This is a genomic window from Pseudanabaena sp. CCNP1317 (genome assembly GCF_034931345.1).
Lineage (GTDB): Bacteria > Cyanobacteriota > Cyanobacteriia > Pseudanabaenales > Pseudanabaenaceae > Pseudanabaena > Pseudanabaena galeata.
In genome coordinates this window covers 57,672-110,993 of record NZ_JAYGIF010000007.1, presented here as the reverse complement: position 1 = coordinate 110,993, position 53,322 = coordinate 57,672, and the positions used below count along the sequence as shown (strand labels likewise).

Here is a 53,322-nt window from a genome sequence, read left to right as displayed (position 1 = left end):
ATATCATTCATGGGAACGTGGATTGAATGAACACACCAATGGATTAATTAGAGAGTTCTATCCCAAAAGTACAAACTTTAAAATCGTGAAAGAAGAGGACTTTCAGAAGGCAGTGAATTTGATCAATTACAGACCCAGAAAATCACTTGACTATCGTACTCCTTACGAAGTATTCTTTGCTTCATCAGAACCCGTTGCATTTCATCCTTGAATTGGCGAACCCATCACCAAGAAAAATCCTGTATTTACTCATCAAAAGATCATGTTGAGGATAGGCGGCGCACATCGTCCTTTATCCTCACCTATTTATACCAACCCAGTAAGAGTTTTAAAGGACAAAATGGCTTAGCCATTTTGTCCTTTATTAGTACTAAGTATCTCACCATAATTAAAACCTAAAACCAGAAGCTGTCCCGCCCTCGTAGTGGGCAGGACAGTTTTCTAGGTTTTTAGTTTACTTATGCCTAGCTACTTGCCATTTTGAAACCATTTTGAAAGTTTTGCTTGCGGACAGCTGCACGATCATTTGCTACGGCTCTACCCAAAGAAGGAGCAGCAATACGAATACCTAGATTTGGGTAGATATTTGCGATCGCGCGATCCCATTGATTAAAGATCATGGTAAGTTAAGTTTAGTTAAGAAATTATTTTGAACATCAGGCTTTTTGCTATATGAAATCCTCTTGGAGAACTGCACTGCTGTGGTTACTGCCCATAGCGATCATCGGCTTTTTTGGATGGCAGACATTAGTAGCTCGTCCCGCACCTAGCCGTCCCACTGTGAATGCGGCGAATACCCGCATAGCCTATGGAAGATTCCTTGAGTATCTTGATGAACATCGGGTACGCAAAGTTGATATTTTTGATGGTGGTCGCACGGCGGTAATCGTAGCAACCGATCCCCAAATTGAAGGCAAAGAGCAACGCGCTAGAGTTGATTTGCCAATATATGCACCTGAGTTGATGGATAAACTCAACGAAGGCGGTATCGATCTGGCCATCTATCCACCTAGCAACAATGGTGCAATCTGGGGCTTTATTAGTAACTTAATTTTTCCGATCGCTTTAATTGCTGGTTTGTTTTTCTTGTTCCGCCGATCCAATCAAATGGGTGGTCCCGGACAAGCGATGGATTTTGGCAAATCTAAGGCTCGTTTTGCGATGGATGCTCAAACTGGCGTGAAGTTTGATGATGTAGCTGGTATTGAAGAAGCTAAAGAAGAGCTACAAGAAGTTGTCACATTCTTGAAAAAGCCCGAACGCTTTACTGCGGTTGGGGCTAAGATTCCCAAGGGCGTTTTATTGATTGGACCTCCTGGAACTGGTAAAACTTTGCTGGCTAAGGCGATCGCTGGTGAAGCAGGTGTACCTTTCTTCTCCGTTTCGGGTTCTGAGTTTGTCGAAATGTTTGTTGGTGTTGGTGCATCAAGAGTGCGCGACCTTTTCAAGAAAGCCAAGGAAAACGCTCCTTGTATTATCTTTATTGATGAAATTGATGCGGTGGGTCGCCAACGTGGCGCTGGTATTGGTGGCGGCAATGATGAACGCGAACAAACCCTTAACCAAATCCTTACAGAAATGGATGGATTTGAAGGTAACTCTGGTGTCATCGTAATTGCCGCAACTAACCGTGCCGATGTGCTTGACTCAGCTCTATTGCGTCCCGGTCGTTTTGATCGCCAAATTGGTGTTGATCCACCTGATATCAAGGGTCGTTTGCAAGTTTTGAATGTTCATGCTCGCGATAAAAAGATTAGCCCTGAAGTTTCTTTAGAAGCGATCGCCCGTCGTACCCCCGGATTTGCTGGTGCTGATCTCGCCAACCTTTTGAATGAAGCTGCCATTCTTACCGCACGTCGCCGTAAAGATGCAATGACGATGGCAGAAATTGATGATGCCGTTGATCGCGTGATTGCGGGACTAGAGGGTAAAGCCCTCGTTGATAGCCGTAACAAGCGTTTGATTGCTTATCACGAAGTTGGTCATGCGATCGTCGGTACATTGCTTAAGGATCATGATCCAGTCCAAAAAGTTACCTTGATTCCTAGAGGGCAAGCAGCTGGATTGACATGGTTTACTCCCGATGAAGAACAAACCTTAGTTTCACGAGGTCAAATCCTAGCCCGCATTACAGCGGCTCTAGGTGGTCGTGCTGCTGAAGAGGCTGTATTTGGTGCTGCCGAAGTAACCACAGGCGCAGGTGGAGATTTGCAACAGGTCAGTGGCATGGCACGTCAAATGGTAACTCGTTATGGCATGTCCAACATTGGTCAACTAGCCCTTGAAGGTCAAAGCTCTGAGGTATTTCTCGGTCGCAGCATGGGCGGTGGATCGCAATATTCGGAGGATATTTCGGCAAAAATCGATCAGCAAGTTCGTGAAATCGTGCAGAAATGTTATCAATCAGCCCTACAGATTGTCTACGAAAATCGAGCCGCGATCGATCGCGTTGTTGATCTTCTAGTTGAAAACGAAACTCTAGATGGTGATGAGTTCCGTCGCATTGTTTCTGAATATACATCCGTTCCTATAAAGGAACGCTTTGTTCCTCAAATCTAAAATTCATTTAACGTGAGTTCGATATAGCCATTTGCGGCGTGCTTCGCACGCCGCAAATAAAGAAAAATGGTAAGAATCGCTAGCGATTCTTACCATTTTTCGCTTTCGTCGAACTGACGTGGTATTAGATTGCCGTAAGTCAATTTGCAAATGTTAAGGTGGACTCGCTGATCTTCCAGAGCTTGTGCAAATAGAACTCAACGCGATCGCCTAAAGCAGTCACCAGAGTTCCTTCCTCAGCACAAAGATCGCTAGAGATCCAAGTACCACTAAAGCAAACCTCAACATAGCGATCGTCAACTCTATCCACACTCAGCTTATTAGAGAGGCGATCGGACATGACAGACTTTAGTAACAATAAATCCACAACATCCGCAGTTAACAGAAATGCTGCTCGACTGGATTCAATATGGATCGACAAGCCAGAACGCAAGCTGAGCAACATCCGATTGGTGACGAACTCCTCCAAAGAGATATCTAATCTCTCTAAGTGCAATCCAGCTTCAGTGTAAGTGAGTTTCAACATTGGGATTGATTCTCCAGAATATATCAATCTAAATAGGGGGCGATTTTCAAGCTGTCATCGGCAACTTGAAAATCGCGATATGGATCGCTATCCACTGTTTATTTCTTGTTGCGATCGCCAGAATTGTTCGGCAAAGGCAACGGTAGGATGCATCGGGGCTTTTGGCTTAGTTCGCAAAGTCATATTGGCTTCGTGAGGTGTGCGATTTCCCTTACGGTTATTGCAAGGCTCACAAGCAATGACGACGTTTTCCCAAGTATTCAATCCACCCTTAGCGCGGGGGATGACGTGATCGATCGTCAGGTTTTTAGTGTTGCCGCAATATTGGCAAGTGTGATTGTCACGGCGCAAAATTTCTCTACGGGCGACTGGTGGAACTCGCCAAAATCGTTCTGATTTCGTCAGCGTCAGACGGATATGTTCTGGCACTTGCAAGATGAGTCTGGGGGAAACAACTTGCCAAGTTTGTTGGCTCATTAGCTCCAAGGGTTCGGCGCGACCTGTGACTAGCAATGCGATCGCGCGTTTGATGTTGATACGGCTCACAGGCAAATAGTTTTGCGAAAACACGACTACCGATTGCCTCAATACATCTGGTTCATATTGGTTGATAGATTGCACTGGTTTCTCCTCACGATATAGCTGGTTTAATTTTGCCGTAGGCAAAATTAAACCTTAAAACTCTTACTAGGATTGATTTTTGGTTTTCCAATGAGTATGCACTCATTGGAAAACCGCTATAAAAAAATGCCCCCGCTTTCTTCGGTGTGAAAGCGGGGGCGAAAGACTTGATTGTCTAATCGTTATGTGGGTATGGCGATCTGCCGATACCTCCCGCTTGGGTATGTCTCTGGATTAATTGCACTAATAAATCGGCTAAGGCTGGTGAGAACATCTCTCCGCGATCCTTTGTTGACTGAATGGTCGGGAGATTCTAAGTTCCTGAGATCGCCAGAAATATCACCAAAAATATCGCCACAAATCCCAATTGCATCTTGTCTCCCAATGGTCATCGCAAAGCCAGATATTGCCAAGGTATTGGCTCGCTGCCAAACTTGGGGATATCCGATCTGATGCTGACCGATGGGCAAATAGGATTTCATGGGAATGTACTTGGAATTTCTTAGATAGTCATACTACACTTGTAGTATAAACATAGATATCTAAGTTTGTAAACTAACTAGGAGAAATATTTATGCAGACACTACATCAAAGCCCCGCAACCACCGAGATGGAAGTTACAAGCATTCGCTTAGAGCGCGAGTTAAAGGAAAAGCTCAAGGAACTTGCGGGAGGACAAGGCTATCAGGCTCTCATCCGTGGTGTTTTATGGGATTACATCGATCAGAGGCAAACATCACCGACGCAGAAACGGATCTCACCAGAACAAATTCGCGCTAGTGTCACGGCGACAGCTCAGAGAAATGAATCTTGTGCGCTTACTGGTAAATCAATCCGATCGCAAGAGTCCATGTTTTTAGGCTTAACTACAACTGGAGATTGGGTTCCCCTAAGCATGGGTAGTTTTTAAGCACTAAGAAGGGGCGCAAAGCATCCCTTCTTAGTTAGCGGTTAATTCTTGGAGAACTTTTTTGTATTTCTCTAAACGCTGAAAATCTTTTTCTGTGGGATTAGCAATTCGACTGATATCCATGTTGTGAGTCACATCGGCAATCTTGACTTTACGGGCGATCGCATTGGACTTCACCCGCAAAATGTAATCTTCATAAGGCTCACCATCTCTCTTAGTAATCGCAGCGATCGCCTCATTAATAAATTCAGGAAAACCTTGGCGAACCAAATCTGCGATCGTCAAATCAGAGTCCTCAATCGCATCATGCAAAACCGCCACAATCTTACTCTCAAGAGTATCCATCTGAGCCATCACCGCTAATGGATGTGAAATGTAGGGCTTTCCTGCCTTATCTAATTGTCCTGCATGAGCTTGATTGGCGATTGTAATCGCCAAAGCTAGAAGAGTGTCAAAGTCTTTCATAATAACGAATACAAATTAGGGCAAGCGCTACTTCATCAGCACATTTCTGAATTACCACAACATCGTCAAGGCTCAAAGCATTTGCCCTGCGCCAACGCATTGCCAATATCCCCAAAATCTGTTCACGGAAAGTAATCGCGATCGCCAAATTAGTTTTGCAGGGTTGATCTGGATCAGCTAGCTGATGTGGAGACAGAGAAATTTGAGACTTTTTCTCAGCGATCGCCATCTGTACTAAAGGATCGGTAGCCAAATTCCAAAGATAATCACCACATATAGCTTGAGTATCGCTCAAAGCGTCTTGCTCAACCAACTGCAAGATCACCCCGTCAGCACTAAAATTTTGCCAAAATGCATCAGCTAAAGGCAGCATACATCCAGACATATGATTCGATTTTTGGGCGATCGCTACAATTACTGACAACAAAGCATTCTGGGCTTGCGATCGGCTCAACTCCTCAGAACGTTGCTTTAGCAAATCGTAGCTATGGGTCGCTTGTGACACAACCAACTTTAGTTGGTCTGGTTCCCAAGGCTTCGTAATATATTTATGAACCTGTCCAGAATTAATCGCATCGATCAAATCCTTAATGTCTGTATATCCCGTCAGCACGATCCGCATCGTATCAGGGAAATCGGAAACAGTACGACTAAGAAACTCGGTTCCATTCATTTCAGGCATACGCTGATCGGAAATGATTGCAGCCATCTCGCCTTCATGTTCCAGAATCTCTAACGCCCTGATTGCACTATCTGCTCGAAACACCGTAAATTCTCTCCGAAAGGTGCGATATAGCAAATCAAGGTTATCTTGCTCATCATCCACTACCAAAAGTTTTGGTTTTTTGGCTAGATTTAATTTATTTGGCTCAACCACAGAAAACGAAGAAGAAGTCATGAGCAAAGGTTTGGTTGGATACTGACTGCAACTATCTGCAACTACAACAATGCTATCAAAAAAGAAGGAGCGCAATGCGCCCCCTCTTTTTTGATGGTGGGTAAAAAAGCTCAGCTTACGATGCTTTTTAATGTTTAAGCCTTAACAACTTCACGGCTAACTTGCTTCAATTCGCCCTTGGCATACTTAGGAACAAAGTCGTAAATACTAACTTGCTTGATCTTGCCAGCTTGTCCAGCAGCTTCAAACTGAGTATAGCGATCGGCACATACTTTTTGCATGTACTTGATTGATGGCTTCAAGAAGTGGCGAGGATCGAACTCTTTAGGATTCTTGAACAATGCTTCACGTACCGCAGCAGTGATGGCAAGACGGCAGTCAGTGTCAATATTGACCTTACGCACACCGCACTTGATGCCCTTTTGAATTTCTTCAACAGGTACACCATAGGTTTCAGGAATTGCGCCGCCAAATTCGTTGATCATGGCAAGTAGATCTTCAGGAACTGAAGAAGAACCATGCATGACAAGGTGGGTGTTAGGCAAGCGGTTATGAATTTCTTCAATACGGCTGATCGCTAAGATTTCACCTGTAGGCTTGCGAGTAAACTTATATGCACCATGGCTAGTACCGATCGCTACTGCAAGGGCATCAACCTGAGTGCGCTCAACGAAATCAGCAGCTTCATCAGGGTCGGTCAAAAGTTGTGAATGATCTAAAGCACCTTCAAAACCATGTCCATCTTCAGCTTCACCCTTACCAGTTTCAAGAGAGCCTAAGCAGCCTAGTTCACCTTCAACGCTTGCGCCGAAGGCATGAGCTACTTTGACAACTTCAGAAGTAACAGCTACGTTGTACTCATAGCTAGCAGGAGTTTTAGCATCAGCTTCCAAGGAGCCATCCATCATTACGCTGGTAAAGCCATTTTGGATTGCAGAATAGCAAGTTGCTGGGGCATTACCATGATCTTGGTGCATCACGATGGGCAGATGAGGATAAGTTTCGGCAGCAGCCAAAATTAAATGGCGCAAGAAATTTTCGCCTGCATAATTGCGTGCGCCACGAGAAGCTTGTAGGATCACAGGGCTGTTGGTTTCATTAGCGGCCTGCATGATCGACTGGATTTGCTCCATGTTGTTGACGTTAAATGCAGGGATGCCATATCCGTTTTCAGCCGCATGATCGAGCAGCAGGCGCATTGGTACTAAAGCCATATATAAAATCTCTCCTAGACTAAATCGAGCTTGTTTCGATTATTAACAATCTTAAATCATTTTGAAGAATTATATCTAACTAAAAAAACCTCAGTTTGAGTTAATTTCAAACTGTCTCCTAGTAGGGGACTTACAATTTAATAAAATACCAAATATAAAACCAGAATCAGTGGGGCGGCTCCGCCGCCCCACTGATTCTGGTTTTATATTTGGATTGGCACCTTATCTTCTAGCAAGCCCCTAAGGATTCACACCACAAACGTTTTCTATGGCAACGCAAGAGATAGATAGGACAAATCAAAACCAAAAAGATGAGTGGCGGCGCTTCGCGCCGCCACTCATCTTTTTGGTTTTATGTCCTAAGCAAAACTTACATTGCTATAGGAGGCAAAACAGAAAAAGCCTCACATTGCGAGGCTTTTTCTGTTCTAATTTTTAAAATTTTTAGCTTATTGCAAACTCAGGCTAAAAAAGGGCGATTTGCCCCCTTTTTTAGTTAGATATTCTTTTCGCTAAGTTCGCGACTCATGTAGTCAAAGGGTGCTGCCAACCAGTCAGCACTTTCACCTACTAAGTCCATAACAGCTTGTTTCATAATCTGAATACCCAGAACAGTTGGTCCGATTGGTACGCCTAGAGAGCTATAGGTATCACGCAAACCCTGCAAGACTCTTTCGTCGAGAACATCATTGTTGCCCGCAACTAGAGCATAGGAGGCATAGCGCAAATAATAGTCCATGTCACGCAAGCAAGCCGCAAAACGGCGTGTTGTATAAGCATTACCACCTGGGCGGATCAAATCGGGAACTTCTTCAAATAATTGAGAACCAGCCTTACGCACAATCGAAGCCGCATTTGCGGTGATTGCCGAAGACGCGGCTAAGCGGGCGTTGCCTGTTGCAAAAAAGGACTTGAGGGTATCCATGGCATCGCGATCAAAATATTTACCAGTTGCATCATAAGCACCGATTAGGCTGGTAATTGCATCCTGCATGTTGTTGTCTCCGTTAATTTGTCTTTAATAAATGTATCGGTAACGTATTTGTAAAGTTTGTAAACTATATATAACTTAAACTTGGCAACCTATCCTTTGGACAGATCCCAAAATATTTTACTGTGCTTTCAGCGACTTACCAAGTCTTAGTCTATGTAAACAGCAATTCTCATTATAAAAATTGGTTTTTTGATAGTCCACCGTTAGCGGACTATCAAAAAACCAATTTTTGTTTCCAGTGCCGAAGGCACTGGAAACAAAAATTGGTTTCATAATGAGAATTGCTGATCACAACCATAGAAAATGTCGGAATTAGGACGCTCCAAGGTAAGCTTAGATACTATGCTTAAATATTAAGCACAAAAAAAGCTCAAATATTAAAGATTGAAAATTGGGGTTTACCTAAAACCCTTGCAAGCAATTTATAAAGAAATGTCTGGAAGTAAAGTTGATGTAGGGCTAGGTCTATGAAGTGGGTTACTAGTCTTTCGACAAAAATATCTTTGGAAGCTGCGGTACAGGATCTGTCACAGCAAATATTTGCCTTACTTGGTGATCGCTCACTTGACTTAGGCTTCTTGTTTGTTTCCACAGCATTTGCTAGCGACTATCCGCGTTTATTACCGTTGCTAGCGGATAAATTGCCAATCCAAAAATTAATTGGCTGCTCTGGCGGGGGAATTGTGGGCAATGGGCAAGAGTTTGAAGATAAACCTGCGATCGCCTTACTAGTTGGTCACTTACCCAATGCCGAAGCAAAAGTATTTCACCTCGATGATCATCTGTTGCCAGATCTCGATAGTCCTCCCGATCTCTGGGAAAAGTTAACGGATGTTGACCCCACAGTTTCACCTAGTTTTGTTTTAGTTGGCGATCCGTTCTCATTTCCGATTAATGACTTAATTCAAGGGCTAGATTTTGCTTATCCTAATGCCGTCAAGGTGGGGGGCTTGGCAAGTAGTGGCGGCATGGGGGCAAACGCATTGTTTTGCTTTCACCAAGAAGGCAAGTATAAGCTTTACCGTACTGGTTTGTTAGGTGTAGCCCTGTGGGGCGATGTGACCATTGATCCTGTTGTCGCGCAGGGTTGCCGACCCATTGGTAAAATCTTGCAGGTCTCTGAATGTGAGCGTAATTTGATTTTGGGACTGGAGGGCAAGCCACCTCTGAGCTTATTGCAAGATACAGTGGGTGACTTAAGCCCAAGCGATCGCGAACTCGCGCAGCATTCACTGTTTATTGGTGTGGTGATGAATGAATTTAAGGCAAATCCATCACAGGGTGATTTCTTGATTCGGAATATTATTGGTGTTGATCCTAGATCTGGGGCGATCGCGGTTGGTGACAGAATGCGTCCTGGACAGAGAATCCAACTACATTTACGCGATGGCAAAGCTTCAGCAGAAGATTTAGAGGAAGCCCTGATTAATTACACCAATCAGTTGAGTTTGGAGGCTCCTAACATTTCTCCTACAGCAGCTTTAATGTTTTCCTGTATGGGACGTGGCGAGAGACTATATGATAAGCCCAACTTTGATTCGGAAATTCTACAAAAGCATCTTGGCTTAATCCCCTTCGGTGGTTTTTTCTGCTCTGGTGAAATTGGTCCTGTAGGCGGCACAACGTTCCTCCATGGTTATACCTCAGTATTTGGCATCCTGAGACCAAAAAATAAGTAATACTAAGCCTAACGTCAATTCGACGAAAGCGAAAAATGGTAAGAATCGCTAAGCGATTCTTACCATTTTTCGCCATTTGCGTCGTGCAAAGCACGCCGCAAATGGCTATATCGAACTCACGTTAAGCATACAGCAATTACCGATCAAACGAACCACAAGAAAGAACTTGAAAAGGTTGAAATACAATACTTTCAAGGTCTTTCTTGGTTTGGGTTTAAGAGCAAATTGCTGTACATAGATACCAACCCTTAACGGCTAGGCACAATATAGCATTTAAGGTTTTGCTTAGTTTTTACTTTATCTTTTGTTTATTTGAAAATTGTGATAAATACAAAAATTGAGATTAGCTCTGGTACAATCACTCTAAAATCTCCACTACTTCTCCATAGTTTTTAAGGTACAGGATCAGAAGTATGCAGCTAATCAATGTAAAAAAATTACGTTCAATCAAGTTTATTACTAGCCTATATAATCTTCTATTCAAACCATTAAAAGCCGAAAAAGGAGATTATGATTATCTAAGATGGAATGGATTGATTGACTTAATGTGGAAAATGGGAGGGAGTTCCACCCGCGCATTTCTAACCAAAAAGTTTCTCAGCAGTTCCCCACACTATCTTTACCCCAAAAACAAGTTCTATTTTCTTCCAGGAGAATACGAGGAATTACTCTCCCAACTTCGCATTTCCCGTGCTGAAATTGCTAATAATGTTTTAGCGAAATTGATCAAGCCTGATGACGAGGTACTAGAATTTGGCTGTGGGCATGGCTTGATTGTTGGTGCAGTGGGTAAGTTTTGTAAACGTGCAGTTGGCGTAGATGTTAGTCAAGCAATTATCAGAGTTTCAGAAGAGCTTAATCGTGATGTTAAAAATGTTTCATATATCAGAAGTTCAGGACTAGATCTAAAGACTATACCCGATCAATCACTAACCTTTGTTTATTCGATTGAATGTATTCAGCATATTGAGAAAGTACATGCTGTGACTTTCTTTCATGAGTTTTATCGTATCCTTAAACCAAATGGTCGAGCGCTGATTCAGTTTCCAGACTTGACTCGCTCAGCCGAACTTGATGCATGGATGGAAGGAACTTGGAAAGTACAGTCAGAGCGTCCTTATTCTGAGCTAACCATGATGAGAATACGCTATTACACCCCAGAAGAAATTAAAATTTTGCTAACCCGTATTGGTTTTAGTGATGTAGTTTTTCTAGACTATAATCTCAATCCTGTGGAGCGCTCTTCTATATACTTTTTAGCTACTCGCTAGAACAAAAAAGGCGGCGCAATGCGCCGCCTTTTTTTGTTACTGGCTAATTACAGTTTGTTTATTGAAAGCAAATTGATTGAGAATACGATCGCAGATTTGACCACTGGATAGACCAAGAGAATTAAATGACTGCTCTGGCGAAGCGTGTTCAACAAGAATATCAGGAACTCCAATACGGTAAACAGGAGCTAGCACATTCGCATCATTCAAAGCTTCCAAGACAGCGCTACCAAATCCACCCATTAGGCAACCTTCTTCAAGGGTGACAACCTTACCAATTTTTTGGGCAAGAGGCAGAATTAGCTCTGTATCTAGGGGTTTTGCAAATCTGGCATTAACGACTGTAGCGCTAATACCATGCTCATTCAAGAGTTCCGCAACCTGTAGCGAAGGATAAACCATTGAGCCATAGGCAAGTAACAAAACGTCCTTGCCTTCACGCAAAACTTCAGCTTTGCCGATTGGTAATGGCTCGATATCCTCATCTTGTAATGGTGCGCCTACACCGTTACCACGAGGATAACGCATGGCACTCGGACCATTGTGAGTTAAACCAGTGACAATCATGTTCTGCATTTCGGCTTCATCCTTGGGAGCCATTAGCACCATGTTGGGAATGCAGCGTAGATAGGCGATGTCATACATGCCTTGGTGAGTGGGACCATCGGCTCCGACAATACCTGCGCGATCAAGACAGAAGAAGACAGGCAGATTTTGGATACAGACATCATGGATGATCTGGTCAAAGCCTCGTTGGAGGAAGGTGGAATAAATTGCAGCGACAGGACGCATTCCTTCGCAAGCCATACCTGCGGCAACGGTGATCGCGTGTTGCTCGGCAATACCAACATCGATAAATTGATTGGGTAATGCAGCTTGGAATTTGTCCAAACCTGTCCCCGTAGACATGGCGGCGGTAATGGCGACAATGCGCTTGTCATGCTCAGCAAGTTTGATCAGCGTATCGGCAAAAACTTTGGAGTAGCTAGGAGGTTTGGGTTTGCTAGAAGTGGATGGCTTAGCCTTGCCTGTAGCGAGGTCAAAGGAGTTTTGGGCGTGATAGCCAACGCGATCGGCTTCAGCATAGCTGTAACCCTTGCCCTTAGTGGTACTAACGTGAACCATGACTGGCCCCGTGAGCGTATGCGCCATTTTGAAAGTGGCTATCAGTTCCTTTAGATTGTGACCATCAACGGGACCAATGTAAGTAAAACCGAGTTCTTCAAATACGGCTCCCACTTTGTTTTGCACCATGGTCACAATCTTGAGATTGTCTTTGATCCGCTCAATCTCAGGACTAATTTGTTCGCCCACAAAGGGAATATTGCGGATTTGTCCTTCGAGATTGTTGGTGATGAATTTCATCGGTGGGCTGAGGCGCATTTTATTCAGGTACTTAGGAATTGCGCCCACATTTGCCGAAATTGACATTTCATTGTCATTGAGGACAACTAATAAATTAGTTTTGGGAAGATGTCCTGCATGGTTAATTGCTTCAAGAGCCATGCCACCTGTCAAGGAGCCATCACCGATGATTGCTACAGACTTGTAATTTTCGCCTTGCAAATCACGGGCGATCGCCATCCCCAGAGCCGCCGAAATACTGGTCGAAGCATGTCCTGCACCGAAATGATCGAATTCACTTTCGCGACGATTGAGGTAACCTGCAATGCCATCCTTTTGGCGCAAGGTATGGAAATTTTTATAGCGTCCTGTGATCAATTTGTGGGGATAGGCTTGATGCCCCACATCCCACACAACTTTATCGCGATCTAAATCGAGGGTTTGATATAAAGCGAGAGTTAGTTCGACTACGCCTAGCCCAGGTCCTAGATGTCCGCCTGTAGCGGCGATCGTTTCTAAATGTTTTTGCCGAATTTCCTTAGCAATGGATTCCAATTGCGAGATCGTTAGACCATGCAATTGGTTAGGGTGGGTAACATCACTTAACCGCATATATACTTGTTTTTTATAAAATGGCTTCCTTTAGTGTAACTGAAGCGCACCCCTCAAACGTTCATAGCGATCGCAGTTCTTAAAACCTAATATCATTGCTCAAAACATAAAAGTGGCAGTGCTTCGAGTCGCCACTTTTATGTTGATTTTGATTTGTCAGTGATTACAATTAGTCCGTTGTATTTAGTTATTTGTTATAAAAATAGGCAATATCTTTATCCTTTAATGGGGCAAAGCCTGCATCTAATAATTTTTGATTGAGTTCATCTTGAGGGATGTGTTTTGCGCCAATACGGACTATGCGCGATCGCATGGTGTTCGTTACGCCACTGCGCTGACGACCTGCTTCAAGCGCCATGACACTGCTATAGAGATCAAGCTTTTTAGGATCAATGGGTGTGCCATCAAAATCAATCCCTTGGGCGATCGCCACATCAATCGCATCAGCACCCGTTGTTTGAGAATTTTCAGACATAAATAAAAACCAAATACTTGTTGAGAGTGGCGCATTGTGCCACTCTCAACAAGTTACCACTGAACGCGATACATACAAAATAGCAACCCGTCTTTTTGGGCAGTAATTTTGCCACCCATCGACTGCACTAGCTCCGTAATTTCATTAAGCGGCGTAAGAAATACCTCAGCACCAAGATAGGTTTCTAAAATAGCCCAATTTTCGGCAAATTCTAAATCAGGGGCGATCGCATCAAAAATTAGCACTCCATTGGGTTTTAAGACCCGCTTTGCCTCACGCAATACCAACTTCCAATACTCAATGGGGTAATAACAACTAAAACCCGTAGCAATCACGCGATCAAAAAATCCATTTTCATAACCTAACTGGTGGGCTGCTCCATGCTGCACGCCCTTAAATAATTTGGAGTTAAGCTGTGACCCTCTTGAATTTAGAGCATCCTTAGCCACAAAGCTAATTTCCTGCCCATAAAAAAACACGTCCCAATCACGCCAAGGATAGATTAAAAAGCTAACTCCACAGCCAATATCTAAACAACGCTGATTTTTTTGAAATTGGGCAAGTTCCCAAAACGGCGAGGCAATTTTACTAGACAAAGTATGGCTCACCCATTCTCGAAACAGTGGCATTGATTCGACTTCTGCTGGCAAATCAAATGCCTCATTACGATATTCGCGATCGTAGCGCTTTTGTACCGTGGCGATCGCCTCTGTCCATTCATCAGCCTGCGAAGTAAAAGCTTTATTCATTCAAAACTCAATATTTTCGTATAGATCTGCCAAGCAAATTTCAACACCAATGGATGACAGCATAAACCGATCTTCTAAATTGTCACACTCGATAAACAACCATTGATGTTCTGATTGCTTAATATAACGCTCTACATGGGGTTTTACCTGATCGATTAACAAATATTCCTGAAAACTAGAAATTGTTTCGTTACGAGTTGTAGATGCAGTCTCAAACTCTAGGTATTCTTCAGGTGTGTAAGTCTTAACAGGAGTAGAAATCATCAGGTTATTTTCCAATACACAGGTTGGCTCGATTTTCTGATTAGAAACTCTGGATTAAATTGCTTGTTGCTTTTGAGCTTTGAGATAGGCAAATACTGATTTATCGCCAATGTCGGAGGGGATTTCTTGGGTTACTTTACGCAGTGCAAAGATTACAAACAAAACTGCCCAAATACCTAATAGTCCTTGCTCGATCGCCACAGTTAAAAAATTCACTAGATGTCCAAGAATTAGCACAGGAACCAAAGGTACTAAAAACTTAGTTTCAAAGCGATTAAAACAAAAAGTCTCTTTAAAAAATATGCCTGTTAGTGCAGCAAAACTGAAACCAACACCAATCAGTGCAATTGGATGCTCATAAACAGCGATCGCCAAAGGTTCGGGAAAGTAAAGCGCTACACCTACCGAAGCGATCGCGCCGATCGCCCAAAATATCTGCAAAACTCGATGCAACAATTCCAGATAAATATGAATCGTCCAGAGCGCAACACCTAACCCGATAGAAAACCCGAAATACACCCAAGTCAACCAATTTAAAATACTAGGATTATTGGGTTGCCATAGCACTAACATAACTCCTAGGCTAAAACATAAAGCCGCGATCGCCAAAGCACTGCGATAGATAATTACGCTAAGGCGATCATCTTTTGTAATCGTAAATTCACCAAATTGACCTTGATACACTTCAGATGTAATTTCCACAAATTTCTCCAGCAATAGCTATTACTAAAAGTATAGAGGACATCTACTGACAGCGCTTTGTAGCGCTCCTAAATGAGTTGTAGGATTTTGAGGGTTGTGAGAGTGCGCCCCTTCGGGGCGCACTCTCACAACCTATTTAGGATTGCTATAGAACCTACAGTGCGACAACTCGTAGAAATATAATGAAACTTGATGTTATGTCTTGTTAATGATTGCCAAAATTACCATAATGCTTTACTATCTTGCAGTCAAAATCGACAAAATTCGGATGACGCTGTACCGAAAACCAAGTAGGCAGCAGAGGAACTTTAATTATGCGTATTTATTACCTAGCTGGCGTGATTCTTAGCGTTACTACAATCCTTAGTGCTTGCGGTGAGGGTGCACCAGTCAAATGTACAATCAGTACAGCACGAGAGGCGAGACAAGGCGTTATCAAAGAAGCCCTGTTTGATGCAGGCACAGACTGCGATCAAATGAGAGCACTTGCAGAATCGGGACAGCCATTGCCTACTCGTGCTGGTAGCAGCCCTACAACTACTGCTGCAAAACCTGTTGAACCCACTGCTCCGCCGACTTTTAACGCTCCTTTTGTTACTGGGCAAAAAACGCAGGAGCTTATTGCTACAACTGATAAGCAAGCAAGGGTTGAGGAACTAGAACAGAAAATTGGTGTTGACTCTAAGCAGTCTCGCGATCCCTTCACCAGTACAGTGATTAATCCAGTACCAAAATTAGAAACCTTACTGGAAAAGCCTAAAGCCCCCCCCAATCTTCGTGCCGCTGTAGTAGTGAGAACATCAAACCGTCCGAACAAAGTCACTCCACCTGACACAAAAGCTGCTGAAGGCACAAAAATCACAGGTACTGTTGAGGTTTCAGGCACAATTTACGCCATCATCAATGCCTTTGGTGAGCCAACATCCCGTTATGTCAAAGCAGGTCAGATGATTTCTAACGGTAGAGTATTGGTTAAGCGAATTGACACCAACGCTGAGCCTCCTATTGTAGTCTTGCAGCAAAATGGAGTCGAAGTATTACGTGCTGTAGGCGCTCCTGTTGTTGGTGCTGTAGATCCTAATCAACCTGCTGACTCCGCACCTGCTGCAACCACACCTACCCCCCCTCAAACAACCACACCTCCATTTACGCTATTGCCTCCTGCTCCCTAATTGATTCTGCCAATATAGCAACGCAAGTTTTGCTTTATGATCAAACCCAAAAGAGTAATGGCGGCGCAAAGTGCCGCCATTACTCTTTTGAAAAGTCAAAACCCAAAAGATGAGTGGCGCAAAGCTCCGCCACTCATCTTTTGGGTTTGATGTTCTAAGAAAACGTGAGTTCGATATAGCCATTTGCGTCATGCGAAGCACGCCGCAAATGACGAAAAATGGTAAGAATCGCTAAGCGATTCTTACCATTTTTCGCTTTCGTCGAAATGACGTTAAGAAAACTTACATTGCTATAATTTCCAAAAATCAGCATGAAAAAATAGGCAGTGAATAGCAAATCTATTCACTGCCTATTTTGAGTTTTAAAACGCCTCGTAAAAAGAGGCGTTTTGATTATTTTTTGGGAGCCATCAACATCGTGATGTTTCTTCCTTCGCGTTTAGGATATTGTTGAATCTCCGCAACAGACTCTAGATCGCTAGCCATACGATTTAACAAAACTTCCGCAAGATCAACGTGTTGAATCTCACGGCCACGAAACATCACAGTAGCTTTAACCTTGTCACCTTCTTTTAAGAAGCGTTCAGCATGATTGATTCGCACTTTGTAGTCATGTTCTTCAATCTTGTAACGCATCTTCACTTCTTTGACATCAGAGGTATGTTGCTTTTTGCGAGCTTCACGCGCCTTCTTCTCTTGCTCAAACTTAAATTTGCCGTAGTCCATGATCCGACAAACAGGAGGGTCAGCCTTGTCGCTTACTAATACAAGGTCTAGCTCTTTTTCTTCAGCCATCTTCAAGGCTTCTTTGGGGGTTAGGATGCCGAGTTGCTCCCCCTCCATATCAATGACTCGAATTTTTGGATATCTGATGCGTTCGTTGATTTGGGGAAGGTCTTTAATTGGCTTTTTAGTCATGAAATCTCTGTTGTCTAGACTCTTGGGGGTATTGGTTTAAATTACTAATGGTTTACAAATATATGCCTATGCTAAGCAATATATGCAAATTAAGTTTTGGATATACTTCAGCTTAGCAGTTTTTTGCTTGACATAAACGTTTAAGTATAGTACGAACTACCACTTCATGTGTCAAGTACTATGCCATCATTTTTCGTAAATTTTGGTTAACCATAGCTGAGGTTACCCGATCGCTAAGCGTTACCGATCCGATCGCCGTTGGCAAAATGAAGCGAACTTGACCAGCTTCAACTTTTTTATCGGTGGATAGGGACTCAATAATTGCATCTAAATCAATATCCGCAGGTAAAGTTTGTGGTAGTCGAGTTTTGGTGATCAGTGCAACCTGTTGAGCTTGATCGGCTTCAGTCCATAGACCCAGATCGACAGCGATCGCACCCGCAATGACCATGCCTAAACCAACGGCTTCGCCATGATTGTAGAGACGATAATTGGTAACTGATTCGATCGCGTGACCAACAGTATGACCATAGTTAAGAATGGCGCGAAGATTTCCTTCTTTCTCATCCTTGGATACGACTTCGGCTTTGGCTTTAGCACAACGGTACAAAATCGTTTGGAGTAATTCTGAGGAAATATAGCGCAACTGATCGAGGCGATCGCACTTAGCCAATAAATCAAATAATTCCCGATCCCAGATTACGCCGTACTTAATTACCTCAGCCATTGCTGAGCGAAATTCACGGGCAGGTAAAGTTTTTAGCACTTCAGGATCAACCCAAACGAGGCGAGGCTGATAGAAAGCCCCAATTAGGTTTTTGCCCTGTGGATGGTTGATTCCCGTCTTTCCACCGATCGCGGAATCTACCATTGCTAAGAGCGTAGTTGGTACTTGGACAAGATCGATTCCCCTTAGCCAAGTCGCCGCCGCATAGCCTGACATATCGCCAATTACTCCGCCACCAAGCGCAACAATCATCGATGAGCGTTCTAAACGATGTGAAAGTGCTGCATCATATATCTTTTGAAGTGAATTTGCAGTTTTAAAGCGTTCACCTGCTGGCAGAATCAAGTGCGCCACATCAAACCCTGATTTAGACAGGGATGTTAGGACAATCTCGCCATAATGTTTATAAATGACTGGATTTGAGACAATCAGGACTTTTTTGCTTTTTTTGCCTAAACCAATTTCTACTAACTTTTCGCCTAAGTTTTTGAGACTGTGAGAAGCGATCGCAATCTCATAACTGCGATTAGGCTGCTGATCGCCATTAAGTGCAACGGTAACTGTTGCGGAATTTTCGGACATATTTCTAAGTAAATGATCTAGGTTTGATCGTAGCAGCGATCGTGTTGCCATTTCTGTTATTACAGGCAATGGGCTTAAGCCCATTGTTCACTATTTGGTCATTGCTTGGCATAACTCAATAATTGCCGTTTGCAATGTCGCGGTTTCATCTTTGCCATGCTTGAGATCAGCTTCTAGCCTCAACAAAATGCTTAGCGATCGCATCAGCTTTTGACTATTTAGCCCCTGAACTTCCTGTTTCAAGAAATAAACGCGCTTAGGATTGCCAATTTCGGCAGCATCAGCGATCGCCTTATCATCTCGCTCTCCCGATTCTTGCATCAATTTAATCCAGAGCCATGTGCGAAATTGCCCTACTAAAGTTGCACAGATCCGCAAACCTACTTCATTATTTCGCAGTAGTTCGGCAATCAATGAGAGTGCTTGACTAGTATTTGCTGAGCGAATAGCACTTGCTAATTGCAAACTATTGTGAGCCGAAGCTTGCACTAATGGGGAAATCTCTTTAGCGGTAAGTGGCTTTGTTTTTCCATAATGTGATAATTGCAACTTTTGCAACTCCATTGTCAGTCGGCGGGTATCATTGCCAATCGCATCAACTAGTAAATCTATGCCATCTGATGCTATTTTTAAATCAATTTCTGCTGCAGCTTGTTTCACTAATTGAGCGATCGCATCGGTTTTCCAAGGAGGGATTAACGAAAACTCTAAAATCTGGGCATACTTCTGCAATAACTTGGTAGATTTGGCTCTCCCATCAGGCTTATTTGATGATGTAAACAAGATGTAGGAGTCTACAGGTAAATGATTAAAAGTTCTTTCTAACTCTGCTAGTAATGATTCCGCGCATCGTTGGGCGATCGCAGTATCGGCAAGCCAAGTTAAGCGACTACCCATCCCAAAGGGCGAAGTTACCGCTTGGTTTAATCCGTCCATTACCTCAAGATCCCCCGTAGCATTGATTTTTGCATAATTAAAATCTCGCCACATCGGATCAATATGGGTATCTATCAGTTTTTTAACTGCTTGAGAAATTTGATAGTCGTCATCGCCCCAATAAAAGTAGACAGGCATTGTATGATTAGTTCAACTATGTGGTGTGGTGTAGAGATTTGATGATTACTAGAAGCAAAGCAAATAGTCAAGTTAGCCTCCGTACAAAGAAATCGGTTACAGATCGTACAGATCATTATGCGACTTGGGGAAAAAGAGTCTTTGATATCGTATTTGCATCAATTGTTCTAACAGCGTTTTCACCAATTTATCTAGCAATTACGTTGTTGGTTTTCATTAGCTCTCCTGGCTCGGTTTTATATATTCATCCTAGAGTTGGTATAAATGGTTCTAAATTTAATTGTATTAAGTTTAGAACGATGATTAATGGTGCTGATCAAGCTCTAGAAGATTATTTAAACGCTTGTCCAATTAGCCGAGCGGAATACGAAGCATCTTTTAAACTCAAACATGATCCTCGGATTACTAAAATTGGTAAGTTCTTGAGGACAACTAGTTTGGATGAGCTGCCTCAATTTTGGAATGTACTCATGGGTGATATGAGTGTGGTTGGTCCAAGACCACTAGTACAAGCTGAACTTAGTAAATATGGTTCAGCTATTGATCGAGTACTTAGCGTTCGACCTGGTATTGCGGGACTATGGCAAGTTTCGGGGCGTAATGATATTCCCTATGCAAAGCGAGTCCAGATGGATGCCAGTTATGTTAAGCTCATGAGCCTTTGGCTTGATATACATTTAATCTTTAAAACTATTTTAGTGGTGATTTTTCCCAAGGGAAATGGGGCTTATTAAAAAACAGGAAGTCTTACTATAGCGCTCCTAAATGAGTTGTAAGATTTTGAGTGTTGTGAGAGTGCGCCCTTTCGGGGCGAACTCTCATAACCTATTTAGGATTGCTATATGAACTAGATTTTAATGTTTCCAACGCCAAAGGCGTTGGAAACATTAAAATTTGTTTTTAGAAAGCCCACCGTTGGCGGGCTTTCTAAAAAAAGATTTTAGTAATGAGAATTGCTGATTAAAAAAGGGACTTCTTAAAAAGAGTGGCGCTAAGCGCCACTCTTTTTTAACGTGAGTTCGATATCGCCATTTGCGTCGTGCTTCGCACGACGCAAATGGTGAAAAATGGTAAGAATCGCTAAGCGATTCTTACCATTTTTCGCTTTCGTCGAACTGACATCAGGTTAATTTCAAACCTCATCCTAGATAGGGTTCCGATGCGAACCCTATCTAGGATGCAAAACATTAAAAGCCTCGCGAAGCGAGGCTTTTAATGTTTTGCATCCAGAAATCTAGGAGTTAGTTTGAAATTAACCCAAACTGAGGTTAATTCAGAGGTAGTGTACTAGCTTCTACGGCTACGGGATGTTGGTCGCGAAGATAAATCAAACTCTAAAGCAGCAGCCATTCCCCAGAGAATAAAGGCAAGAATCCAGAAAAATTCAGCAGGTTCACCACTTTGATATTGCTTGCCTTCACAAACTTTGCTGATACCAGTATTGATGCTGTAGTTAAACCATAAATCACCAAAAAACATGGCAATACCAGCACTGCCGAGTAAGCGCCAAGATTGAGCTGCCTTACCACCCCAAAAAGCTAGTAATAGAATGGTCGCAACAATTAGTAGCCAAATATCACCAAGGGCATAAATAATATTCAGGATTTTCCCAGTATCCAGAGAAAACCCTCCACCTACGACAAAAGTAACATAAGCCGCCACGACGACCCCAGTAAACCCAACAGCACCGACGATCGCCCATTGTTTAGGATAGAGATTTAGTCGTCTCCCAATCACGGACATCGCCATTCCCCATGACAAAAACACGTAGGTTGCTGTGAAAAAGATATCGGCGATCGATGGAAAGGTTTGGACTAGATCCTTAGCGCCTTTGGCTCCACCCGCAATCAATCCACTTTGATATTGAAAATCTAGATAACCAAAAATTAAATTACCGATACCCCAAGATAAGATACCAATGCCTAAACCTAGCCAAACATTACGACCGCTAATGATTTTGGAACTACGCCAGTTACGTAGACACAATATGCCTGAACATGCGATCGCTACAGTTTGAAAAATATACGTTCCGTATCGATACCAATTGGGTCTTACGAATAGATCTGTTACGGCTTTGTCACATTCTACAGCAGGCTTGATTGTATGTGGTCCATCGGTTGGGGCATTAAAAAACAGGTAGAACATTAGAGCTAGGGCTGCCCATCCGATCGCTGCCCAAACAATAGATTGCGTGGAAATCCCTGATGGCGAGGGAGATTTAGCTCTGCTCATGAATCTTGCACCTTAGCTACAACCATAAGAAATAAAGTATTCAAAGAAAGAAAATAACAAGTATTGTGCTGCAAGCCATAACTTTAGAGGAAAACATCGAAATAATTTATTTAGATTACTTCCAGAGTTTACCCTTAGGAGTTTTTGCCAGCCAAGCAGTTACAGATGACGCTTCAGGTAGTTCATTTAGAGCATCGATCGCACTATCGACAAAACTACTATTCCCAAAATAGGAGGAAGCTAGTCGATGGACTTCACCTAGAAGAAGCTGCAATTTGCTTTCATCCCAGTTGGGAATCTGCACACTATTAAGTGGATTAATTGACAAAACTTCTTCTAGAGAAGCAATATTTTCACTTTGAGCAAATTTACCCTGTTGCATGAACTTCAGTAAATCCTGCTTAAAAGAACTTGCTTGTCTAACGCCTAGGAGATCTTCAACCTCGATATATACAGCCTGCAATATCAGTAAACAACCTTGGACAAGATGTGTACCTGCTGAAGAACTCTGGGTAGGTACTGTATGGAGTTGGTCTAGTTTAACTCTTCCCCAAACGCTAAAACGTTGAGGCTCTTCTAGTAATACGCAAGCTTTGCCTTTGTTATCAGTTAAGTCACGCCAAAGCGCTAAAGCCTCATCTCGATTATCACCAAACATGTTGAGTAACCGAAATGTTTGCCCCTGATATTGCAAAATCGGTATTTGTTGATCTTTGTTTTGTGGATTTTGGACGTTGATAATTTCAACATCTTGGCGCTTCAGGATGAACATGTCTCTACTGTTGACTTAACTGATGTTACCAGTAGCAACAAATCGTAGCTACCTAATGCCAAGGTTAATGATAATGCCAAAATCACATTAAAGTCTTGAAAATTTAAAATAAAACATTAATAAAGTAGAACCCACACGCCGCACATGCACTATTTTCTTAAATTAACGTCAGTTCGACGAAAGCGAAAAATGGTAAGAATCGCTAAGCGATTCTTACCATTTTTCGCCATTTGCGGCGTGCTTCGCACGCCGCAAATGGCTATATCGAACTCACGTTAAATTAATGGTGACTAATCTTTATAACAGGAGAGATTTGGGTACAGGTAGGATGATTAGTAAGGCGATCGCAATTAAAATCATGCCAATCAGATCGCGTACTTTGCCAATTTCAATACTTTCATTCAAAATAAGTGGGCGGGGGGTAGGTAGTAAAAATAACAAGAGACTGTAAATTCTCAGCCAAGGTTGTGTAAGTACAGCGATCGCCAGTAATACTAGTCTTGCCATGCGAGCAATTTGGACGGCTTGACGATGCCCAAACATGGCGATTACCAAATGCCCTCCATCCAGTAAATCAAGGGGCATTAGCTGTAAGGCACTAATTGCTAAGCCAGACCAACCAGCGAGGGTGAGTGGCGAAAAAGCAGTAATTGTGTCTGCTGTATTTGTATTTTTTCCTATAGAAAAAATTGTTTGCATCAAAGTGAGCAAAATTGAATTTTTAAAATCAAAGGTGGCGAGATTTGTAATTAACAAAGATGGGGCGATCGCAGGGTCAGCAATCATGACCGTTGGAGGAACTAGCACCCAGTTACCTAAAATCAATAAAACTATGGAGATCCCTAAGCCCGCGATCGTGGGAATTACAGCTAGATCAAAAAGAAGTCGGCGCTGATGTGGGTGTCCTTGCCCTGTGGGAAAGTTGGTATTTAAACTGCCTAACAACCCAAAACCACCTAGGACTGGGAGGAAAAGTGGGCGAGCAAGTTGCACTCGATAATTTCTAGCAACGTAGTACTGTGCGATCGCCCTTGCGATAAAGATGCTTGCTAGGCAAAGCAAATAAGGAATTCCTTGCTGTAAGTTGCTTAAACTTAAGTTTTCAATACGTTGATTTGCTCCGACAACTAACAGGGTGAAGGCTGTGAATAAAATACTAATTGCGCTGGGCAACCAGCTTTGGCGATCTCTTAAAGACGGTGGGAATTTGTTGAGATGGTTAGGGATCAAATAAAAGCTATAGTTTGTTATGTTTTCTTGACGATCTTGAGCATTACCAAAATCGAAACCTAGATTTTCCAAGGGATTTTCTTGCAAATAACCAATAAAACGATCGCCGAATATTTTTTGGATATTTTGGTTAATCGTTTCATAGGCATATTTGGGATTTGGCGATCGCAGATTGCCCCGACAGAAGATTTCGTGAGGTCGATATTCTAAACCTGTTAGATGATAAAGATGGCAGGAAAAGCAATCTTTGAGTTGTTTTTCTTCGCTGGGATCAAGGCTGATGACTTCTAGGTTTGAGGTGGAAGATGCGATCGAGTTGCTATAGATCCATACGGAAAGCAGAAATACAACTACCACGAAAATTAATGGTAAAACTGTGCGATTGATTGTTGTCAGAGTGATCGCCAAGCTTGGTAAGGCAACTGCGAGAATCCACAAAACAAATATTTGAGTCTGCTGGTTTACGCTTTGTCGCGATCGCTGATGGTAGATTGAGACGCACCCCACTACCGCAAAAACAAATATGTCTTCAAATCCCATATCAATTTCTCATTACTATAGCTATAGCCATCAATGTTATACCAAAGCACAAAATGGCTACGCCATTTTGTGCTTTTAAAATCCTTACTGGGTTTGGCTTTTAATTCAATGTCAGTTCGACGACAGCGAAAAATGGTAAGAATCGCTAAGCGATTCTTACCATTTTTCGCCATTTGCGGCGTGCGAAGCACGCCGCAAATGGCTATATCGAACTCACGTTAATTCACGAAAGTGTGACAACACTTTCGTGAATTGGTATTAGGGCAAAACTAAAACCTAAGAGAGGTTTGCGACGCAAATCTCTCTTAGGTTTGTAACTTGGGTTTTATAGACGGTACAAAATGCTGTTTTTCCTTTCAGGTTTTAATTTTGCAATTAAAACCTAGAATTATGAATGCACTCAACCTCGCATCCTCCTTTCTAGGCAATTTCCCCAGATCGTAAACCAGTCAGTAAGTTATATGAGCAAAGACTTTGAATCTATCAGCGATCGCTTGCCACCTCAGAATATTGAGGCCGAGGAGGCCGTTTTAGGGGGAATCTTAATCGATCCAGAGGCGGTATCGCGTGTGCTTGATACCCTGCGTCCTGAAATGTTTTATGTAGCAGCACATCAGGAAATTTTTCGGGCTTGTTTGATGTTGCATAACCAGTCCAATCCCACAGACATGATGAGCTTGACCACATGGCTCAGCGATCGCGATATGCTCGAAAAAATTGGTGGTCAGACAAAAATTGCCCAACTTTGCGATCGCACCGTTAGTGCGGTAAACATCGATTTTTATGCCCAACTGGTGGCGGATAAATATGCAAGGCGTAAGCTTGCCGAAGCTGCTAGAGGTGTTGTTGAGATTAGCTATAGTAACGAAGTTGAATTAGCTCAACTCCTCGATCAATCGGAACAAAAGATTTTTGCGGTTACCCAATCCCGCGCCCAACAAGGGCTTACTCCTGCTGCCGATATTCTTACAAAAACCTTTTACGAATTAGAAAATCGCTTTAATTCCCTTGGTACTGGTAATTCCACTGCGACAGGTTTAATCACAGGATTTTATGATTTTGATGCAATGACTAATGGCTTGCAGCGATCGGATTTGATTATCCTCGCAGGTCGTCCATCAATGGGTAAATGCTTAGCTTTTGATAGCGAATTGGTTTTAGCCGATGGCAGCGTTAGCACGATCGCCACAATTTATCAGCAGTACCAACAAAATCAAACGAAACCTAATTTATTAACATTAGGCGAAAACTGGCATTTTCATTTAACCCAACCCTCAGCCTTTATTGACGATGGTATTAAGCCAGTATTTCGAGTGACAACTGCTTTGGGGCGACAAATTGAAACAACTTTAACCCATCCATTTCTAACAATTACTGGTTGGCAACAGTTAGGCGAATTACGTGTCAGCGATAAAATTGCCCTTCCCCGTCAAATCGCAGTTTTTGGAAAAGAAGTCCATCGTTCTTGCGAAATTAAACTCTTAGCTTACCTACTAGGCGATGGTTGTTTGACCCAAAGTAGTCCCAGATTTACCAATATTAATCCTCAAATTCAAGATGATTTTATTGAGGCAGTTGAGCAATTTTCTCCTTGCTTGAAAGTAACTATTGATATTCATGGCGATCGCGCTGCAACTTTGCATATTACAGCCCAACAAAGAGGTGCAGGTAATCCTTTAATTCAATGGTTAAGAAATTTAAAAATTTGGGGTAAAAATTCCCATCAAAAGACCATTCCCGATTTTATCTTTCGTTTAGAAAAGAAATTAATTGCTTTGTTTTTGAATCGCTTACTCGCTACTGATGGCTGGATGTCTACTTTAAAAAGTGGTCAATTACAAGCAGGCTATGCCACGGTTAGTGAAAAATTAGCCCGTCAAGTCCAGCATTTGTTATTAAGATTTGGAGTGATTGCAAAACTTAAACAAAAGCAAGTTAAATACAAACAAGAACTACGCCACTGTTGGCAACTTGACGTTACTGATGCTTTGTCATTGCACACTCTAATTAATGAAATCGGGATCTTTGGGAAAGAAGATGCCATCAACAGATCTAAACTCGCTCTAGCGACAAAGCGATATCAAACTAATACTGATTTAATACCTGTTGAAGTTTGGCATGATTTGACTTTAGTTAAAGGTGATCTTTCTTGGAAGAAATTAGCAGAAACAGCAGGTATCAATGGCTCCAATATCCATGTCGGTAAACGCGCCCCTACCAGAGAGAGGCTATTAAAATTAGCAACAGCCGTTGATTGCCTATCATTACAAAATCTTGCCTCAAGCGACATCTATTGGGACAAAATCACTGCGATCGAGTTTGTTGGAGAAAAACAAGTTTATGACTTGACAATTTCTGAAACCCATAATTTCGTTGCCAACGATATCTGTGTCCATAACACTGCTTTTGGGTTAGAGATAGCGCGAAAGATGGCAGAAATTCACCGCTTACCTGTGGCAATTTTTAGCTTAGAAATGTCGAAGGAGCAGCTAGTTTACCGTCTCTTAGCCAGTCAATCCAAAGTTCGCTCCAGTGATATGGGCATCGATAGTAATCGCCTCCGCACTGGACAAATTAGCGAAAATGAATGGGGAACCGTGGCGATGGCAATTAGTGGACTTTCGGAATTACCCCTATTTATCGATGACACTCCTAATCCGCCGATTACAGAACTTCGCTCCAAAGCTCGCCGATTGCAATCAGAAAAGGGAGGCGTACTAGGTCTAATTTTGATTGACTATTTGCAATTAATGGAAGGATCTGGTTCTGATAATCGGGTGCAAGAGATTTCGAGAATTACGCGATCGCTTAAAGCTTTAGCTCGTGAATTGAATGTGCCTGTAATCGCTTTGTCCCAATTAAGTCGTGGTGTAGAAGCGAGAACGAATAAACGCCCGATGCTTTCCGACTTGAGAGAAAGTGGAAGTATAGAACAGGATGCGGATTTGGTCATTAATTTATATCGTGATGAATATTACAATCCTGAAACTCCCGATCGCGGTGTTGCTGAGATTATTATCGCTAAACATCGTAATGGTCCAGTTGGTACGGTCAAACTACTGTTTGAACCTCGCTTAACTAAATTTGAGAATATGGCTTCTAGTCGTAATTAAGGGACGCGCAGTAAAATTAATAAGAGTTTTTATAGCGTTTTTCGAGCAAACGAGGTGCAAAGGTTTGTTTCCCCGCCGAAGGTGGGGAAACAAACCCGTACTTCACTAGCCTGATAAACGCTATATGTGTCGCGGATTCACCTCGACACATAAAAACTCTTATTAATTTAGTAGTAAATCTATGCAGCCATTTGGACAACAAAGCGATCCAATTACATTAGTCATCTCCGAAGTTGTTGAGCCAAACCTCATAGAAGAATATGAAGCTTGGACAAAAGGGATCAATTATTCAGCCCAACAATTTGAGGGATTTATAGGGGTTGAAGTCATTCGTCCTCGCGATCATCAATATCCTGAATATGTGGTCATCGTTAAGTTTGATAACTATGCACATTGTAAAAATTGGCTTGCTTCACCTATATATCAAAAATGGATGCAGAGATCTCAAGAATTTATATCTAAGCGATCGCAACAACATCAATCAAATGGATTAGAACTATGGTTTACTTTGCCTAAAAGCAATATTGGCAGTCCTAAGGAATCGCCCTACTACAAACAGGTAATTGTTGGTGTGATTACGGTATACCCCCTAATCTTGCTGGCTAACTTGATTCTGACTCCATTTCTACAGGGACTACCTGCGTTATTAGGCTTACTCATTTCTGTGATATTTGTATCTGCTTTACTGACCTATCCAGTTATGCCATATTTAACCAAAATATTAGCCTTTTGGCTCTACCCTGCACCATCCAAACGACCTAAAAAAGCAAGGAAGTGAGATCTCACGAAAAGATTAGGATTAGGGTGGGCGACGCTTTGCGCCGCTAGCAATTCTCATTATGAAAACGATTTTGGTATTTCCTGAGCCGAAGGCTCAGGAAATACTAAAATCGTTTTTTTTTGAAAGCCCGCCGTTGGCGGGCTTTCAAAAAAAACGATTTTTATAATGAGAATTACTGAAACGCCGCCCACCCTAATCATAGAGTTGCATGCTTCATTGACTTTCTTATTTTTTATTAGCGATCGCTTTATTTCGGCTTTATAATTGCGATGTAATAATCATTAAATAGCGATCGCGATAATTTCAAGAGGAATAAATGGTAAATATTGGTTATCATTCTGCAAAACTTCAAGGTAATTTTTTCCGATCCATCTACAAATCTAGTCTTCCAAGTTTAGTGAGTTTTCCGATCGCTCAAGAGCGTCAAGTCCCCATCAAAGTTTATGCACTTTCCTGTGAAAGAGACTTACCTGAACAAGTAGCAAGTCTACGATCGTTCCTTCGTCACGTGGGAATTCCTAAAGCGTTTACGATCATGTCGGACGGAAGTTACACTGAAAAGAGCATTCAGTTACTGAAACGGGTTCATCCGTGCGTAGATGTCCAACTCTTAACCAAATTCCAAAGAGATGATTTACCCCAATCAGTCTATGAATATGCATCACAGCAAGCTATGGGCAAGAAATTAGCAGCCCTGATGTCTATTCCCATTGATGATGCAACACTTTACACTGATTCAGATATTTTGTTCTTTCAAGGAGGTTCTGATTTAGCGGATTTAGCTGCTTCTGAAGATATGCATACCTATTATTTGCCTGACTGCAAAAACTCCTTAGACAAGCGACTCATTTATGAGGAGATCGAACAGCAAGATCCTATTAATGCTGGATTCATTCTATTCAAGAAACCTTTAGATTGGGATGAATCTGTACAAAGATTGGCAAAACTACAAGAACTTCCCAATTATTTTTCTGAGCAAACGATTGTCAATTTAACAATCAAACGTAATCATGGTAATCCTCTTGCACGTGATAAATATATTATGAATGTTGATGATCAGTTTATCTATCCAGACAAGTTTGCCTCAAAGCAAATCGCTATGCGACATTATGTTAGTGATATTAGACATAAATTTTGGCAATCAGTTTTTTTCTAAGCCATAGGTCAATAGCAACCAATTTTTTGAACGCTTAGTAAAGTTGTGTTATCAAAAAATTGGTTCTTTAAAACTACCCCAATCCCCAATTATTTATTCCATTCTTTTATGCCACAAATATCTAGCTTTGACATCTTTGATACGCTACTGACAAGATTAGTAGGCGAGCCCACAGAAATTTTTAAGATATGTGGCGATCGCGCGGTACAGTTTGGATGGATTGATTTCTCGGCTGAAACCTTTCGTGAGGTTAGAATTCAGTCTGAACAGCGATCGCGTTTATTCTATGAAGGCGGTGAGGCTAGACTAGATGAAATCTATCGCGAGATGGCAAACACTTTAGAAATAGAGGCAGAGACTATCGATAAACTTAAGAATTTGGAACTAGAGGTGGAAAGGGAATATTTAATTGCTGTTCCGAAGGCTTATCTATTGGTAGAACAAGCAAGGCGATCGCATCCTAACATTTTGTTTGTATCGGATATGTACTTACCTGAAGCTTTTCTGGAAGAACGACTAAAACAGCATGGCTTTTGGCAAGAGGGCGATCGCTTATATGTCTCTTCACAATGTCGGAAGTCTAAAGGGATAGGGGATCTATTTTTAAAGGTTGTGGAAGATCTAAGCCTGAGTCCTCAAGATCTAACTCACATAGGCAATAGTCATTCGTCTGATGTTGCTAGACCTAGTTCGTTAGGGCTTAATTCTATCTATTTTCATGATGCTAATCCAAATCGCTATGAATTAATACTACAAAAACATGCTAATTCCACGAATGGAGTTACTTCTTATTGGGCAGGTATATCTCGCTATACACGACTAACCAGAGATGCCAAGACACCCAAGGAATCTATCATTCGCGATATTGCGGCTTCAGTGGCTGCACCTATTTTAACTGCCTATACAATTTGGATTTTGCAACAGGCTAAAGCAAAACAACTTGCTCGTATTTACTTCTTAGCAAGAGATGGTGAAATGTTGTTGCAAATTGCCAAGGAACTTGCTCCGAAAATTTATCCAGAATTGGAATTGCGTTATCTCTACGTTAGTCGTCAGGCTCTGAGAATGCCAGGTTTAACAAAGATTAACAAGACTTTTTGGGAATGGATGTTTGACGATACGACTATTTTTACGATTGATGCTCTCATAGCTCGAATGTGTCTTGATCGCCAAGCGGCTCAGCCAATTTTTGAATCGCTGGGATATCCCTGTGAAACTTGGCAAAAAAATTTGTCGGGGAAAGAAAGAGTATCACTACGCAATAATCTAGAAAAGAATACACCTTTACAAGAATTAGTTCTCCAGATTGCTGAGCAAAAGCGTAAAGTTTTAAAAGCTTATTTGCATCAGGAAAAAATGCTTGATGGAGAAGCCTTTGGTTTAGTTGATGTGGGTTGGCGTGGCAGTTTACAGCTTTCTTTAGAAAATGCCTTTGAGATATTTGGCACAAGAATGCCCGTTGGTTTCTACTTTGCTTTGGACAAACCTACAGGAGACCTCAAGCATAAAGGAGAAGTACTCGCTTTTTTCTTTAACTTAAATAACTCTGTAGGACTTCGTAATGATATCGACTATCGCTATGTTTCGGCGATGGAAGTTTTTTGTGCAGGTTGTGAAGGCACAACTCTTGACTATGCTTTACAAGCAGATGGTTCTGTGGTTCCTGCGCTCAAGCATGTCCACAATCAACCCGCTCTAGATTGGGGGCTAAAGGCTTTTCAGCAATCTGTAGTTACGTTTGTGCGTCATCTGGTAGAACGATCGCCTACGGATTTTTCGTTCGATAATTCTCCAAAATTATTGCGTGAAGCCTTAGACGAGATGTTTCTCACTTTTAACAACACACCAACGCAACAGGAAGCAGAAGCATTCATGGATTGTCCATTTTTTGATGATCCCAATGAGTTTTATCATTTTTATTGGGTAATGCCTGTGCGTTTAGTCGATGTTGTTAAGTATGCGATCGCTAGAGGTGAGGGTTTTCATAGGCATCGCAACGCATGGAGTGAAGCCAGTCTGCAAATCAGTTCTCCAACGCTCAGAGCGTTAGTAGCTTTGGCGATCGCCCAGCGCAAGCTCCTGAAGCGTCTCAAAAAATTGATTCTTCGCAATAAATAACATTGCTCATTAATGTGTATCTAGCTTGTTAGGGCATAAAACCCAAATAGTGTGAGGCGGCGCTTCGCGGCGCCTCACACTATTTGGGTTTTGATTTGTCACAGGTGGCTATAGCTGTATTGCATTTTACATATATTCCTCTAGTTCTTCCAATGGTTCATCAAAATCACTTGACATAAAAATTTGTCCAGCCAAACTACCATAGCCATGCTGTTGTTTTGTAGGTTGCTCCTCAATGGTTTTGGCTATTGGATATTTGTTACAGCGCTTTGCGCTGTAATTAGATATTCTGCATAATGCAAAAGTTCTGTTCATAACAGGTCTGAAAGTCAATGCCATCTGGACTGGTGATTAAGTCAATGCGATTAGGTGGATAACCAAGTTGAATGATTTGATGCGGTTCTTGAAAGTCTTGGGCAGTTAGTCCTAAGCTACCGAAGCCAAATTCTGTTAATGCTGTAATTATTTTTTGTGAGTTTTCTTCGCTGATTTCTATCCAAATATCGATGTCTTTGGTGTATCGTGGATGTCCATGTATGGCGACTGCATAGCCGCCAATGACTAAGTAGTTAACTTGGTTGTCGTTTTAATAATTGTATAAATTCTTTGAAGTCTTGGTTGAGCATTGTATTTGTATTGATGATATTCTTGGCGAATTTGTTCGAGGGTTTCTAAGCGTTTTTGGGGTGTTTGTTGTTGCCAGTATTGAAAATCACTGACTTGTTGTTTGATGTTAGTTTTGATGATTACTTTTTCCATGTTGTTTCTCTTCGCTTTAGTCTTCTTATTCTATCGGTAAGTCTCGCAGGTAGTAAAAGCGATCGCCTTTTTCTCCATCACCCTTAACTCTTCCCAAATATCTTAGGCTAATAAGAAAACGTCAATGGCGATCGCCTATTCATTCCCTTAATCAGGTAGCGACACCTTATATTTCATAAGCTTTACTGCGGTGAGCGATCGCCACAACAAACACTTGTACTATTTCATCTTCGACTGAATAAATAATCCTATAATCGCCAATGCGATAGCGATATAAATTTGAATATTCTCCCTTGAGCGCTTTGATGTTAGGGTGCGATCGCGGATCTTGTTCTAATTGTTGTAAACATTTAGCAATCTTTTTCGCTAAAGCTTTATCTGCTTTAGCATAAACTTTCTGATCATCAGGATGCAGTAAAATTTCATACATCAGAACGTACTGTTCTCCAATTTACGTATTGGCTTTTAGGTGTTGTTTGATTCTGTTTGATACGTTCTAATAGTCCTGAAATTGATAATAGTTCTTGGGTTGCTGCTTCGCTTTCAGCATTTGCTAAGAATGCGGCAAAGTCGGCAACTACTTTTAATCTTTCTGGAGATAGCTGTTTAATTGATTCACTCAGTTGATTCTGTATTTCCGTTACTGGTATCGCAGAGGGATTATCGACAATAGATATATCATTGGATGTATTCATTGTGATTGCTAGAGTTATTTTAAGTGTTTACAGTTTAGCATTTAAGAAAATAGAAGTAATTATTGCGGTAAGTCTCGCAGGTAGTAAAAGCGATCGCATTTTCTACCATCCACTTCTACTCTTCCCAAATATCTTAGGCGAGTGAAAAAACATCAACTGCGATCGCTCTAATTGGTTGAGATTTACTGTGTAACATTACGCGAATCTGCTCTGTTGTCTCGCGGCTAAAGGTTTGCTCACCACATTGGTTACAGACTTTTGAGGGGATATTCTCGACGAATACAGGTTTGCCAGAGATGTAAAAAACTTCGCTAATTAGTTCTTGAGAAAACTCTGTTGAACCGCATACATGACATTTATTCATTTTATTTTCTCCTTGTAAATTGAATCCATTGATTGGGATCTGGTTCATATATTGTAATGATTTTTACGATCGCTGATTCTTGCATTGATACTTGTAAGTGAAGTGGTCTATGGGTTTTAGTGATTCCAAAAATCAAACAACTTGGTGAGTATTTATCATCTGGGTATTCCTCAATAATGCTCGCATTTTCAGCTATTTGCATAATCTCCTGTTCGCTAATATTTCTTTCCACTGCACGTTTGAGGGCATGACGGCTAAATTCAAAGTCTCCCCTTTGAAGTTGTGAGCGAATCTCAGTTATGGTTTTCATTTTCTATCGGTAAGTCTCTCAAATAGTAAAAGCGATCGCCATTTTCTCCATCTCCCCTAACTCTTCCCAAATATCCCACTCATGGAGAATAGATCTCTATTTACTAGGACGATTTATGCGAATTAATTGGTTGGTTAAATCTACTGTATTGTTAATTGCTTCATGAATTTGGGTGGCTTGTCTTTGTCTGTTGATGTCTTCTGTGCAGACGATTATACCTGTATGGATAGGGTGTAGGTTATGCAGTCGGATAAAGTCACTGCGATTAATTGTTAATACGGTGCGGTTATCACTTATCGCAAAGGCTAGGACATCTTCATCAGGGATTCTTTGTTGGCTTTGCCTGCTTCTTGGACTGTTAAAATATCATGTCCTAGCTCGCGTAGTAGTTTGACGACAATTTTGGGAAATTGCTCATCGGCATAGAGTCGTGCCATGTTAAGCTGCCTCTTGCCTATGAAGGGCTGCTTCTATTTCATCAGGATGGGTTTCGGCGTAGCGCCATGCGTTTGCTAGGTCTGTTGCGGAGAGGGTGGGATAGTCTTCGAGGATGTAGGCTTCGCTTGCGCCTTGGTGTTGGAGGCTTACTAGCAGCCATACGGGTATGCGGGTTTGACGAATGCAAGCGTCACCACCCATGACTCTTGGATTTTTTTCGATGCCTTGCCATGTATTGCTGAGGCTTTGGACTAGGATTTGGATTGCTTGAGATTTTTCTTCGGGGGTTAGGGATAGTAGTTGTGGTTGTAGTTCTTTGAGTGTCATGTTATGTCTCCTTTTCTATCGGTAAGTCTCGTAGTAAAAGCGATCGCCTTTTCTCCCATCACTTTCAACTCTTCCCAAATATCCTGTCTTTAGCTTTTCACAATCTCTTTAGTAATTCTTGAACAGAGTATACAGGGATAGTTGAACTCGCAAATCCTTTAGCATCACGGGTTACTATTGCGTCTAAATTTTGAGCGATCGCACTATAAATCTGGACAGCATCTTCAAAATCTGTTAAGCCAGATGCAAATGCTGCCTCTAAGACATTACGATTGATTGGACAAATAGTCATAGTGTCTAAAGTACTGGAAACTGCTTCTCTTGCAAGTTCTAGGTTACGGGTATGTTTACGCGCGATGTAGAAAATATCGGTCAGGGTTGTAGCGGTTACATAGCCAATAATTTGTCCAGAGATGATCGCGGCAAACAGTTCTTCTGCATCTTTTTTAAAAGGTTCTCTTTCTAACAAAAAATCTAGTAGAACATTTGTATCAATAAGAACTTTCATTAGAGATATTTTTCCATGCGATGTTGTTCTAACATTGATTCGACTTCGGCATCGGTTGGGGATGGCTGGCTAGTTTTGAGTAAACCTTTCATGCGGCTGATTGCTTGCGATCGCTTTGGTGTTGAGATTGGAGTTTCTTGAATCGAGTCAATGATAGAGCGCACAAGTTCTAGGCGATCGCTTACAGGTAATTTACGCACCTGATTTTTAAGTTCTTGCAATAACATAGTGTTACTCCAGTTAGTCTGTGTTGGGAGGCTAGTGTGGACAATTTTAACATTTTCAGCAAATGAAAATTATTAGGAGTTGCGATCGCGTATTTACTTGCTTAATCGTTACATTGACAAGTCAAATCGGTAAATCTCTCAAGTAGTAAAAGCGATCGCCTTTTTCTCCATCACTCCTAATTCTTCCCAAATATCCCGCCAATGGTGAAAAAATCAGGTTCTAGAATTAGGCGGCGTAGCTATAAACGGGTGTCTGAATTACACGCTTTGGTTCTTGACCGTCCAAAATAATTTGTTGTAGCAACATCACAGTTGATGGCGCAAAGAATTGTTCTCCTGTTTCTTCATTTATGCGAGCAGGAACGTTCTCAATCAGGATGAATTTGCCGTTTAGTTCTAATGAGTAGGTTACGCGCTTTTCGACAAGTTGCTCTTGATCATTATTCATTGTTTGTTCTCCTTACGGTGAAGTTGTCATTCCATTTATTTGGATCGGGTTCATATACTGTGATGATTTTAACCAAAGCGCGGCTAGGATAGCTGGTTTGGATATGAATTGCTCTACCAGTTTGAGTTATGCCACAAATGAGGCAGCTAGGAGCGTATTTGTCGTTGGGATAGTCTTCGATGATTTGACCGTTAGCGATCGCTTCTACGATCTCGTGCAAACGAATTTGGCGAATAATGGATTGATCGACGGCATGTTTAGAAAACTCATATTGTTCGTTGGCAATTTTGGTCTAAATATCTTCAATCATAGGCATGTGTAAATATTGAGTAGTATTTTAAGTCGGTAAGTCTCGTAAGTAGTAAAAGCGATCGCCTGTTTCTCCATTGCCCTTAACCCTTCCCAAATATCCCGCCAATGGTGAAGAAAGCTCGATTAGTATATCTTTTAGTTCTTCACGTTCACGGATCGGTTTAGGTGGATTTGAATATGGATAAGCACCGAAAAGAGTTTCTACTCCAACTTTTTCTTCGTGATTATTTTTTACAAGATTGACAATATGCGATCGCAGTTTGATTTCAAGTTTTGCTTTTTCAATAAAACCTAAAATTTTAGAGTTAGAGTCTTCGCCAAACGGTTCACTTTCTAAGCTCAATTTTAAATCTTGTAAATTAATCGAGCCTGAATGTGTGAGTTTAAGTTTAACTAGCTCTTCTAAGGTTTCTGGTCTGATAACGTTCATTTTATTTCCTATGGCGACTGGATTAGAATGATGATTGAGCGAACCTGCGGCAATTATAATTTTGACTGCTTTTTCGTAGTGGTTGGGGAAATGTGCTTGACCAAGATAGGTAAGCTGGCTACATACTTCTGTAGGAATTTTTTGATTAGCACTTGCTTTACACTCTCCAACTACAGGATATGGATATTCGCAACATAGATCGATACCTCCTGCACCGCCTGTTGCTTCAGGATCGAGACTAGCTTTAGGATTAGTATTGGAATTACTAAAACCAAGATGAATAAAGCTTTTTCTAACCAGTTTTTCAAATTCATGACCATCGCTAGAATTGCCAGTTTTTGCAATTTTCTCTATCCAGTCAAGTTCTTTAGATAATTGTAGATTGTGTTGCAATGCTGCTTGATCAAGTAATCTCTGAATTTGGATATCTAATGGTTCTGGTGGCTCCAAATTTTCTAGCTTCTGTTTGATTCTTGAAAAATCTGGATCGCTTAATACTGGTGACGAGTCATCAACTTTTAATCGATCAGGTAAAGCTACATATTGACCTTGAGATCTAGCAGGAATTGTAACTGGTTTGGATAATCTATAAACTCGTAAATAGATAAGAAAAAATGATTCGTATTCTGCAATTATCTGCTGCAAGCATTGAGTAGATATAGCGGTGTAATGCGAAATAATATCTAAAGGTTTGGAATTATCGACTATATCGCATTGTTCACATCTCGCCCAAGCTGAGATTGTGATAGTTTCTACATCTGGTTGATCTGGATAAAGTGCAAAAGTCCTTCCAGCATTGGTAAAAGTGCGCGGTATTGCTGCAATAATATCTCCTTTCATTAGACTATCAATAGTCTGGGAATCTAGGCGTAAGGCATTGGGAATAACAATAGACTGGATGATCATTACAGTGATACGTTCTGCGAATCAGTGGATACTGAGTTATTTTGCTCTTGAAAATTTTGAAGCTTAGACCGTAGCTCATCTCTACGTTCTTGAAAAATCTCAGATGTGCTTACACTATAAACAGGAAGACTTGGGAAATAGCTAAAATCCTCACACAGCAAATTTGGTGGTTCTTCTCCCGATGGATCGCTTAATATTTCCCTTATTAGAGGATTGTTAAAAATAAGATTAGTCTCTACGCTAAAGTTGCTGATCTTTTCTAACGTTAAATCATAGTCATTTACTTTCTTAGAAACCAGATAAATAGCTAAAAGAGGCTGAATTTCTTCCTTCTTTAAAACAACCCATTCCCCACCACGGTGATTTAGTAAAATTATTACCTCAGTCTGTGCTGCGTTAGCATTTTTACCAATCTGTTTTGATCTAACTAGACATCCCCTAGTGATATCAAACTTTTGGTAATCATTCAGTCTTTTTAACGTTGTCCCAATATTACGACCAACTGATTGTTGAATTACTGCAACACCAATTTTGATAAGTTTACCTGACTCTTGTGCTGTAATTCTAACGTGCAAATAACCTCGATCAGATTTCTTAACTTTGTCATCAATCCATTCAACTTTCTTGATGGTAACACCTTCAATCTCTGTATCAATTAAACTAGTGCAAGCAAATTCTAAAGCTCTCCCAATTACATCATTATTTTCCATGTATTCATCAATAGAATCTTCTATTGACTTGTATTCGTTGTCAAATGCCACTTTGACAGATTGATCTACTAACTTTATCGGATCAATTAGCTGTTCTATGGAAGTACTGTTATTACTATCTTTTTTTCTTTCAAAACCAGACGAGTTCTTACTTTGATTGTTTATATTCCAGTTTTCAGAACACCATTTTAGAATAGCTCTAGCAGTTGGACGCTCTTTCCCAATCTCTCTAATTTCAGACTCATCAAAAGGATAAAGTGGATGTGGTGGCGTAAGTTCTTTGCTAGTGTAAAAATCTTCTAGCCATTTACGCACAAGTAAAACTGATGTATCAGGATTAAGATAATCAAGCTCTAAAACCTTGTCAGCCGTGCGATCATAAGATGCACCTTGCATTTGTGCTAACTTGATCTCATCTCTCAAAGTTGCTGGATACATAGCCATCAACAGAACACATTTACTAATAGCATTGCGTAAATCTTTTGCCAGTGCTGCGACAACTTGCGCTCTAGTAAATCCCCTAGTGTTGTTGCTTGGATCATCTAGTTCATCAAAACAGAATACTAGATTGCTGTAGTTCCCAATTAAAGATAAAAGTTCACAGGTTGTCTTGAAAGTGGCTAATTCAGTTTTCTGTGAATTATTTGGCAAGCCTAGCTCATCAGCCTTTGCTTGAGTTAGCTCTTGTCCAGCCAACCAACTAATTGCATAAGGTGCATGATTTTCTGAAAGTGTCCATAAAATTGCTTTGACCAAATAGGGATTGTTTAGCTCAGGTTTTCTTGCACATATCCCATTAGCCCAATTCTCAGGAGTTTTAGGATTGTGGTTAACGATTGAGGCAAATCTACCACTAGCTAGTTCTTTCGGAGTACAAGGGCGATCGCCTTTAGCAGTAAAAAACATATTCGCTGCAAGTTCTTGCCATTGCATAACTCCTTCAACTCCAATCCTCTTAAGGCTAGAAGTTAAAGTTTGTAAAAACTCGGATTTGATAGAGTCTAAATCGCCATAGTTGCCCATGTAAACAAAAAATGCTCTCCCTTCAGTTTGAAGGCGATGACGAATACGGCTGATGATTTGAGTTTTCCCTAAGCCCTTTTCCCCAGAAATAATGATACCGATGGATGGAATCTCATTTTTTGAGACTTGATCAATAGCATTAAAAACTGCATCGGATATATGAGCATTAATTTCTGGGACATCGGGAAAACTTGCTCCCCAAATGTGGTGTTGATCAACAAATTTGATCGAGAAAGGATTGCTATTTTTTATAGCTTCATGGATATCTTCTGAACCAGACATAGGATTCTATTAACTTGATTTTTTATGATAATATTAAGAAAAGTTCGCGAAGTTAGCTAATCTTTTTGGCATAGCAACGTAGTCCACTTACTTTAGTCAAAATTGAGTCTTCGAGCTTATCTTGTGCATCATCTTCTACGCCTCCACCTTGAAGTTGTAAGACATCATTTGACTGAAGCTCTAGCATCCAGTCGTTAAACTGCGATCGCGTTACACGTTCACCGATCACCCGTCTAATCCGATAAATTGGCACAAGATTGTCATAGTTGTAATCACGATTAAGCTGATCGTAAGTTTCTAAAGCCACAACCTTAAACTCATCGTAAGTCGAGATCTTAGGCGCGATCGCCTCAGCATTCACACCAACACCTTGATATTGCCTAAACCATCTCAAAGCCGCATTCGCCAACCGACTGCCCACCAACTGCCCCTCAAACCCAAAATCCGCCGACAGCAAACCCGTCGCCAACTGTTGCAAACCCGCATCCGTCAGCGACAACTTCGGCACTTTCTTATCCATCGTCAAAGCGATCGCCCCACGCTCAGCAAGATCCTGCAAACTAACCTCATACACCGCCTTCTTCTCCTTACCCTTATAAGGACGCAAAAGCTCACTCCTCTTGACTAGCCCTTGACCATTCCCCAAACCCCACAAATTTAGAAGCAGACGTATCTCGTTATTAACTGTACTCATTGTTATTTATTAGGCTGCAAACCTGAATTATATATTTTCAAAGCAAAAAAAATTAGACATGAAATTAAGCAACCACACCCACTATTTTTAGGATAATGCTTTTGCGTCCTGTTTTCTAATTTTTTTAAGGCAAGTAGCCTTAGCAATAGCGCGATCGCCCAAAATAAAGGTAGGATTTCCGATGGATTATTAACAACACCGCAACCGTCATGGATCACCCCAAAACCTTGGGCTACTCACAGCCAGCCGAATGGCAACCCCACACCGCCTGCTGGCTAGCCTTCCCCAGCCATCGCGACCTGTGGTTAGAATATCTCGATATCGTCCAAGCGGAATTTGTCGCCCTAGCCAAAGCGATCGCCACATCCGAACAGCTAGAAATCTTAGTACTCGAAGAAACTGCGGCTCTAGCAAAGGAACTGCTCGGAGATTTACCCGTGCGCTTTCATCAGATTCCCTTTGGTGACATCTGGATGCGCGATATCACACCGATCTATATCAAAAATGCAGATGGGAAACTAGGGGCTTTGCATTTTCAATGGAACGGTTGGGGTGGCAAATATCTACTAGAACATGACGATCGCGTAGCCGAAAATATTCTTGCAACCCTTGACATACCTAAATTTGAATTTGACTGGGTACTCGAAGGCGGTGCGATCGAAGTCGATGGAGCAGGAACCTGTCTCACCACCAAGCAATGTCTCCTCAATCCCAACCGTAATCCGCAGATGGATCAACAGGCGATCGAATTGGGATTAAAAAATGCCTTGGGAGTAGAAAAAGTACTGTGGATTGAAGAAGGGCTTCTCAATGACCACACCGACGGTCATATCGACACGATCGCCCGTTTTATCGCGCCTCATACCGTCATGTGTATGCACCCAACCTCTGAGGATGATCCTAATTACCGAGTTCTCAATGATATTGCTGCTCAACTAGAAGCAATGACCGACGCTCAAGGACATAAATTGAATGTAGTTAAAATCCCTTCACCAAGTCTCGTTCTCGATGACGAAGGCGAAATTATGCCCGCCAGTTATCTCAACTTCTACATCTCCAATGACAGCGTGATTATTCCCACCTATGGCTCAGAGAATGATGAATTAGCAGTGCAGGCGATCGCCCAGCATTTCCCAAACCGCAAAGCGATCGGGCTTTCAGCAAAACATATTCTCTTAGGTGGTGGGGCATTTCACTGCATCACTTGTCATCAGCCGCAATAGCAAAGTCAGCGCAAACCAATGACTTTGCTATTGCGGCAATTCACGAAGGTGTGGCAACACTTGCGTGAATTGGTATGAGAAGGGATCAGCGAACTCATTTAAAATCAGCTCGATATAGCCATTTGCGGCGTGCGAAGCACGCCGCAAATGGCTATATCGAATTCACGTTCATTTATGGTAATCCTATAGCGCTCCTAAATAGGTTGTGAGACGCACTCTCACAACTTATTTAGGAGCGCTATAGAAAGGAAAGGATTGAACGTGGAAAGAATAGACGGCGATTGGCACTGTCTATTCTTATCTAGCATGACCTCATTTATTGCTATAATAATTACATTAATATTGGTTTTATTAGTCTTAACTGAAACGATAGCGCTCATTTGATTGTTATGAGAGAGCGGGCGCACTCTCATAACCTATTTAGGAATGCTATAAATATAGTTCTCATTGTGGCTTTATTTTAATTATTGATTGTATAAACGGAATAAATGTTAGATGGATTACTAAAGGATGAGCAAAAAAATCATCTAAAGCAAATATCTAACACCAGAAACTTATTTTTGGGGTTAGCGATCGCTGTTGTGAGTATATTAGGCGGGGGGATAGGGTCTTTTTATTGGTTTGGACAAAAGATTACCCACAATACTCAAGAAAAACTCCTAGCGATCGCCCAGTTAAAAGCCAATCAAATTGAACAATGGATTAATGAACGACAATCCGATGCCCTGATCTTTACATCGCGTCCATCGGTAATCACCACCCTCCAAGCAATTGAAAGGGGCATACAGGATGACAACGCGCAACAGCAGCGATTGATAATGCAGCAAGAGGCTTTCAAGACGAGAACAGAATATGGATATCACAGAATAGTACTAATTGATCGAGCGGGCAGGTTGGTATGGCAAGAAGGACAACCAGCAAATTTGACGGAATTAGTAACGCAGACTTTTCAGGCAAAATTACGAACCCCGACTAAAGTAAATAGATTTGAATTTGTCGATATGCATTGGCAGGAAACTAGCACAGGTAAGATGGCTGTATATGGAGTGCTTGTACCTATCTATGATCAAACGAATACCCTCATAGGAGCAGCGTATTTAGAATCAGATCCCACCAATTATTTATTTCCCCTATTAAGATCATGGCCGACAACTAGCGCCACTGCGGAAACCTTTCTCGTGCGACAAGAAGGAAATTTGGCACGATATCTCAATCCTCTTCGCCATAGAGATAATGCTGGATTAGAATTTACCCGATCGCTAGATCAAACTGGTTTTTTATCAGTACAAGCCATAAAAACGACACAAAAACAGAAGTTATTATCGCGATTATCTGATTATCGCAATATCTCAGTGATCGGCGCATCACAGAGAATTAAAAATACACCTTGGGTAATGGTCGCCAAAATTGATCTTAGTGAGGCTGACGAACCTTTACAGCAGTTGGCAATTATCGTTAGCAGTTTGACAGGGCTTTTGATTGGTATTGTTTTTTATGTTGCTTACCAGATTAGGCGATTGGGAGGATTAGCCCTACAATCCCTAAAGCAAAAAGCCGAAACTGAACAAGCGTTGATGGTTGCTGATAATGCCTCACGATATCTGACTGCGATTGAGACTTCCATTGATGGCTATGCCATGCTCGATCGCTTTGGCAAATTTAAGGAAGTAAACGCAGCTTTGACCGCAATCACAGATTACAGTAACGAGCAATTATTGGAGCGATCAATTTTTGACTTAGTAGTAACTACAGACATCGAACAAAATGAATTCACCTCCAGTTGGATTGCCCACCAGAAAACAAAAATTTGTCAGCAATGGAAGCAAAGAAGTGGCAATCTCATTGATGTGCAAATTAGTATCTCCTATTTTCCTCAGGGAGAAGGTCTATTTTTTGTGTTTGTGCAGGACATCACCAATCAAATTAAGTTACAGCATCAACTCGAACGCACTACGCAACTGCACAGATTTCTGAGTCGGGCTAATGAAGCGATCGTCCGTATTCGTGAACCGCAGGAATTACTACTTAAAATTTGTGAAATTGCATCTGATTATGGGAAATTTCGACTCGTTTGGATCGGCATTGTCAATCCTGAAACCTTGATAGTCGAGACATTTGCGGCAGCAGGAGAAGCGATTAACTATATTCAAGAAATGCAAATATCCATTGATCCATCTCTACCAACTTCCCTTGAGCCAGCGGGTATTGCTATTAGAGACAATCAAATTGTTGTCGTCAATGATTATTTTACAGACCCAAAAACTCTTCCGTGGCATTCCCAAGCCCAAAAACATGGTATTAGCGGTAGTACTGCTTTCCCCTTGGTCATCGATCAGCAGAACGTTGGCGCGATCGTCTTCTATGCTTCAGAAAAAAACTTTTTTGACGATATTGTTGTCAATTTATTGACAGAACTGACCGAAGATGTGGGGCTATCACTCAGGCTTACTGACTCCGAAAAACGTCGCGCCGCCGCAGAAAGAGAAATACAAGAACATGCATTTCTCTTTAGATCGCAATTTGATGTCGGGGTACTTGGTATTGCCATTAGTTCAATTGATAAACGATGGTTGCGGGTCAATCATAAACTGTCGGAAATGCTCGGTTATAGCGAAACTGAACTATGCAATATGTCATGGACAGAGATGACCCATACGGAGGATCTTGCATCTAACCTCGATAAATTTCAAAGATTGCTTAATGGTGAAATTGATGGTTATGAAATGGAAAAGAGGTTTATTCGCAAGGATGGCTCTTTGGTATATACCATCCTCAATGTATCTTGTTATCGTAATGCAGATCACTCCGTAAAGTTCCTGATTTCATCATTTCAAGATATCACTACTCGCAAACAGGCTGCAATCGCCCTCCAAAACAGTGAAGAACGGTTTCGTTTAGCGATCGTCAACGCACCATTCCCCATCATTCTCTATTCGAGGGATAACCAACCATTACAAATTAACCGTGCTTGGATTAATCAAACGGGATTTACAGACTGTGACATTACTGAAATAACAGAATGGACAGATCGATTTTGTCAAAACTATCTGCCATTGCTACAACCATCTCAAAACCATACATCTGAACATGATAGTCCTACAGAAGTTAAAGAAATAAATATTACAACTTATGATGGTTCCACTCGTGTTTGGCAGTTTAACTCTGCTTACCTCTCAAGTATCATCGATTCTCAGCAAATGATCATTGGTGTCGCTACGGATATTACAGAGCAGAAGATAGTAGCACAAGCCCTCCAAGAAAGTGAAGAAAGACTGAGCCGCGCCATTACTGATGCTCCCCTACCGATTATTATTCATGCGGAAGATGGACAAATCATACAAATTAATCGAACTTGGACAGAAATCACTGGCTATACTCTTGCAGAAATTCCCACCATTGGAGATTGGGTAGCGAAGGTTTTTCGGGATAACTATCAGGAGATTCTACGGAAAATCCAAAACCTCTATGAGATTACCGAACAGTGTGACGATGGAGAGTTTGAGATATTTACGAAAGATGGCTCTAGGCGAATTTGGAATTTTGCAACTGCTCCCCTAGGTCGGATTGCTGATGGTAGACGAGCGTTAATTTCGATGGCAATGGATGTCACCGATCGCAAAGCCAATGAAATAGCTCTAAAAGAAGCCAAGCAACAGGCCGAAGAAGCTAATCAAGCCAAAAGCACTTTCCTCGCCAATATGAGCCATGAATTACGGACTCCCCTCAATGGCATCCTTGGCTATGCTCAAGTTTTTGCGCGTGACGTTAATCTCACACCTAAACAAAAAGAAGGGCTAGAAATTATTAGTCAGTGTGGCAAGCATTTACTCAGTCTCATTTCTGAAATTCTTGACTTATCGAAAATCGAAGCCCATCATTTAGATTTAAATCCCTCTGTCATCAACTTCCCAAAATTCTTGATGAGTGTAGCAAAAATCTGTCAAATCAAGGCTGAGGAAAAAAGCTTGCTCTTCAATCACGAGTTTTCTGAAGACTTACCCGTAAATTTACTTGTCGATGAACAACGTCTAAGGCAAATATTGCTGAATCTATTAGGAAATGCAATTAAGTTTACCGATCACGGCATGGTAACTTTGCGCGTAGAAGTAGTACCAGTAGATATCAACAATCCAAGTAAAGATGATACAACTCCCCATCTTACCAAAATTCTCTTTGCAGTCATTGATACTGGCAAAGGTATTGCTCCAGAACATTTAGACAAAATATTTCAGCCCTTTGAGCAGGTAGGTGATTTCAAAAAACGTCCTGAAGGCACTGGACTAGGATTATCAATTACTCAAAAGTTAGTCTCTATGATGGGGGGAAATCTCCAAGTGAGCAGCAAGATTAATAGAGGCAGCAGCTTTTGGTTTTCCTTAGATTTAGCTGAGATTAAAACGCGGCAACCTATTGTTAGTAATATTGCGATCGCTGATTCGCCAAACATTATTGGATATACAGGTCGCAGAATCACCATTTTAGTAGTGGATGACCGTTGGGCAAATCGGGCGGTGATCAAGAATTTACTAGAGCCATTAGGTTTCATTGTGCTAGAAGCGGAAAATGGCTATCATGGAATCTTAATGGCAAAAAACAATTCCGTCGATGTCATTATTGCCGATCTAGCTATGCCTGAGATGAATGGGATTGAAATGGTGCGTCAATTAAGACAGATGCCAAAATTTCAGAATATCCCTATTCTGGCTCTTTCTGCTAGTATTGTCGAATCCGAGAAAATCAGAAGTATTAACGCAGGCTGTGATGATTTTTTGGCAAAGCCCATTGATTTATCGATATTTTTAGGAAAAATTCAAGAATATCTACATCTATCATGGATTTATAATCAATCAGCACCGAAGCAAACATCCGACACAATGGCAGAGCAGCTTTTAATCATACCGCCATTTACTGAGTTAGCTGCAATTCTATCGGCATTAGGAGTTGGTGATTTCGAGGTGATCGCTCAAGAAGCCCAAAGAATTAGCCAACTTGATCCGCAATACCAAAGTTTTGCCGATAGATTACTATCCTTAGTGCAAGCCTTTGATGAACCAAATATTTTCAAGCTATTGCAGTCAAGGAGTGATAGTTACCATGTCTAACCAGCAGCCTTCTGTGATTTTTATAGTTGATGATAATCCTGCCAATGTGAAATTGCTTTCTACGGTTTTAAGTTCCTATGGCTATAAAATTCTCGTGGCTATGGATGGACTGAGCGCGATCGCCAAAATCACCAAAGCACAACCCGATCTAATTTTATTAGATATTCTCATGCCTGAATTAAACGGGTTTGAGACCTGTCAACAGCTTCAAGAGTCAGAAGCAACCCGCCATATTCCAATTATTTTTATGACCGCCTTAGCTAGTACCGCCGATAAGGTCAAGGGATTAAATTTAGGAGCAGTAGATTACGTTACCAAACCTTTTCAACAAGAAGAACTAATTGCTAGACTGGAATTGCATTTAAAACTACGACACCTTACCCAAGATTTAGACAAGCAGAACCAAAAACTCCAATCTGAAATTATCCAACGCCACAAAGCAGAAGAAGCTTTAAAAATCTTCTCAAGGGTATCGGAGCAAAGTCCTGCCTCGATTGTAATTACAAATGTGGGAGGGGATATTGAATATGTCAATCCCAAATTTGAAGAGCTAACAGGTTATAAATTTACCGATGTGATCGGCAGAAATCCCCGCATTCTCCAATCTGGATATGTCTCCGAGCAAATCTACACAAGCCTCTGGGATAACATCACCAGTGGGAAGGAATGGCATGGAGAACTGCAAAATAAAAAGCGCAATGGAGAACTGTATTGGGAACAGGCTTCCATCTCGGCAATTAGAGATCCAAATGGTAACATTACTCATTATGTCGCTGTCAAAGAAGATATTACACTCCGCAAACAAAAGGAATTAGAATTTCGGCAACAGGTTGAACGCGAACGAATTATATCAAGGTTAACCTTGAGTATTCGGCAATCCCTTGATTTTACGGAAATTTTAAATACGGCTGTTACCGAGTTAAGACAGATTATTGCCATTGATCGCGTTTTAGTTTGTTGCTTGTTACCCGACGGTAGTGGCAAAATCACTGCCGAGTCTGTGTCTGAGCAATCAATAAAAATGCTAGACATGACAATTCCTACGGAAATATTTCCGCCAGAAATGCTCCAATATTATCTCGAAAGCAAAACTTATCAGATTGATGATCTTGATCACGTAGAGATTTCGTTCGGGCTACAAGAATTTTGCCGAAACCACACACTCAAAGCTCAGTTGGTTGCATCGATTATGCAACAGAATAGCCTCTGGGGATTGCTAGTAGCCCATCATAGCCAGACGCATCAATGGCAACAGTGGGAAATCGATCTTTTTCGCCAAGTCAGTGATCAGATGGCGATCGCGATCGCCCAAGCTAGTCTCTATCAAAGAATCCAAACGGAATTAGCCGAAAAGAAACTTGCTGAAAATGCTCTGCAAAAGCTCAATCAAGAGTTAGAGGAGCGAGTAGAAAAGCGCACTGCGGCTCTTCAGGAAAGCGAGATTCGATTACAAGAAAACAACGGAAAATTAGCCCTAGCCAATATTGAGCTAGAGCGAGCTACGCGCCTCAAGGATGAGTTTTTGGCAAATATGAGCCATGAGTTACGCACGCCTTTGAATGCAATTTTAGGTCTGTCAGAGGCTTTAGTGGAAGGAGGCTTAGGGACTTTAAGCGATCGGCAAATGAAAGCAATTACTACTGTCGAATCAAGTGGACAGCATTTACTATCATTAATTACCGATATCCTCGATCTTGCCAAAGTCGAATCAGGAAAACTAGAGCTACACCTTAAAAATGTGGATATCAAGAAGCTCTGTAACGACAGCCTTACCTTTGTCAAACAACTCGCTGTCAAAAAAAATATTCAACTATCTCTTAATATTTCTGGTTGCCTAATAAATACTCGTCTTTCCAATATTCAAGTTGATGAATTACGAATCCGTCAGGTCTTAATCAATCTGCTCACCAATGCCGTGAAGTTTACCCCAGACGGTGGAGCAGTAGTATTAGAAGTCCAAATGGGCGAAATTCAGCACGAGGGCGAACCATCGGAGTTTTATACGGACTTTATAGTCTCTGATACAGGGATTGGTATCGCTCCAGAGAATATTAGCAAACTGTTCCAAACCTTTATCCAAATTGACAGCGCCCTCAATCGTAAATATGCAGGTACAGGTTTGGGACTTTCGCTAGTAAAAAAGATTGTGGAAATGCACAAAGGATCTGTTGATGTAGAAAGTGAAGTCGATAAAGGCAGCCGATTTCGGGTGCGTCTGCCCTACCTGCAAAGTCAATTAACTAAGCATGAGACTAACTTGCTGTCATCAGCGATCGCTGATGTATCGATCCTGACAAACTCTACCGCAACACCTTCTACAATTTTGATCGCTGAAGATAACGAGGCTAATATTGAAAGTGTCAGTAGTTATCTAGAAAATCGAGGATATCAATTATCACTAGCGAAAAATGGCAAAATTGCGGTGGAGATGGCGATCGCGCAAAAGCCTGATATTATTCTGATGGATATCCAAATGCCTGAAATGGATGGACTTACGGCGATGAAACTTATTCGTAATAATCCAAAGGTAGCCAATATTCCGATCATTGCACTTACGGGTTTGGCAATGACAGGCGATCGCGAACGGTGTTTAGAGGCGGGAGCTAGTGAATATCTCACTAAACCATTTCGCTTACGACAGCTAGCCGATATGATTCAAGAACTTTTAGCCTCAAGAAGTGTGAGTATCTAGCGCTTTGAGCTTGAGCAGTAATATTTAACCTCAGTTTGGGTTAATTTCAAACTAGCTCCTAGATAGGGTTCGCGTAGCGAACCCTATCTAACGTGAGTTCGATATAGCCATTTGCGGCGTGCTTCGCACGCCGCAAATGGCGAAAAATGGTAAGAATCGCTAAGCGATTCTTACCATTTTTCGCTTTCGTCGAACTGACGTTATCTAGGAGGCAAAACAGTAAAAGTCTTGCTTCGCAACGATAGAGAATGTAAATACATAGCGCAATCAGGAGAAAAGGCATGATCGCATCACTAATCGCATCACTATATTTTGTGAGAAACTTGGCGATCGCAGTGGCGAGATCATCTTTGCTATTAAGTAGCTCACCCCAATTAAAAACCAAAAACCAGAAGTTGTCCCGCCCGCTACGCGGGTAGAATAGCTTTCTAGGTTTTTAGTTTACCAAGGAGAAAAAGAATGCATAAAAAACAATGGTACGAGACCTTATTTGAAAACTATGGTCAACAATATGACAACGAAATTTTTACCCAAGGAACTATGGGTGAATGTGATTTTCTAGAGAAAGAGATAAATTACAACAAGGAGTTAAAGATTATTGATATTGGATGCGGGACGGGTCGCCATTCAATAGAGTTATCAAAAAGAGGTTATGACATTACAGCGATCGATCTGTCTGAAGCGATGCTACAAAGAGCAAGAGAAAAAGCAGAGCAGAATGGTTTACAAGTAGAATTTTTAAGGTACGACGCACGCAACTTACCGTTTGAGAACCAATTTGATTTGGCTATTATGATGTGTGAAGGAGGCTTCTCATTGATGGAAACCGATGAAATGAATTTCACAATTCTTCAAAATATTTCAAAATCTTTGAAGCACAAGTCAAAATTCATTTTTACAACTTTGAATGGGCTATTTCCATTGTTTCACTCTATAAATGAATTTCATGCTGAAGGAGTTGTCGAAGGCAATGCTCAATATAACAGCAAAAATTTTGACCTAATGACATTCAGGGATTATAGCATTACAAAATTTGTAGATGATAATGGAGAAGAAAAAGAACTTGAATGCAACGAAAGGTATTATGTACCATCTGAAATAACATGGCTGCTGAAAATGCTTAGGTTTACGAATGTTGAAATGTTTGGAGCAAAACTTGGTGCTTTTTCTCGTGAAGATAAATTGACAACTGAAGACTTTGAAATGTTAGTAATCGCTGAACGATAGAAAATGAAGAGAAAGCATATAGCATTTAGTAGGTCGAAAACTATGCAAAGCAAGATTTTTAATACACCGATTTTTATACCTACTTTTACATATAGCAATCCTAAATAGGTTGTGAGAGTGCGCCCCTTCGGGGCGCACTCTCACAACCCTCAAAATCTTACAACTCATTTAGGAGTGCTATAGTGTTGCAAAAAACATATATTCTCAGACTTACATGACTATAATGCAAGGGTAAATCAACCTCAACTCTACGGAGTTTAGTTAAAATGAGCGAAGAACAAAAATCAGGGATTGGTGGATTTGTTAGTGGCTTACAGCAGAAAGCTGGGGAAGTAGCTGAAGGAATTAAGGAAAAGGTTGAAGGCACTATTGGTGAAGAAAATGTTAAAAAAGTTTCCGATGTGCTAAACACAGATGTTGGTGCGATCGCCAAAGATTCCGCAGGCAAGGCAGTTGATGCTCTAGAAAGTTTGACTGGTCGCGACATTGATGGCGATGGAGATGTTGCTGGCAAACCAAAGGATTAATCCTATTAGATAAAGGCGATGGCGCTTTGCGCCATCGCCTTTATTAGTGATTATGTACAGAACCATCGGGCATAATTGTTCCAAATAGATTTGCCTCAGACAAACTCACTCCATTAAGATTCGCAAGGCGCAAATTCGCTTTGACTAAATTAGTCCCAATCAAAAAAGCAGCATCTAATTTAGCTGAGATGAGTTGCGCTCCTGTCAGAATAGCTCCATTCAAATTAGCATTACTTAAAATTGCATCACTTAAAATTGCATCTTCTAAATTACTATCACTTAAGTCTGCATCACTCAAAATTGCATTGCTCAAAACTGCATTTTTAAGATTAGCATGACTCAAATTTGTATTACTTAGATTGGCATTGCTGAGAATTGCATCACATAAATTGGCATAACTTAAATTAGCTTGATTAATAGCAACATTACTCAAGTCACATTCTTGCAAATTAGCATTACTTAAATTTACAGCACATAGTTTTGAGTCTGATAGGTTTGTATTACTGAGATCGGCAAATTCTAGATTTGCATTGCTCAAATCACTACGACGAAGATCGGCATTGGTCAAAATGACATTACTTAAAATGGCATTACTTAAGTTTGTTTCACTTAAATTAGCATTACTCAAATCACTTGAATCTAAATCAGCCCCACACAAGTTTGCTCCGTTAAAGTATGCCTTAATTAGATCAGCTCCCTGAAGGTTTGCCAAACTTAGATCGCATCTTTGCAAAGAAGCTTCTCTTAGATGAGCCTTACTCAAATAGGCTCCATTTACTTCCGCATCTTTGAGATTTGCTTTATACAAATCAGCCTCTCGCAAATTTGCTTTCACTAGATCAGAACCACTCAGATTCGCTCCTAATAAATTAGCATTACTCAGGTTTGCCCAACGCAAATTTACCCCACTCAAATCTGCTTCGCGGAGATTAGCTCGCCTCAAGTTAGTACCACTCAGATTGGGGATAATCTCAGGATTTTCTAATCGCCATCTATTCCAACTGGCTACCCCTTGTTTCAGTATCGCGAGATGTTCTAAGTTACCCATATGTCTACTTCCTTTTACGCCAAATCTTTTTACAAGGATGTAGCGGTTATTTAGAGGATAATGATCCCATAAATCAGTACTTGGCGAAACAAGAAAAAATCAGTAATTAAGGTCTGATAGGGATGGCACGGGGGGCAGCCTCTAAATTTGGCTTAGGGGCAATCTCCGCCCTGCTACGCTTGCTTTCACCAGTCTTATAGATAATACCAATTCACGAAAGTGTGGCCACACTTTTGTGAATTGAAAAACAAATCCAGTAAGGGTTTTAAAAGCACAAAATGGCTACGCCATTTTGTGCTTTGGTAATCATAATGAGATGTTGCGCTCCGCGCCGCATCTCATTATGATTACCAATCCAAAATACGTTTAATTTGAGTAACAATTTGAACAGAATTGAAGGGTTTAGCGATCGCGCCTCTGACTCCTAGCTGAGCAATTTTTTGAGCTTCGGTGAGGTCAACGCGACTAGTTAGTAAGACAACAGGAATATTTGCAAATTCAGGATTAGCTTGCAAAGTTTTAAGAAAAGCGAATCCATCCATATTTGGCATGATCATATCTAGCAAAATTACATCGGGTCTGATGTTTTCAACGGCTGCTAAGCCCTCTTCACAGCAAGGGACGGTTAGGGGTTGCCAGTCACTAAAAATTTCTACACAAGTCTCGACGATTTTGCAAATATATTCCTCGTCATCTATTAGTAAAACTGTTTTTCTAGATATATTTTCCATTGGAACTGTGAAGTACAATTTGGCTTCTAACTAACTGATGTTACGTAGAACCCTCACCCCCCCAGCCCCTCTCCCATCAAGGGAGAGGGGCTGGGGATGAGGGGCTGGGAAATCAGTTCTAATTCTAATGACAATTTAGCTTCAGTTTAGGGAATAAAAATGAGGATATTCTGAGGAAGAGGAGATTTAAGATTTTCCGTGGTGCGGCGCAGCCGCACCACAGAAAATCTGGCTCTTTATTTCAGCAATTACCAATTTAGAAGTTGGGCAATTTGATCGGCAATTTGGAGTGGCTCAAAGGGTTTAGAGATCGCCCCTGCTATATCTAGTTGAGCAAATCTGGCGCGATCGCTTGCTTGTACTTTGGCTGTTAAGAGAATTACAGGAATATTTTGAGTTTCTGGATTTTGTTGGAGATGCTGAAAGACCGTAATACCGTCCATTTCAGGCATCATTACATCAAGGAGAATAGCGTCGGGTTTGAGGGATTCGACAATGCTAAGCCCTGCTTTGCCAGAGTTTGCGATTTGGACTTTCCATCCTTTAAAGCTTTCTAAACAAACCGCTATGACTTGAGCCAGATTTGGTTCGTCATCAATTAGTAAAATCGATTTGGTGGGCATAGTTATAAATTTCTGAAT

Annotated in this window: 54 protein-coding genes and 1 pseudogene; 17 read left to right on the top strand and 38 right to left on the bottom strand. The window is 41.3% G+C overall.

Annotation, left to right across the window (positions count from 1 at the left end; genetic code table 11):
• The coding region (locus VB775_RS04520; RefSeq protein ID WP_416235809.1) for a transposase at nt 1–211 on the top strand (211 nt) is incomplete at its 5' end.
• A gap of 253 nt (nt 212–464) precedes the next feature.
• On the opposite strand, the gene VB775_RS04515 is transcribed toward VB775_RS04520, so the two are convergent.
• A complete protein-coding gene (locus VB775_RS04515; protein WP_281007928.1) occupies nt 465–620 on the bottom strand; it encodes a hypothetical protein in 156 nt (51 codons plus the stop codon).
• A gap of 52 nt (nt 621–672) precedes the next feature.
• On the opposite strand from VB775_RS04515, the gene ftsH reads away from it, so the two are divergent.
• A complete protein-coding gene (gene ftsH / locus VB775_RS04510; protein WP_281007927.1) occupies nt 673–2,559 on the top strand; it encodes an ATP-dependent zinc metalloprotease FtsH in 1,887 nt (628 codons plus the stop codon).
• 139 nt (nt 2,560–2,698) lie between these two features.
• Here the strand turns inward: ftsH and VB775_RS04505 are convergent, their stop codons facing one another.
• The 3 genes from VB775_RS04505 to VB775_RS04495 all read right to left on the bottom strand — a co-directional run bounded on the left by VB775_RS04505 (nt 2,699) and on the right by VB775_RS04495 (nt 4,188).
• Nucleotides 2,699–3,085: an alr0857 family protein gene (locus VB775_RS04505; protein WP_190580624.1), complete on the bottom strand. Its 387-nt coding sequence runs from the start codon at nt 3,083–3,085 to the stop codon at nt 2,699–2,701.
• A gap of 87 nt (nt 3,086–3,172) precedes the next feature.
• Nucleotides 3,173–3,706 carry an HNH endonuclease gene (locus tag VB775_RS04500; protein ID WP_281007926.1) on the bottom strand — a complete coding sequence of 178 codons (534 nt, stop codon included), beginning with the start codon at nt 3,704–3,706 and terminating at the stop codon, nt 3,173–3,175.
• A 182-nt stretch (nt 3,707–3,888) separates the two neighbouring features.
• Nucleotides 3,889–4,188 (bottom strand): hypothetical protein, encoded by a 300-nt coding sequence (locus tag VB775_RS04495; protein WP_281007925.1) that lies wholly within the window; start codon nt 4,186–4,188, stop codon nt 3,889–3,891.
• 92 nt (nt 4,189–4,280) lie between these two features.
• Between VB775_RS04495 and VB775_RS04490 the strand changes: the two genes are divergently transcribed.
• Nucleotides 4,281–4,616 (top strand): hypothetical protein, encoded by a 336-nt coding sequence (locus VB775_RS04490; RefSeq protein ID WP_281007924.1) that lies wholly within the window; start codon nt 4,281–4,283, stop codon nt 4,614–4,616.
• 30 nt (nt 4,617–4,646) lie between these two features.
• Here the strand turns inward: VB775_RS04490 and VB775_RS04485 are convergent, their stop codons facing one another.
• The 4 genes from VB775_RS04485 to apcB form a co-directional block, all read right to left on the bottom strand.
• Nucleotides 4,647–5,081 (bottom strand): GTP pyrophosphokinase, encoded by a 435-nt coding sequence (locus VB775_RS04485; protein ID WP_281007923.1) that lies wholly within the window; start codon nt 5,079–5,081, stop codon nt 4,647–4,649.
• Nucleotides 5,068–5,979 carry a response regulator gene (locus VB775_RS04480; protein ID WP_281007922.1) on the bottom strand — a complete coding sequence of 304 codons (912 nt, stop codon included), beginning with the start codon at nt 5,977–5,979 and terminating at the stop codon, nt 5,068–5,070. Before VB775_RS04480 ends, VB775_RS04485 begins: the two co-directional genes overlap by 14 nt.
• Nucleotides 5,980–6,113: 134 nt before the next feature.
• Nucleotides 6,114–7,193 (bottom strand): class II fructose-bisphosphate aldolase, encoded by a 1,080-nt coding sequence (fba, locus tag VB775_RS04475; protein ID WP_103666911.1) that lies wholly within the window; start codon nt 7,191–7,193, stop codon nt 6,114–6,116.
• 496 nt (nt 7,194–7,689) lie between these two features.
• Nucleotides 7,690–8,187: an allophycocyanin subunit beta gene (apcB, locus tag VB775_RS04470; RefSeq protein WP_281007921.1), complete on the bottom strand. Its 498-nt coding sequence runs from the start codon at nt 8,185–8,187 to the stop codon at nt 7,690–7,692.
• A gap of 467 nt (nt 8,188–8,654) precedes the next feature.
• Here apcB and VB775_RS04465 point away from each other — a divergent pair, with 467 nt between their 5' ends.
• Together VB775_RS04465 and VB775_RS04460 are read left to right on the top strand one after the other, a co-directional pair.
• Entirely contained in the window at nt 8,655–9,866 is a 1,212-nt protein-coding gene (locus VB775_RS04465; RefSeq protein WP_281007920.1) for an FIST signal transduction protein, read from the top strand.
• A 413-nt stretch (nt 9,867–10,279) separates the two neighbouring features.
• On the top strand, nt 10,280–11,137 hold the full coding sequence (locus VB775_RS04460; RefSeq protein WP_281007919.1) for a class I SAM-dependent methyltransferase: 858 nt from the start codon (nt 10,280–10,282) through the stop codon (nt 11,135–11,137).
• 36 nt (nt 11,138–11,173) lie between these two features.
• Here VB775_RS04460 and dxs read toward each other — a convergent pair whose 3' ends face one another.
• The 5 genes from dxs to VB775_RS04435 form a co-directional block, all read right to left on the bottom strand.
• Nucleotides 11,174–13,093, bottom strand: a complete 1,920-nt coding sequence (gene dxs / locus VB775_RS04455; protein WP_281007918.1) for a 1-deoxy-D-xylulose-5-phosphate synthase — start codon at nt 13,091–13,093, stop codon at nt 11,174–11,176.
• 187 nt (nt 13,094–13,280) lie between these two features.
• The gene (locus VB775_RS04450; RefSeq protein ID WP_281007917.1) at nt 13,281–13,568 is read right to left on the bottom strand and encodes a DUF4090 family protein; all 288 of its coding nucleotides are present in this window, start codon (nt 13,566–13,568) and stop codon (nt 13,281–13,283) included.
• Nucleotides 13,569–13,621: 53 nt separating this feature from the next.
• Nucleotides 13,622–14,317, bottom strand: a complete 696-nt coding sequence (locus tag VB775_RS04445; protein ID WP_281007916.1) for a class I SAM-dependent methyltransferase — start codon at nt 14,315–14,317, stop codon at nt 13,622–13,624.
• Entirely contained in the window at nt 14,318–14,581 is a 264-nt protein-coding gene (locus tag VB775_RS04440; RefSeq protein ID WP_281007915.1) for a hypothetical protein, read from the bottom strand.
• A gap of 54 nt (nt 14,582–14,635) precedes the next feature.
• Nucleotides 14,636–15,283, bottom strand: a complete 648-nt coding sequence (locus tag VB775_RS04435) for a DUF2301 domain-containing membrane protein (protein ID WP_281007914.1) — start codon at nt 15,281–15,283, stop codon at nt 14,636–14,638.
• A 314-nt stretch (nt 15,284–15,597) separates the two neighbouring features.
• Between VB775_RS04435 and VB775_RS04430 the strand changes: the two genes are divergently transcribed.
• The gene (locus VB775_RS04430) at nt 15,598–16,455 is read left to right on the top strand and encodes a hypothetical protein (RefSeq protein WP_281007913.1); all 858 of its coding nucleotides are present in this window, start codon (nt 15,598–15,600) and stop codon (nt 16,453–16,455) included.
• Between the two features lie 393 nt (nt 16,456–16,848).
• Here the strand turns inward: VB775_RS04430 and infC are convergent, their stop codons facing one another.
• The 3 genes from infC to holA all read right to left on the bottom strand — a co-directional run bounded on the left by infC (nt 16,849) and on the right by holA (nt 19,756).
• Entirely contained in the window at nt 16,849–17,373 is a 525-nt protein-coding gene (gene infC / locus VB775_RS04425; RefSeq protein WP_009627301.1) for a translation initiation factor IF-3, read from the bottom strand.
• Nucleotides 17,374–17,551: 178 nt separating this feature from the next.
• Nucleotides 17,552–18,682 (bottom strand): 3-dehydroquinate synthase, encoded by a 1,131-nt coding sequence (aroB, locus tag VB775_RS04420; protein ID WP_281007912.1) that lies wholly within the window; start codon nt 18,680–18,682, stop codon nt 17,552–17,554.
• A gap of 90 nt (nt 18,683–18,772) precedes the next feature.
• Nucleotides 18,773–19,756 (bottom strand): DNA polymerase III subunit delta, encoded by a 984-nt coding sequence (gene holA, locus VB775_RS04415; protein WP_094535505.1) that lies wholly within the window; start codon nt 19,754–19,756, stop codon nt 18,773–18,775.
• A 41-nt stretch (nt 19,757–19,797) separates the two neighbouring features.
• On the opposite strand from holA, the gene VB775_RS04410 reads away from it, so the two are divergent.
• Nucleotides 19,798–20,490, top strand: coding sequence for a sugar transferase (locus VB775_RS04410; RefSeq protein ID WP_281007911.1), 693 nt, complete (start codon nt 19,798–19,800; stop codon nt 20,488–20,490).
• 553 nt (nt 20,491–21,043) lie between these two features.
• On the opposite strand, the gene VB775_RS04405 is transcribed toward VB775_RS04410, so the two are convergent.
• The 3 genes from VB775_RS04405 to VB775_RS04395 form a co-directional block, all read right to left on the bottom strand.
• Nucleotides 21,044–21,988 carry a hypothetical protein gene (locus VB775_RS04405; RefSeq protein WP_281007910.1) on the bottom strand — a complete coding sequence of 315 codons (945 nt, stop codon included), beginning with the start codon at nt 21,986–21,988 and terminating at the stop codon, nt 21,044–21,046.
• A gap of 115 nt (nt 21,989–22,103) precedes the next feature.
• On the bottom strand, nt 22,104–22,760 hold the full coding sequence (locus VB775_RS04400) for an Npun_F0813 family protein (protein ID WP_281007909.1): 657 nt from the start codon (nt 22,758–22,760) through the stop codon (nt 22,104–22,106).
• Between the two features lie 297 nt (nt 22,761–23,057).
• Nucleotides 23,058–24,530: a hypothetical protein gene (locus VB775_RS04395; RefSeq protein WP_281007908.1), complete on the bottom strand. Its 1,473-nt coding sequence runs from the start codon at nt 24,528–24,530 to the stop codon at nt 23,058–23,060.
• A 461-nt stretch (nt 24,531–24,991) separates the two neighbouring features.
• Between VB775_RS04395 and dnaB the strand changes: the two genes are divergently transcribed.
• The 4 genes from dnaB to VB775_RS04375 all read left to right on the top strand — a co-directional run bounded on the left by dnaB (nt 24,992) and on the right by VB775_RS04375 (nt 31,698).
• Entirely contained in the window at nt 24,992–27,643 is a 2,652-nt protein-coding gene (gene dnaB, locus VB775_RS04390; protein WP_281007907.1) for a replicative DNA helicase, read from the top strand.
• Between the two features lie 181 nt (nt 27,644–27,824).
• Nucleotides 27,825–28,421, top strand: coding sequence for an antibiotic biosynthesis monooxygenase (locus VB775_RS04385; RefSeq protein WP_281007906.1), 597 nt, complete (start codon nt 27,825–27,827; stop codon nt 28,419–28,421).
• A 319-nt stretch (nt 28,422–28,740) separates the two neighbouring features.
• Nucleotides 28,741–29,580: a hypothetical protein gene (locus VB775_RS04380; RefSeq protein WP_281007905.1), complete on the top strand. Its 840-nt coding sequence runs from the start codon at nt 28,741–28,743 to the stop codon at nt 29,578–29,580.
• Between the two features lie 108 nt (nt 29,581–29,688).
• Nucleotides 29,689–31,698, top strand: coding sequence for an HAD family hydrolase (locus tag VB775_RS04375; protein ID WP_281007904.1), 2,010 nt, complete (start codon nt 29,689–29,691; stop codon nt 31,696–31,698).
• A gap of 126 nt (nt 31,699–31,824) precedes the next feature.
• Here the strand turns inward: VB775_RS04375 and VB775_RS04370 are convergent, their stop codons facing one another.
• The 4 genes from VB775_RS04370 to VB775_RS04355 form a co-directional block, all read right to left on the bottom strand.
• The gene (locus tag VB775_RS04370) at nt 31,825–32,013 is read right to left on the bottom strand and encodes a DUF2281 domain-containing protein (protein WP_281007903.1); all 189 of its coding nucleotides are present in this window, start codon (nt 32,011–32,013) and stop codon (nt 31,825–31,827) included.
• Nucleotides 32,014–32,259: 246 nt separating this feature from the next.
• Entirely contained in the window at nt 32,260–32,457 is a 198-nt protein-coding gene (locus VB775_RS04365; protein WP_281007902.1) for a hypothetical protein, read from the bottom strand.
• Nucleotides 32,458–32,623: 166 nt separating this feature from the next.
• Nucleotides 32,624–32,887, bottom strand: a complete 264-nt coding sequence (locus tag VB775_RS04360; protein WP_281007901.1) for a type II toxin-antitoxin system RelE family toxin — start codon at nt 32,885–32,887, stop codon at nt 32,624–32,626.
• Entirely contained in the window at nt 32,880–33,152 is a 273-nt protein-coding gene (locus tag VB775_RS04355; RefSeq protein WP_281007900.1) for a hypothetical protein, read from the bottom strand. Before VB775_RS04355 ends, VB775_RS04360 begins: the two co-directional genes overlap by 8 nt.
• 1 nt (nt 33,153) lies before the next feature.
• On the opposite strand from VB775_RS04355, the gene VB775_RS04350 reads away from it, so the two are divergent.
• Nucleotides 33,154–33,297 carry a hypothetical protein gene (locus tag VB775_RS04350; RefSeq protein WP_281007899.1) on the top strand — a complete coding sequence of 48 codons (144 nt, stop codon included), beginning with the start codon at nt 33,154–33,156 and terminating at the stop codon, nt 33,295–33,297.
• Here the strand turns inward: VB775_RS04350 and VB775_RS04345 are convergent.
• The 11 genes and pseudogenes from VB775_RS04345 to VB775_RS04295 form a co-directional block, all read right to left on the bottom strand.
• The gene (locus VB775_RS04345) at nt 33,286–33,516 is read right to left on the bottom strand and encodes a YgiT-type zinc finger protein (protein WP_281007898.1); all 231 of its coding nucleotides are present in this window, start codon (nt 33,514–33,516) and stop codon (nt 33,286–33,288) included. The genes VB775_RS04350 and VB775_RS04345 overlap by 12 nt on opposite strands.
• A gap of 1 nt (nt 33,517) precedes the next feature.
• Nucleotides 33,518–33,826 (bottom strand): DUF4258 domain-containing protein, encoded by a 309-nt coding sequence (locus VB775_RS04340; RefSeq protein WP_281007897.1) that lies wholly within the window; start codon nt 33,824–33,826, stop codon nt 33,518–33,520.
• A gap of 96 nt (nt 33,827–33,922) precedes the next feature.
• Nucleotides 33,923–34,263: pseudogene (locus tag VB775_RS26335) on the bottom strand (DUF5615 family PIN-like protein).
• A 1-nt stretch (nt 34,264) separates the two neighbouring features.
• Nucleotides 34,265–34,591 carry a DUF433 domain-containing protein gene (locus VB775_RS04330; protein ID WP_281007895.1) on the bottom strand — a complete coding sequence of 109 codons (327 nt, stop codon included), beginning with the start codon at nt 34,589–34,591 and terminating at the stop codon, nt 34,265–34,267.
• A gap of 97 nt (nt 34,592–34,688) precedes the next feature.
• The gene (locus tag VB775_RS04325) at nt 34,689–35,099 is read right to left on the bottom strand and encodes a type II toxin-antitoxin system VapC family toxin (RefSeq protein ID WP_281007894.1); all 411 of its coding nucleotides are present in this window, start codon (nt 35,097–35,099) and stop codon (nt 34,689–34,691) included.
• Nucleotides 35,099–35,326, bottom strand: coding sequence for a hypothetical protein (locus VB775_RS04320; RefSeq protein ID WP_281007893.1), 228 nt, complete (start codon nt 35,324–35,326; stop codon nt 35,099–35,101). Before VB775_RS04320 ends, VB775_RS04325 begins: the two co-directional genes overlap by 1 nt.
• Nucleotides 35,327–35,552: 226 nt before the next feature.
• Complete coding sequence (locus VB775_RS04315; protein WP_281007892.1) at nt 35,553–35,774, bottom strand: hypothetical protein; 222 nt, start codon at nt 35,772–35,774, stop codon at nt 35,553–35,555.
• Nucleotides 35,767–36,060: a DUF4258 domain-containing protein gene (locus VB775_RS04310; protein ID WP_281009359.1), complete on the bottom strand. Its 294-nt coding sequence runs from the start codon at nt 36,058–36,060 to the stop codon at nt 35,767–35,769. The genes VB775_RS04315 and VB775_RS04310 overlap by 8 nt, the downstream gene beginning before the upstream one ends.
• A 51-nt stretch (nt 36,061–36,111) precedes the next feature.
• Nucleotides 36,112–37,422 carry a DUF1802 family protein gene (locus VB775_RS04305; RefSeq protein WP_281007891.1) on the bottom strand — a complete coding sequence of 437 codons (1,311 nt, stop codon included), beginning with the start codon at nt 37,420–37,422 and terminating at the stop codon, nt 36,112–36,114.
• Nucleotides 37,422–39,437 carry a P-loop NTPase fold protein gene (locus VB775_RS04300; RefSeq protein ID WP_281007890.1) on the bottom strand — a complete coding sequence of 672 codons (2,016 nt, stop codon included), beginning with the start codon at nt 39,435–39,437 and terminating at the stop codon, nt 37,422–37,424. The genes VB775_RS04305 and VB775_RS04300 overlap by 1 nt, the downstream gene beginning before the upstream one ends.
• 52 nt (nt 39,438–39,489) lie before the next feature.
• Complete coding sequence (locus VB775_RS04295) at nt 39,490–40,131, bottom strand: hypothetical protein (protein ID WP_281007889.1); 642 nt, start codon at nt 40,129–40,131, stop codon at nt 39,490–39,492.
• A 209-nt stretch (nt 40,132–40,340) separates the two neighbouring features.
• Here VB775_RS04295 and VB775_RS04290 point away from each other — a divergent pair, with 209 nt between their 5' ends.
• The 3 genes from VB775_RS04290 to VB775_RS04280 all read left to right on the top strand — a co-directional run bounded on the left by VB775_RS04290 (nt 40,341) and on the right by VB775_RS04280 (nt 49,148).
• The gene (locus VB775_RS04290; RefSeq protein ID WP_281007888.1) at nt 40,341–41,354 is read left to right on the top strand and encodes an agmatine deiminase family protein; all 1,014 of its coding nucleotides are present in this window, start codon (nt 40,341–40,343) and stop codon (nt 41,352–41,354) included.
• A gap of 488 nt (nt 41,355–41,842) precedes the next feature.
• A complete protein-coding gene (locus tag VB775_RS04285) occupies nt 41,843–46,456 on the top strand; it encodes a PAS domain S-box protein (protein ID WP_281007887.1) in 4,614 nt (1,537 codons plus the stop codon).
• Nucleotides 46,449–49,148 (top strand): response regulator, encoded by a 2,700-nt coding sequence (locus VB775_RS04280; RefSeq protein WP_281007886.1) that lies wholly within the window; start codon nt 46,449–46,451, stop codon nt 49,146–49,148. The genes VB775_RS04285 and VB775_RS04280 overlap by 8 nt, the downstream gene beginning before the upstream one ends.
• A gap of 58 nt (nt 49,149–49,206) precedes the next feature.
• On the opposite strand, the gene VB775_RS04275 is transcribed toward VB775_RS04280, so the two are convergent.
• The gene (locus tag VB775_RS04275; protein ID WP_281007885.1) at nt 49,207–49,533 is read right to left on the bottom strand and encodes a hypothetical protein; all 327 of its coding nucleotides are present in this window, start codon (nt 49,531–49,533) and stop codon (nt 49,207–49,209) included.
• A gap of 74 nt (nt 49,534–49,607) precedes the next feature.
• Between VB775_RS04275 and VB775_RS04270 the strand changes: the two genes are divergently transcribed.
• Nucleotides 49,608–50,375, top strand: coding sequence for a class I SAM-dependent methyltransferase (locus tag VB775_RS04270; RefSeq protein ID WP_281007884.1), 768 nt, complete (start codon nt 49,608–49,610; stop codon nt 50,373–50,375).
• Nucleotides 50,376–50,641: 266 nt separating this feature from the next.
• Nucleotides 50,642–50,902 (top strand): hypothetical protein, encoded by a 261-nt coding sequence (locus VB775_RS04265; RefSeq protein ID WP_281007883.1) that lies wholly within the window; start codon nt 50,642–50,644, stop codon nt 50,900–50,902.
• Nucleotides 50,903–50,945: 43 nt separating this feature from the next.
• Here VB775_RS04265 and VB775_RS04260 read toward each other — a convergent pair whose 3' ends face one another.
• The 3 genes from VB775_RS04260 to VB775_RS04250 form a co-directional block, all read right to left on the bottom strand.
• A complete protein-coding gene (locus VB775_RS04260) occupies nt 50,946–51,950 on the bottom strand; it encodes a pentapeptide repeat-containing protein (protein WP_281007882.1) in 1,005 nt (334 codons plus the stop codon).
• Nucleotides 51,951–52,297: 347 nt separating this feature from the next.
• On the bottom strand, nt 52,298–52,681 hold the full coding sequence (locus VB775_RS04255) for a response regulator (protein WP_281007881.1): 384 nt from the start codon (nt 52,679–52,681) through the stop codon (nt 52,298–52,300).
• Between the two features lie 248 nt (nt 52,682–52,929).
• A complete protein-coding gene (locus VB775_RS04250; protein WP_281007880.1) occupies nt 52,930–53,304 on the bottom strand; it encodes a response regulator in 375 nt (124 codons plus the stop codon).
• Between the last annotated feature and the right edge of the window lie 18 nt (nt 53,305–53,322).

What these genes read in the sequence shown, in the direction of transcription:
- VB775_RS04440 (WP_281007915.1), bottom strand. Translation starts at nt 14,581, where the DNA reads ATGATTTCTACTCCTGTTAAGACTTACACACCTGAAGAATACCTAGAG.
- infC (WP_009627301.1), bottom strand. Translation starts at nt 17,373, where the DNA reads ATGACTAAAAAGCCAATTAAAGACCTTCCCCAAATCAACGAACGCATC.
- VB775_RS04460 (WP_281007919.1), top strand. Translation starts at nt 10,280, where the DNA reads ATGCAGCTAATCAATGTAAAAAAATTACGTTCAATCAAGTTTATTACT.
- VB775_RS04515 (WP_281007928.1), bottom strand. Translation starts at nt 620, where the DNA reads ATGATCTTTAATCAATGGGATCGCGCGATCGCAAATATCTACCCAAAT.
- VB775_RS04375 (WP_281007904.1), top strand. Translation starts at nt 29,689, where the DNA reads ATGCCACAAATATCTAGCTTTGACATCTTTGATACGCTACTGACAAGA.
- VB775_RS04395 (WP_281007908.1), bottom strand. Translation starts at nt 24,530, where the DNA reads ATGGGATTTGAAGACATATTTGTTTTTGCGGTAGTGGGGTGCGTCTCA.
- VB775_RS04270 (WP_281007884.1), top strand. Translation starts at nt 49,608, where the DNA reads ATGCATAAAAAACAATGGTACGAGACCTTATTTGAAAACTATGGTCAA.
- fba (WP_103666911.1), bottom strand. Translation starts at nt 7,193, where the DNA reads ATGGCTTTAGTACCAATGCGCCTGCTGCTCGATCATGCGGCTGAAAAC.
- VB775_RS04365 (WP_281007902.1), bottom strand. Translation starts at nt 32,457, where the DNA reads ATGGAAAAAGTAATCATCAAAACTAACATCAAACAACAAGTCAGTGAT.
- VB775_RS04320 (WP_281007893.1), bottom strand. Translation starts at nt 35,326, where the DNA reads ATGTTATTGCAAGAACTTAAAAATCAGGTGCGTAAATTACCTGTAAGC.
- VB775_RS04280 (WP_281007886.1), top strand. Translation starts at nt 46,449, where the DNA reads ATGTCTAACCAGCAGCCTTCTGTGATTTTTATAGTTGATGATAATCCT.
- VB775_RS04410 (WP_281007911.1), top strand. Translation starts at nt 19,798, where the DNA reads ATGATTACTAGAAGCAAAGCAAATAGTCAAGTTAGCCTCCGTACAAAG.
- VB775_RS04305 (WP_281007891.1), bottom strand. Translation starts at nt 37,422, where the DNA reads ATGATCATCCAGTCTATTGTTATTCCCAATGCCTTACGCCTAGATTCC.
- VB775_RS04495 (WP_281007925.1), bottom strand. Translation starts at nt 4,188, where the DNA reads ATGAAATCCTATTTGCCCATCGGTCAGCATCAGATCGGATATCCCCAA.
- VB775_RS04330 (WP_281007895.1), bottom strand. Translation starts at nt 34,591, where the DNA reads ATGACACTCAAAGAACTACAACCACAACTACTATCCCTAACCCCCGAA.
- VB775_RS04450 (WP_281007917.1), bottom strand. Translation starts at nt 13,568, where the DNA reads ATGTCTGAAAATTCTCAAACAACGGGTGCTGATGCGATTGATGTGGCG.
- VB775_RS04490 (WP_281007924.1), top strand. Translation starts at nt 4,281, where the DNA reads ATGCAGACACTACATCAAAGCCCCGCAACCACCGAGATGGAAGTTACA.
- VB775_RS04300 (WP_281007890.1), bottom strand. Translation starts at nt 39,437, where the DNA reads ATGTCTGGTTCAGAAGATATCCATGAAGCTATAAAAAATAGCAATCCT.
- VB775_RS04340 (WP_281007897.1), bottom strand. Translation starts at nt 33,826, where the DNA reads ATGAAAACCATAACTGAGATTCGCTCACAACTTCAAAGGGGAGACTTT.
- VB775_RS04315 (WP_281007892.1), bottom strand. Translation starts at nt 35,774, where the DNA reads ATGAATAATGATCAAGAGCAACTTGTCGAAAAGCGCGTAACCTACTCA.
- VB775_RS04465 (WP_281007920.1), top strand. Translation starts at nt 8,655, where the DNA reads ATGAAGTGGGTTACTAGTCTTTCGACAAAAATATCTTTGGAAGCTGCG.
- VB775_RS04255 (WP_281007881.1), bottom strand. Translation starts at nt 52,681, where the DNA reads ATGGAAAATATATCTAGAAAAACAGTTTTACTAATAGATGACGAGGAA.
- VB775_RS04400 (WP_281007909.1), bottom strand. Translation starts at nt 22,760, where the DNA reads ATGTTCATCCTGAAGCGCCAAGATGTTGAAATTATCAACGTCCAAAAT.
- VB775_RS04430 (WP_281007913.1), top strand. Translation starts at nt 15,598, where the DNA reads ATGCGTATTTATTACCTAGCTGGCGTGATTCTTAGCGTTACTACAATC.
- VB775_RS04480 (WP_281007922.1), bottom strand. Translation starts at nt 5,979, where the DNA reads ATGACTTCTTCTTCGTTTTCTGTGGTTGAGCCAAATAAATTAAATCTA.
- VB775_RS04360 (WP_281007901.1), bottom strand. Translation starts at nt 32,887, where the DNA reads ATGTATGAAATTTTACTGCATCCTGATGATCAGAAAGTTTATGCTAAA.
- dxs (WP_281007918.1), bottom strand. Translation starts at nt 13,093, where the DNA reads ATGCGGTTAAGTGATGTTACCCACCCTAACCAATTGCATGGTCTAACG.
- VB775_RS04485 (WP_281007923.1), bottom strand. Translation starts at nt 5,081, where the DNA reads ATGAAAGACTTTGACACTCTTCTAGCTTTGGCGATTACAATCGCCAAT.
- VB775_RS04385 (WP_281007906.1), top strand. Translation starts at nt 27,825, where the DNA reads ATGCAGCCATTTGGACAACAAAGCGATCCAATTACATTAGTCATCTCC.
- VB775_RS04355 (WP_281007900.1), bottom strand. Translation starts at nt 33,152, where the DNA reads ATGAATACATCCAATGATATATCTATTGTCGATAATCCCTCTGCGATA.
- VB775_RS04260 (WP_281007882.1), bottom strand. Translation starts at nt 51,950, where the DNA reads ATGGGTAACTTAGAACATCTCGCGATACTGAAACAAGGGGTAGCCAGT.
- ftsH (WP_281007927.1), top strand. Translation starts at nt 673, where the DNA reads ATGAAATCCTCTTGGAGAACTGCACTGCTGTGGTTACTGCCCATAGCG.
- holA (WP_094535505.1), bottom strand. Translation starts at nt 19,756, where the DNA reads ATGCCTGTCTACTTTTATTGGGGCGATGACGACTATCAAATTTCTCAA.
- VB775_RS04285 (WP_281007887.1), top strand. Translation starts at nt 41,843, where the DNA reads ATGTTAGATGGATTACTAAAGGATGAGCAAAAAAATCATCTAAAGCAA.
- VB775_RS04405 (WP_281007910.1), bottom strand. Translation starts at nt 21,988, where the DNA reads ATGAGCAGAGCTAAATCTCCCTCGCCATCAGGGATTTCCACGCAATCT.
- VB775_RS04370 (WP_281007903.1), bottom strand. Translation starts at nt 32,013, where the DNA reads ATGAACAGAACTTTTGCATTATGCAGAATATCTAATTACAGCGCAAAG.
- VB775_RS04345 (WP_281007898.1), bottom strand. Translation starts at nt 33,516, where the DNA reads ATGAATAAATGTCATGTATGCGGTTCAACAGAGTTTTCTCAAGAACTA.
- apcB (WP_281007921.1), bottom strand. Translation starts at nt 8,187, where the DNA reads ATGCAGGATGCAATTACCAGCCTAATCGGTGCTTATGATGCAACTGGT.
- VB775_RS04290 (WP_281007888.1), top strand. Translation starts at nt 40,341, where the DNA reads ATGGATCACCCCAAAACCTTGGGCTACTCACAGCCAGCCGAATGGCAA.
- aroB (WP_281007912.1), bottom strand. Translation starts at nt 18,682, where the DNA reads ATGTCCGAAAATTCCGCAACAGTTACCGTTGCACTTAATGGCGATCAG.
- dnaB (WP_281007907.1), top strand. Translation starts at nt 24,992, where the DNA reads ATGAGCAAAGACTTTGAATCTATCAGCGATCGCTTGCCACCTCAGAAT.
- VB775_RS04295 (WP_281007889.1), bottom strand. Translation starts at nt 40,131, where the DNA reads ATGAGTACAGTTAATAACGAGATACGTCTGCTTCTAAATTTGTGGGGT.
- VB775_RS04250 (WP_281007880.1), bottom strand. Translation starts at nt 53,304, where the DNA reads ATGCCCACCAAATCGATTTTACTAATTGATGACGAACCAAATCTGGCT.
- VB775_RS04445 (WP_281007916.1), bottom strand. Translation starts at nt 14,317, where the DNA reads ATGAATAAAGCTTTTACTTCGCAGGCTGATGAATGGACAGAGGCGATC.
- VB775_RS04265 (WP_281007883.1), top strand. Translation starts at nt 50,642, where the DNA reads ATGAGCGAAGAACAAAAATCAGGGATTGGTGGATTTGTTAGTGGCTTA.
- VB775_RS04325 (WP_281007894.1), bottom strand. Translation starts at nt 35,099, where the DNA reads ATGAAAGTTCTTATTGATACAAATGTTCTACTAGATTTTTTGTTAGAA.
- VB775_RS04505 (WP_190580624.1), bottom strand. Translation starts at nt 3,085, where the DNA reads ATGTTGAAACTCACTTACACTGAAGCTGGATTGCACTTAGAGAGATTA.
- VB775_RS04380 (WP_281007905.1), top strand. Translation starts at nt 28,741, where the DNA reads ATGGTAAATATTGGTTATCATTCTGCAAAACTTCAAGGTAATTTTTTC.